The 57,671-nt window shown below is 64.3% G+C and carries 48 protein-coding genes (2 of these 48 only partly in view); 24 read left to right on the top strand and 24 right to left on the bottom strand.

The window, feature by feature from the left end; translation table 11 throughout:
• Positions 1–2,140: the 5' portion of a DNA polymerase III subunit alpha gene (dnaE, locus tag CUJ91_RS05155; protein ID WP_006048349.1), read on the bottom strand. The gene continues 1,451 nt to the left of window position 1, outside the view; 2,140 of the gene's 3,591 nt are visible here — the first part of the coding sequence; its start codon is at positions 2,138–2,140; the stop codon falls past the left edge of the window.
• 402 nt (positions 2,141–2,542) lie between these two features.
• Between dnaE and CUJ91_RS05150 the strand changes: the two genes are divergently transcribed.
• Together CUJ91_RS05150 and gluQRS are read left to right on the top strand one after the other, a co-directional pair.
• Entirely contained in the window at positions 2,543–3,406 is an 864-nt protein-coding gene (locus tag CUJ91_RS05150) for a sulfurtransferase (protein ID WP_114156683.1), read from the top strand.
• Positions 3,407–3,481: 75 nt separating this feature from the next.
• A complete protein-coding gene (gene gluQRS / locus CUJ91_RS05145; protein WP_114155967.1) occupies positions 3,482–4,381 on the top strand; it encodes a tRNA glutamyl-Q(34) synthetase GluQRS in 900 nt (299 codons plus the stop codon).
• Positions 4,382–4,514: 133 nt separating this feature from the next.
• Here the strand turns inward: gluQRS and CUJ91_RS05140 are convergent, their stop codons facing one another.
• The 6 genes from CUJ91_RS05140 to purT all read right to left on the bottom strand — a co-directional run bounded on the left by CUJ91_RS05140 (position 4,515) and on the right by purT (position 11,887).
• Entirely contained in the window at positions 4,515–5,996 is a 1,482-nt protein-coding gene (locus CUJ91_RS05140; protein ID WP_006048352.1) for a DEAD/DEAH box helicase, read from the bottom strand.
• A 505-nt stretch (positions 5,997–6,501) separates the two neighbouring features.
• Entirely contained in the window at positions 6,502–7,938 is a 1,437-nt protein-coding gene (locus CUJ91_RS05130; protein ID WP_114155966.1) for an aldehyde dehydrogenase family protein, read from the bottom strand.
• Positions 7,939–8,014: 76 nt separating this feature from the next.
• Positions 8,015–9,667, bottom strand: coding sequence for an acetolactate synthase large subunit (locus tag CUJ91_RS05125; protein ID WP_114155965.1), 1,653 nt, complete (start codon positions 9,665–9,667; stop codon positions 8,015–8,017).
• 282 nt (positions 9,668–9,949) lie between these two features.
• Positions 9,950–10,306 (bottom strand): MliC family protein, encoded by a 357-nt coding sequence (locus CUJ91_RS05120; protein WP_029969966.1) that lies wholly within the window; start codon positions 10,304–10,306, stop codon positions 9,950–9,952.
• A gap of 22 nt (positions 10,307–10,328) precedes the next feature.
• A complete protein-coding gene (locus tag CUJ91_RS05115; RefSeq protein ID WP_029969968.1) occupies positions 10,329–10,577 on the bottom strand; it encodes a DUF6726 family protein in 249 nt (82 codons plus the stop codon).
• Positions 10,578–10,663: 86 nt separating this feature from the next.
• Entirely contained in the window at positions 10,664–11,887 is a 1,224-nt protein-coding gene (gene purT, locus CUJ91_RS05110; RefSeq protein ID WP_053857747.1) for a formate-dependent phosphoribosylglycinamide formyltransferase, read from the bottom strand.
• A 257-nt stretch (positions 11,888–12,144) separates the two neighbouring features.
• Between purT and CUJ91_RS05105 the strand changes: the two genes are divergently transcribed.
• Positions 12,145–12,693: an META domain-containing protein gene (locus CUJ91_RS05105; protein ID WP_006048358.1), complete on the top strand. Its 549-nt coding sequence runs from the start codon at positions 12,145–12,147 to the stop codon at positions 12,691–12,693.
• Between the two features lie 170 nt (positions 12,694–12,863).
• Positions 12,864–17,357, top strand: coding sequence for a DNA translocase FtsK (locus CUJ91_RS05100; RefSeq protein ID WP_114155964.1), 4,494 nt, complete (start codon positions 12,864–12,866; stop codon positions 17,355–17,357).
• A 138-nt stretch (positions 17,358–17,495) separates the two neighbouring features.
• Here the strand turns inward: CUJ91_RS05100 and CUJ91_RS05095 are convergent, their stop codons facing one another.
• On the bottom strand, positions 17,496–18,788 hold the full coding sequence (locus tag CUJ91_RS05095) for a lactonase family protein (RefSeq protein WP_114155963.1): 1,293 nt from the start codon (positions 18,786–18,788) through the stop codon (positions 17,496–17,498).
• Here CUJ91_RS05095 and CUJ91_RS34315 point away from each other — a divergent pair.
• Complete coding sequence (locus tag CUJ91_RS34315) at positions 18,728–18,955, top strand: hypothetical protein (protein ID WP_167450639.1); 228 nt, start codon at positions 18,728–18,730, stop codon at positions 18,953–18,955. The genes CUJ91_RS05095 and CUJ91_RS34315 overlap by 61 nt on opposite strands.
• Positions 18,956–19,029: 74 nt before the next feature.
• On the top strand, positions 19,030–19,182 hold the full coding sequence (locus tag CUJ91_RS05090; RefSeq protein ID WP_006048361.1) for a DUF3096 domain-containing protein: 153 nt from the start codon (positions 19,030–19,032) through the stop codon (positions 19,180–19,182).
• 223 nt (positions 19,183–19,405) lie between these two features.
• On the opposite strand, the gene CUJ91_RS05085 is transcribed toward CUJ91_RS05090, so the two are convergent.
• Positions 19,406–19,651 carry a hypothetical protein gene (locus CUJ91_RS05085; protein WP_006048362.1) on the bottom strand — a complete coding sequence of 82 codons (246 nt, stop codon included), beginning with the start codon at positions 19,649–19,651 and terminating at the stop codon, positions 19,406–19,408.
• 253 nt (positions 19,652–19,904) lie between these two features.
• On the opposite strand from CUJ91_RS05085, the gene CUJ91_RS05080 reads away from it, so the two are divergent.
• On the top strand, positions 19,905–21,821 hold the full coding sequence (locus CUJ91_RS05080; RefSeq protein ID WP_114155962.1) for a glycoside hydrolase family 15 protein: 1,917 nt from the start codon (positions 19,905–19,907) through the stop codon (positions 21,819–21,821).
• Positions 21,822–22,002: 181 nt separating this feature from the next.
• A complete protein-coding gene (locus CUJ91_RS05075; protein WP_006048364.1) occupies positions 22,003–23,280 on the top strand; it encodes a polyhydroxyalkanoate depolymerase in 1,278 nt (425 codons plus the stop codon).
• Between the two features lie 110 nt (positions 23,281–23,390).
• Here the strand turns inward: CUJ91_RS05075 and CUJ91_RS05070 are convergent, their stop codons facing one another.
• Positions 23,391–24,023 carry a TetR/AcrR family transcriptional regulator gene (locus CUJ91_RS05070; protein WP_006048365.1) on the bottom strand — a complete coding sequence of 211 codons (633 nt, stop codon included), beginning with the start codon at positions 24,021–24,023 and terminating at the stop codon, positions 23,391–23,393.
• Between the two features lie 301 nt (positions 24,024–24,324).
• On the opposite strand from CUJ91_RS05070, the gene rsxB reads away from it, so the two are divergent.
• The 3 genes from rsxB (at position 24,325) to CUJ91_RS05055 (ending at position 26,520) form a co-directional block, all read left to right on the top strand.
• The gene (gene rsxB / locus CUJ91_RS05065) at positions 24,325–25,248 is read left to right on the top strand and encodes an electron transport complex subunit RsxB (RefSeq protein WP_208716151.1); all 924 of its coding nucleotides are present in this window, start codon (positions 24,325–24,327) and stop codon (positions 25,246–25,248) included.
• A gap of 40 nt (positions 25,249–25,288) precedes the next feature.
• Positions 25,289–25,933 (top strand): endonuclease III, encoded by a 645-nt coding sequence (gene nth, locus CUJ91_RS05060; RefSeq protein ID WP_006048367.1) that lies wholly within the window; start codon positions 25,289–25,291, stop codon positions 25,931–25,933.
• Positions 25,934–26,085: 152 nt separating this feature from the next.
• Positions 26,086–26,520 (top strand): DUF1841 family protein, encoded by a 435-nt coding sequence (locus CUJ91_RS05055; RefSeq protein WP_006048368.1) that lies wholly within the window; start codon positions 26,086–26,088, stop codon positions 26,518–26,520.
• Positions 26,521–26,615: 95 nt separating this feature from the next.
• Here the strand turns inward: CUJ91_RS05055 and CUJ91_RS05050 are convergent, their stop codons facing one another.
• Together CUJ91_RS05050 and CUJ91_RS05045 are read right to left on the bottom strand one after the other, a co-directional pair.
• The gene (locus tag CUJ91_RS05050; RefSeq protein ID WP_006048369.1) at positions 26,616–26,999 is read right to left on the bottom strand and encodes a c-type cytochrome; all 384 of its coding nucleotides are present in this window, start codon (positions 26,997–26,999) and stop codon (positions 26,616–26,618) included.
• 58 nt (positions 27,000–27,057) lie between these two features.
• Positions 27,058–27,426 carry a c-type cytochrome gene (locus tag CUJ91_RS05045; RefSeq protein ID WP_006048370.1) on the bottom strand — a complete coding sequence of 123 codons (369 nt, stop codon included), beginning with the start codon at positions 27,424–27,426 and terminating at the stop codon, positions 27,058–27,060.
• A 300-nt stretch (positions 27,427–27,726) separates the two neighbouring features.
• On the opposite strand from CUJ91_RS05045, the gene CUJ91_RS05040 reads away from it, so the two are divergent.
• The 5 genes from CUJ91_RS05040 (at position 27,727) to CUJ91_RS05020 (ending at position 33,012) form a co-directional block, all read left to right on the top strand.
• Positions 27,727–28,569 (top strand): AAA family ATPase, encoded by an 843-nt coding sequence (locus CUJ91_RS05040; RefSeq protein ID WP_114155961.1) that lies wholly within the window; start codon positions 27,727–27,729, stop codon positions 28,567–28,569.
• 56 nt (positions 28,570–28,625) lie between these two features.
• The gene (locus CUJ91_RS05035; protein ID WP_006048372.1) at positions 28,626–29,801 is read left to right on the top strand and encodes a vWA domain-containing protein; all 1,176 of its coding nucleotides are present in this window, start codon (positions 28,626–28,628) and stop codon (positions 29,799–29,801) included.
• A gap of 58 nt (positions 29,802–29,859) precedes the next feature.
• The gene (locus CUJ91_RS05030) at positions 29,860–31,080 is read left to right on the top strand and encodes a benzoate/H(+) symporter BenE family transporter (protein ID WP_114155960.1); all 1,221 of its coding nucleotides are present in this window, start codon (positions 29,860–29,862) and stop codon (positions 31,078–31,080) included.
• Between the two features lie 274 nt (positions 31,081–31,354).
• Complete coding sequence (tal, locus tag CUJ91_RS05025) at positions 31,355–32,308, top strand: transaldolase (protein WP_006048374.1); 954 nt, start codon at positions 31,355–31,357, stop codon at positions 32,306–32,308.
• A gap of 284 nt (positions 32,309–32,592) precedes the next feature.
• Positions 32,593–33,012 carry a VOC family protein gene (locus tag CUJ91_RS05020; protein ID WP_114155959.1) on the top strand — a complete coding sequence of 140 codons (420 nt, stop codon included), beginning with the start codon at positions 32,593–32,595 and terminating at the stop codon, positions 33,010–33,012.
• A gap of 53 nt (positions 33,013–33,065) precedes the next feature.
• On the opposite strand, the gene CUJ91_RS05015 is transcribed toward CUJ91_RS05020, so the two are convergent.
• The 6 genes from CUJ91_RS05015 to CUJ91_RS04990 all read right to left on the bottom strand — a co-directional run bounded on the left by CUJ91_RS05015 (position 33,066) and on the right by CUJ91_RS04990 (position 38,759).
• The gene (locus tag CUJ91_RS05015; RefSeq protein ID WP_171800286.1) at positions 33,066–34,247 is read right to left on the bottom strand and encodes an FUSC family protein; all 1,182 of its coding nucleotides are present in this window, start codon (positions 34,245–34,247) and stop codon (positions 33,066–33,068) included.
• A gap of 116 nt (positions 34,248–34,363) precedes the next feature.
• The gene (gene mctP / locus CUJ91_RS05010) at positions 34,364–35,914 is read right to left on the bottom strand and encodes a monocarboxylate uptake permease MctP (protein ID WP_006048377.1); all 1,551 of its coding nucleotides are present in this window, start codon (positions 35,912–35,914) and stop codon (positions 34,364–34,366) included.
• On the bottom strand, positions 35,914–36,153 hold the full coding sequence (locus CUJ91_RS05005; RefSeq protein ID WP_006048378.1) for a DUF3311 domain-containing protein: 240 nt from the start codon (positions 36,151–36,153) through the stop codon (positions 35,914–35,916). The genes mctP and CUJ91_RS05005 overlap by 1 nt, the downstream gene beginning before the upstream one ends.
• 492 nt (positions 36,154–36,645) lie before the next feature.
• Entirely contained in the window at positions 36,646–37,569 is a 924-nt protein-coding gene (locus tag CUJ91_RS05000; protein ID WP_114155958.1) for a class I SAM-dependent methyltransferase, read from the bottom strand.
• On the bottom strand, positions 37,566–38,039 hold the full coding sequence (locus CUJ91_RS04995; protein WP_006048380.1) for a DNA-deoxyinosine glycosylase: 474 nt from the start codon (positions 38,037–38,039) through the stop codon (positions 37,566–37,568). Before CUJ91_RS04995 ends, CUJ91_RS05000 begins: the two co-directional genes overlap by 4 nt.
• Positions 38,040–38,759, bottom strand: coding sequence for a chorismate--pyruvate lyase family protein (locus CUJ91_RS04990; RefSeq protein WP_114155957.1), 720 nt, complete (start codon positions 38,757–38,759; stop codon positions 38,040–38,042). It abuts the gene before it with no gap.
• A gap of 238 nt (positions 38,760–38,997) precedes the next feature.
• Between CUJ91_RS04990 and CUJ91_RS04985 the strand changes: the two genes are divergently transcribed.
• Positions 38,998–39,504 (top strand): OmpA family protein, encoded by a 507-nt coding sequence (locus CUJ91_RS04985; protein ID WP_053857739.1) that lies wholly within the window; start codon positions 38,998–39,000, stop codon positions 39,502–39,504.
• 87 nt (positions 39,505–39,591) lie between these two features.
• Here CUJ91_RS04985 and CUJ91_RS04980 read toward each other — a convergent pair whose 3' ends face one another.
• Entirely contained in the window at positions 39,592–41,316 is a 1,725-nt protein-coding gene (locus CUJ91_RS04980; RefSeq protein ID WP_114155956.1) for a hypothetical protein, read from the bottom strand.
• Positions 41,317–41,329: 13 nt separating this feature from the next.
• A complete protein-coding gene (locus tag CUJ91_RS04975; RefSeq protein ID WP_114155955.1) occupies positions 41,330–43,204 on the bottom strand; it encodes a tetratricopeptide repeat protein in 1,875 nt (624 codons plus the stop codon).
• A 294-nt stretch (positions 43,205–43,498) separates the two neighbouring features.
• Between CUJ91_RS04975 and CUJ91_RS04970 the strand changes: the two genes are divergently transcribed.
• A complete protein-coding gene (locus CUJ91_RS04970) occupies positions 43,499–43,768 on the top strand; it encodes a hypothetical protein (RefSeq protein WP_006048385.1) in 270 nt (89 codons plus the stop codon).
• A 106-nt stretch (positions 43,769–43,874) separates the two neighbouring features.
• On the opposite strand, the gene htpG is transcribed toward CUJ91_RS04970, so the two are convergent.
• Entirely contained in the window at positions 43,875–45,779 is a 1,905-nt protein-coding gene (gene htpG, locus CUJ91_RS04965; RefSeq protein ID WP_114155954.1) for a molecular chaperone HtpG, read from the bottom strand.
• 97 nt (positions 45,780–45,876) lie between these two features.
• The gene (locus CUJ91_RS04960; protein WP_053857735.1) at positions 45,877–47,328 is read right to left on the bottom strand and encodes an aminotransferase-like domain-containing protein; all 1,452 of its coding nucleotides are present in this window, start codon (positions 47,326–47,328) and stop codon (positions 45,877–45,879) included.
• A gap of 456 nt (positions 47,329–47,784) precedes the next feature.
• Here CUJ91_RS04960 and CUJ91_RS04955 point away from each other — a divergent pair, with 456 nt between their 5' ends.
• The 6 genes from CUJ91_RS04955 (at position 47,785) to CUJ91_RS04930 (ending at position 55,752) form a co-directional block, all read left to right on the top strand.
• Positions 47,785–48,483 carry a VOC family protein gene (locus tag CUJ91_RS04955; protein WP_114155953.1) on the top strand — a complete coding sequence of 233 codons (699 nt, stop codon included), beginning with the start codon at positions 47,785–47,787 and terminating at the stop codon, positions 48,481–48,483.
• Positions 48,484–48,558: 75 nt separating this feature from the next.
• A complete protein-coding gene (locus tag CUJ91_RS04950) occupies positions 48,559–49,755 on the top strand; it encodes an aminotransferase-like domain-containing protein (protein WP_053857733.1) in 1,197 nt (398 codons plus the stop codon).
• Positions 49,756–49,834: 79 nt separating this feature from the next.
• Positions 49,835–50,299 (top strand): RidA family protein, encoded by a 465-nt coding sequence (locus tag CUJ91_RS04945; RefSeq protein WP_006048390.1) that lies wholly within the window; start codon positions 49,835–49,837, stop codon positions 50,297–50,299.
• A 189-nt stretch (positions 50,300–50,488) separates the two neighbouring features.
• Entirely contained in the window at positions 50,489–51,391 is a 903-nt protein-coding gene (locus CUJ91_RS04940; RefSeq protein ID WP_114155952.1) for a PhzF family phenazine biosynthesis protein, read from the top strand.
• Positions 51,392–51,999: 608 nt separating this feature from the next.
• Positions 52,000–54,348 carry a bifunctional diguanylate cyclase/phosphodiesterase gene (locus CUJ91_RS04935; RefSeq protein ID WP_006048392.1) on the top strand — a complete coding sequence of 783 codons (2,349 nt, stop codon included), beginning with the start codon at positions 52,000–52,002 and terminating at the stop codon, positions 54,346–54,348.
• A gap of 195 nt (positions 54,349–54,543) precedes the next feature.
• Complete coding sequence (locus tag CUJ91_RS04930; protein WP_114155951.1) at positions 54,544–55,752, top strand: chromate transporter; 1,209 nt, start codon at positions 54,544–54,546, stop codon at positions 55,750–55,752.
• Between the two features lie 5 nt (positions 55,753–55,757).
• Here the strand turns inward: CUJ91_RS04930 and CUJ91_RS04925 are convergent, their stop codons facing one another.
• Both CUJ91_RS04925 and parC read right to left on the bottom strand, forming a co-directional pair.
• Entirely contained in the window at positions 55,758–56,216 is a 459-nt protein-coding gene (locus tag CUJ91_RS04925) for a CopD family protein (RefSeq protein ID WP_114155950.1), read from the bottom strand.
• Between the two features lie 319 nt (positions 56,217–56,535).
• Positions 56,536–57,671 carry the 3' end of a DNA topoisomerase IV subunit A gene (gene parC / locus CUJ91_RS04920; RefSeq protein WP_006048395.1) on the bottom strand. It continues 1,189 nt past the right edge of the window, so 1,136 of the gene's 2,325 nt are visible here — the last part of the coding sequence; its start codon lies off the right edge, out of view; the stop codon is at positions 56,536–56,538.

Here is a 57,671-nt window from a genome sequence, read left to right as displayed (position 1 = left end):
TCTTCTTGCCCATCGCGCGACGCAGCAAGTCCGCGCCGCCGAGCGAGTAGCCGCCGATGATCTGCGCCATCTGCATCACCTGCTCCTGGTAGACCATGATGCCGTAGGTCTCTTTCAGAACAGGTTCGACGCGCGGGTCCGGATACTCGACCACTTCGCGCCCGTGCTTACGCGCGCAGAAGCTCGGGATCAGGTCCATCGGCCCCGGACGATACAGCGCGACGAGCGCGATGATGTCTTCGAAACGGTCGGGCTGCGCGTCCTTCAGCATGCCCTGCATGCCGCGGCTTTCCAGCTGGAACACGGCGACCGTATTCGCTTTCTTGAGAATCGAGAACGACGCGGGATCGTCGAGCGGCACTTGCGCGAGCGACCAGTCTTTCTTCGACGGATCGAGACGGCGGATATAGCGCTCGGCCCAGTCGAGAATCGTGAGCGTGGTCAGGCCCAAGAAGTCGAACTTGACGAGGCCGACGGCTTCGACGTCGTCCTTGTCGTACTGGCTCACGACGCCGCTTTCGTCGCCCTGCGTGTACAGCGGACAAAAATCGGTGAGCTTGCCGGGCGCGATCAGCACGCCGCCCGCATGCATGCCGACGTTACGCGTGAGACCTTCGACGCGTTGCGCGAGCTCGAGCAACTGATGCACTTCGTCTTCGTTGTCGAAGCGCTCCTGCAAGAGCGGCTCTTCCTTCATCGCGTCGGCAATCGTGACGTGCTTGCCCGGCTTGAACGGGATCAGCTTGGCGATGCCGTCCGTGAACATATAGCCGAGATCGAGCACGCGGCCGATGTCGCGCACCGCCGCCTTCGCCGCCATCGTGCCGAAGGTCGCGATCTGCGAGACGGCGTCCGCGCCGTACTTCTCCTTCACGTACTGGATCACGCGGTCGCGGCCGTGCTGGCAGAAGTCGATGTCGAAGTCGGGCATCGACACACGTTCCGGGTTCAGGAAACGTTCGAACAGCAGGTTGTAGCGCAGCGGATCGAGGTCGGTCACGCCGAGCGCGTACGCGACGAGCGAGCCCGCGCCCGAACCCCGGCCCGGCCCCACCGGTACGCCGTTGTTCTTTGCCCAGTTGATGAAGTCCGCGACGATCAGGAAGTAGCCCGGAAAGCCCATCTTGATGATCGTGCCGCACTCGAATTCGAGCCGCTGGTAATACGTGTCGCGCTGCGCGGCGCGCTCGGCTTCATCGGGGTACAACTGCTCGAGACGCTTTTCCAGGCCCTCTTTCGACAGATGCACGAGGTAGTCGTCGAGCGACATGCCGTCGGGCGTCGGAAAGAGCGGCAGTTTCGGCTTGCCGAGTTCGAGTGTGAGATTGCAGCGCTTCGCGATCTCCACCGTATTGGCGAGCGCCGACGGAATGTCCGCGAACAGCGCGGTCATTTCGTCTTGCGTGCGGAAATACTGCTCGGGCGTAAAGCGCTTCTGACGCCGCGGATTCGCGAGGATGTCGCCTTCGGAAATACACACGCGCGCTTCGTGCGCGGTGAAATCATCGGGCGTCATGAACTGCATCGGGTGCGTGGCGACCACCGGCAGTTTCAGCGACGCCGCGAGCGCGACCGCCTGCTGCACGTACTGCTCGCCGCCCGGCTGACCGCAGCGCTGCAACTCGATATAGAAACCGCCCGGAAACACCTTCGCCCAGTGCAGCGCGTTGCGCTTGGCCGCCTCCTGATTGCCGGCGGCAAGTGCCAAGCCGATGTCGCCCTGCTGCGCGCCCGACAACGCAAGCAAGCCTTCGCCGAGGCCGGATTCCAACCAGCCGGCCTCGATTTCCGCGCGTCCGCGATACTGGTTCGTGAGCGAAGCCTTGCTTAGCAACTCGCACAGATTCAGATAGCCGCGCCGGTCTTTCACCAGTAGCAACAGGCGCGAAGGCTTGTCGCGGTCGTCGGGATTCGTGATCCAGACGTCGCAGCCGGCAATGGGTTTGACCCCTTTGCCGCGCGCTTCCTTGTAGAAACGAACGAGACCGAACGCGTTGCCGAGGTCGGTGAGAGCGAGCGCGCCCTGGCCGTCTTTGGCGGCCGCCTTGACGACGTCGTCAAGACGCACGATGCCGTCGGCGATCGAGAATTCGGAGTGGACGCGGAGATGGACGAAGCGGGGATCTGACATGGGCGACATTGTAACCCCAGCCTCCCGGAGATTTCAGCCGCAAAACCGCGCGTTAGCCATCCGGCCTAAGACGCTGCCGCGAGAGCCGCGGGCGTCGACAGTTTCCAGGCTTTTCTGCGCGTCGCTTTGTTCGCGCGGCGGCATCGTGCAGCGACATACAGGCGCGTAAGTTTGGCCGGCGTTTGCGCCAACGCAAGCGGCTGGCCGTTTGGCCGAATCGGGGAAAGCGCCGGCTTGAGGGATAATATGGGTTTCGCCTATCCGACGTGGCTGCGGCGCAAGGCATTCAAACGCTCTGACGCGTTCGAGTGCATCCAACAGGCTTTCGGGCTCGCGAGGCATGCGCGCCGCCCGCGGTCGCACCGCGCGCCCGCCTGGCCCCACGCCGCCACTTATTACCGCTGGACACCCATGAGTATCGTCAATCTCGCCGCGTATCATTTCGCGACCATCGAAGACACCGCCGCCTGGCGCCCGCACGTCACCGAGCGCTGCAATGCGCTCGGCTTGCGCGGCACTATTCTGCTCGCGCCCGAAGGCATCAACCTGTTCGTCGCGGGCACGCGCGAGAACACGGACGCCTTTATCGACTACATCCGTCACGATCCGCTGTTCGAAGGCAAGTTCGCGAACCTGCAGTTCAAGGAAAGTCTGTCGGACAAGCAGCCGTTCACGCGCATGCTCGTCAAGCTCAAGCGCGAAATCATCACGATGAAGAAGCCGGCCATTCGCCCGGAACTCGGCCGCGCGCCGTTCGTCGACGCCTCCACGCTGAGGACATGGCTCGACCGCGGTCACGACGACCAGGGCCGTCCCGTCGTCATGCTCGACACGCGTAACGCGTTCGAAGTGGATGTCGGCACCTTCGACAATGCGCTCGACTATCGCATCACCAAGTTCAGCGAATTCCCGGAAGTGATCGAGCAGAATCGCGCGGACCTGGAAGGCAAGACGGTCGTATCGTTCTGCACGGGCGGCATTCGCTGCGAGAAGGCCGCGATCCATATGAAAGAGGTCGGCATCGAGCACGTGTATCAGCTCGAAGGCGGCATCCTCAAATATTTCGAGGAAGTGGGCGGCGCGCATTATCACGGCGACTGCTTCGTGTTCGATTACCGCACGGCCCTCAATCCGCAGCTCGAGCCGACCGCGACCGCGCAGTGCTTCGGCTGCCGCGCGGTGGTGACGCCCGAAGAGCAGAAATCGCCGATGTATGTGGCGGGCAAGACGTGTCCGCACTGCCATCCGGATAGCAAGGCGGCTCGCGCGGCTTAAGCGGCTTGGGCGCGGCGGCGTTTTTCGCCGGCCGCTTCTCACGGCGCACGGAATCAATCTCCAACGCATCGATTCATGACCTATCGCGGACGCTTCGCGCCCTCGCCTACCGGACCACTGCACTTCGGCTCGCTGGTGAGCGCGCTCGCAAGCTGGCTCGACGCGCGCGCGCATCGCGGCGCATGGCTCGTTCGCGTCGAAGATATTGACGGCCCGCGCACGGCGCCGGGCGCCGCGCAGGACATTCTCGCCACACTCGAGCGCTTCGGCATGCGCACCGACGAGCCGCCCGTCTGGCAAAGCACCCGCATGGCGCGTTACAGCCAAGCGCTGGAACAGTTGAAGGCGGACGGCTTCGTCTATCCGTGCGGCTGTACGCGCAAGGAAATCGCCGACTCGCTGCTGCATGCGCATGCGCGCAACACGACGCTCGCCTATCCCGGCACGTGCCGCAACGGCCTGCACGGCAAGCCGGCGCGCGCGTGGCGGCTGCGCGTGCCGGACGGCGACGCGGCTGTCATCACATTCGAAGATCGCTGGCAGGGCAGGCAGACGCAGAATCTCGCCACGGAAGTGGGCGATTTCGTGCTGCGACGCGCGGACGACCAGTGGGCGTATCAACTGGCCGTCGTTGTCGACGACGCCGACGCGGGCATCACGCACATTGTGCGAGGCGCGGATCTGATGGATTCCACGGCGCGGCAGATTTACCTTCAGCAATGCCTCGGCGTGCCGACGCCCCGCTACCTGCATGTACCGGTAGTGACGAACGAGCACGGTGAAAAGCTGAGCAAGCAGAACGGAGCGACCGCGCTCGACTGCGACAAGCCGCTCGAAGCGCTGAATGCGGCGGCAACGCACCTGGGATTGAATCTGGAGGATGGCGGCGCGAGCGGCTCAGTGCACGCCACGCTGGATGATTTCTACGCCGCAGCTACTGCGGCATGGTCGAAGAAAATGCGCTTGACGGTGTGATATGGCGCGTGGCTGTTTTACGGCCAACTAACGCGCCTGGCAATGCTTGCGCCGTGGTTAAGCGGCTTGGCGCGAAATCTTGGGACGGTGCGGCTCAGGGCGAGCCCGCACGACGAGCCCGCAACAACCAACCTTACGACGACGACTTCCGCGGCATGCCAAACCCGCCCAGCAACGCCGCGAGCGGCTGCTTCGAAGACGGCTTCTGCGGCGCGGACCCTGCGGCCTCGGCCTCTTCCACCTTGCGAACCGAAGCGGGCGACGGCTCGTAAGGCTTCAGGAAAAAATCGTCCACGGGCTGCGCGCGGTGATGATGCGGCCGGTCGTACGAACCCGACGGCGCACCCGAACGGCGGCGAGCGCCCCGCTCTTCACGACCCTCACGGCCCTCGCGACCTTCGCTGCGCTCACGGCGCGGCGCGCGCTCTTCGTGATGATGACGCACAGGCGTGTCCACGGTCAGACGCAGCACCTCGAGCGGACGCTTAATGAGCTTCTCGATGTCCGCCAGTTGCTTGCGCTCGTTCGGGCTGCACAGCGACAACGCGTCGCCGGAAGCGCCCGCGCGGCCCGTGCGGCCGATGCGGTGCACATAGTCTTCCGCGTTGAACGGCAAGTCGAAGTTGATCACGGCCGGCAATTCGGCGATGTCCAGACCGCGCGCGGCGACGTCCGTTGCGACCAGCGCCTCGATCTCGCCGCGCTTGAACGCGTCGAGCGCCTGCATACGCTCGTTCTGCGTTCGGTCGCCGTGAATCGCGGTCGCGACGACGCCGTCGCGCTCCAGGCTGCGCGCAAGACGGCTCGCGCCGATCTTGCTGTTGCAGAACACGATCACCTGCTTGAGGCTGCGCTCGCGGATCAACTGGACGACGGCGCCGGTCTTGTCGCCCTCGGCCACTTCATAGACGATCTGCGTGACATTGGTTGCCGTCGAGTTGCTGCGCGCGACTTCGATGGTTTGCGGATCGCGCAGATACGTGGCCGCCAGCTTCTTGATTTCGCCGGAGAATGTGGCCGAAAACAGCAGCGTCTGACGCTCTTTCGGCAGCAGATTCAGAATGCGCTGCAAGTCCGGCAGGAAGCCCATGTCGAGCATCCGGTCGGCTTCGTCGAGCACGAGGATCTGCACCTGGCCCAGATTGGCGGTTTTCTGCTGCACGTGATCGAGCAGACGGCCCGGCGTGGCGATCAGAATTTCGACGCCGCGGCGCAACTGCTCGGACTGCGGGTTCATGTCCACGCCGCCGAACACCACGGCGCTGCGCAGCGCCGTGTGCTTCGCATACGACTGGACGTTCGCGGCAACCTGGTCGGCCAGTTCGCGGGTCGGCGTGAGGATCAGCGCGCGCACCGGATGGCGCGCGGGCGACGCGCTCGTGCTTGCCTGCGGCAACAGGCGCTGGATGATCGGCAGCGAAAAACTCGCGGTCTTGCCGGTGCCGGTTTGCGCGGCGCCCATGACGTCGCGGCCTGCCAGCACAACAGGAATGGCCTGCGCCTGAATCGGCGTGGGCGTGGTGTAGCCCGATTCCTTGACTGCTTTCAGGATGTCGGGCGCGAGACCGAATTGGTCAAAAGTCGCAGTGCTGGGCGTGACGGCTGTGTCGGACATGGTGGCTTTCGCTAAAAATGCGCTTGGCGCGTGCGCGCGGCAGCGGTCGGAACCGCAGAAGGCATCAGGATGAAGGCGGAGCCACGGCGTTCCGCACGGACCCGTCGCTATTGCGGGAAAGGATGCGGCCGGCTCCGGCCGGCGGAATACCCGCCGGAAAGGCCGGTATTGTAGCACTTCAGCAAAAACACTCATGGCGCATGCGGCGGCTTTCTGCTTGTGCGGCGACGGCACGGCGCCGCATCCCGGCGCGCGCCGCCGTGCGCCTCGCCCAGCGTAGTGCGTTGAAACGACAGTCGCATGACAGAGCGAAAAAGCGGTTTTGCGGGACCGTGCTGCTGTCGTCGCAGCAGGTCCACGCAGACGCAGCGTCGAGCGACACCTTGGCCGCCGCTATTCGGCCCATTTTGCGGCCGCTACAGGCAATCGCGTGCATTGCCGCTGCGCGCGCCGCCCGTGAATCTCGCCGCCTCGCCAACTCTCATGCTTCGCCAACTCTCGCGCCTCACCACGTCTCGCGCATCACCATCAGACGCAGCTCGGTCATGTCCTCGATCGCGTAGCGCACGCCCTCGCGCCCGAGCCCCGAGTCCTTCACGCCGCCATAAGGCATGTTGTCGACGCGGAACGACGGCACGTCGTTGATCACGACGCCGCCCACTTCCAGTTCGTCCCACGCGCGGTGCGCGTGCGCGAGCGAATCGGTGAAGACGCCCGCCTGCAGGCCGAAGTCGCTGTCGTTGACGGTCGCGAGCGCCGCGCCGAAATCGTCGAAACGCTCCAGAATGGCGACCGGCCCGAACGCTTCCTTGCGATACAGGTCGGTGTCGCGCTTCACGCCTTCGAGCAGCGTCGCCTCGAACATCGCGCCTTCCACCTTTCCGCCCGCGACGATTTTCGCTCCCGCCTGCACCGCGCTTTCCATCCAGCCGGCGAGGCGCTTCGATTCCGATTCGGAGATCATCGGCCCGACGAAGGTCTTTTCGTCCTTCGGATCGCCCATCACGAGCGACTTGGTTTTAGCGATCAGCTTTTCGCGCAGCGCATCGTAGAGGCTCGCGTGCACGAGAATGCGCTGCACGCCGATACAGCTTTGCCCCGACTGATAGAACGCGCCGAACGCGAGCCGGTCGACCACGTAGTCGAGCTTGCCGCCCTGATCGCCGTCGACGATCGCGGCTGCGTTGCCGCCCAGTTCGAGAATCACCTTCTTCTTGCCGGCCTTTTTCTTCAGATCCCAGCCCACCGCCGGCGAGCCGGTGAACGACAGCAGCTTGAAGCGTTCGTCGGTGGTGAAGAGATCGGCGCCGTCGCGATGCGCGGGAAGAATCGAGAACGCGCCCTTCGGCAAGTCCGTTTCCGCGAGAATCTCGCCCATGATCAGCGCGCCGACCGGCGTGCGGCTCGCCGGCTTCAGCACGAACGGCACGCCCGCGGCGATGGCCGGCGCGACTTTGTGCGCGGTCAGATTCAGCGGAAAATTGAACGGCGAGATAAACGAGCACGGGCCGATCGGCACGCGCTTCACATAGCCGTGATAGCCGTTGGCGCGCGGCGAAATCTGCAGATTCACGATCTCGCCGCCGATGCGCACGGCTTCCTCGGCCGCGACCTTGAACGTGTCGATCAGCCGAGTAACCTCGCCCTTCGAATCGTTGATCGGCTTGCCCGCCTCGATGCACAGCGCGAGCGCCAGTTCGTCGTAACGTTCGCGAAAGCGCTTCACGCAATGTTCCAGCACCGCCTGGCGCTTGAACGGCGGGAACGCGCGCAGCGCGGGCATCGCATCGACCGCGAAGCCGATCGCCTTGTCGATCGCGGCCGCGTCGGCCATCGCGACGCGCGTCGCGACTTCGCCGCTGAATTTGTCGGTGACTTCGAGATCCGTATTCGCAGCCACCGCTTCGTTCGCGAGGTAGTACGGGTAGGTCTTGTTCAACATCACGCGTTCTCCTTCCGATAGATGACAGCGGCAACTCGGGCCTTCTTGCACGAGCAGGAGCCCGAACCGGCGCCGCTCACAATTGCGCGGACAGCCGCTTGATCTCGCGGTTCAGCACGCGCTCGTTATCCGAATAGTCAATGGGCAGGTCGATCACATGCACGCCCGGCGTCGCGAAACACTCGCGCAGCAAGGGCGCGAACTGCTCCGCCGATTCGATCCGATGCCCCTTCGCGCCATAGCTCTGCGCATACGCGACGAAGTCCGGATTCGTCAGCGTCATGCCGTAGTCGGGGAAGTTCATGTTCTCCTGCTTCCAGCGGATCATGCCGAACGCGTCGTCGCGCAAAATCAGGATCACAAGATCGAGCTTCAGACGCACGGCCGTTTCCAGTTCCTGCGAGTTCATCATGAAGCCGCCGTCGCCGCACACGGCCATGACCTTGCGCTCGGGATGCACGATCTTGGTGGCGATGGCCGACGGCAAGCCCGCGCCCATCGAGGCCAGCGCGTTATCGAGCAACAGCGAATTCGGTTCGTGCGCGCGGTAATAGCGCGCGAACCAGATCTTGTACATGCCGTTGTCCAGACACACGATGCCGTCCACCGGCGTGGTCTCGTACACGTCGTTGACCACGCGCACCGGATACATCGGAAAGCGGTCGTCGTGCTGGCCTTTCACCAGATGCGCCTCGAAATGCTCCTTGATCTCCTTGAAGCGCGTGAAGTCCCAATGCTCCTGACGCTCCTTGAGGCTTTCCTTCAGTTGCCACACCGCGTTGGCGATGTCGCCGACCACCTCGATCTGCGGGAAGTACACCGTGTCCACTTCCGCGCCGAGGAAGTTCACATGAATCACCGTTTTCTCGCCGGCCTCGCCGCTGCGCATGAAGAACGGCGGCTTCTCGATCACGTCATGCCCGACGTTGATGATGCAGTCGGCGTGATCGATCGCGCGATGCACGAAGTCGCCATCGGACAAGGTCGCGTTGCCGAGCCACATCGGATGCGATTCGTCGATCACGCCCTTGCCCATCTGGGTGGTGAAAAACGGAATGCCGGTCTGGTCGACGAATTCGCGCAGCATCTTCGTCGTGGTCTTGCGATTGCCGCCCGCGCCGATCATCAGCAACGGATGCTTCGCTTTCGTGATCGCCTCGACCGCGCGCGCGACCGCTTTTTCCTCCGCGACCGGACGCCGGCTGTAGCTCTTCGGAATCGGCTTGCCGTCGCCTTCCTCATGCGCGACGTCCTCGGGCAGTTCGAGATGCGTGGCGCCGGGGCGTTCTTCTTCCGCCTGCCGGACGGCTTCGCGCACGGCCGCCGGAATATTCGCGATCGACACGATCTGACGCGTGTATTTGGTGAGCGGCTCCATCATCCGCACGACGTCGACGATCTGAAAATGGCCCTGCTTGCTCGACTTGATCGGCTTCTGGCCGGTCACCATCAGCATCGGCATGCCGCCCAGTTGCGCGTACGCGGCCGCGGTCACGAAGTTGGTGGCGCCAGGGCCGAGCGTCGCGAGACAGACGCCCGTGCGGCCCGTCAGGCGTCCATAGGTCGCGGCCATGAAGCCCGCCGCCTGTTCGTGACGCGTCAGGATCAAACGGATTTTCGAGCGGCGCAGCGATTCTAGGAGATCGAGATTCTCTTCACCGGGGATGCCGAACACGTACTCGACACCTTCGGCTTGCAGCGATTTGACGAACAGGTCCGATGCTTTCATGGAGGGTCTCGCTTGATGGTACGGACGCGGACGTAAAGCCGGGCCGTGGGTGAGCGGAAACGGACTTTCGGAGACTCGGGGCGACTGCAAAAGACGGTGATGATCGCGACGACGGCGACCGTCGCGGCGACGCGCCGAAGGTCACGCCGGACAGCTTACTACTCAGGGGGAAATGATGCGCGCACGCTGGCAATGCTGCGTGGCTGAAGAAAGAAACAGGCGGCTTCGACGCGCCGCTCGATGATGTCGAGCGGGCGCGTTCAGCCGAAGCTCACCCTAAGCTCAGCGATTGAGCGTAATACAGTCGGACAAAACCGGCGTTGCGTCCTCGCCGGCCATGACGTCGTAGAGATCGGCGCGCGGGCCCTTGGTCCACCACGTATAGCTGCCGGCCTGATATTTCACGCCCGACGCCGCTATCGTGTTGACGAACAGCAGTTGCTTGCCCTTCACCGGCACGAGCGCGAAGCTCTGGCCATTGGCCGTGTTCCAGTAAGTGACGTGCAGAATCTTGCCGGTCGCGCACGTGTATTTGCGCGTCTGGCGGCTTTTGGCCTGAACCTCGTCGAGTTGCGAGGGCGCGGCGAACGTATAGCCGCAGATCGCCGCGAGGCTCACTGCAAGCAGCGTTTTTTTCATTGGATGCCCCGGTCGTTGCGGATCAAGGGTCGATGACATCGGCGCAGGCGTCGGTCGGTGCGGCGGCTACGTGTCCGACCACCGGCACGATCTTCAGCCCCGCCGACGCAATGCGGCACGGCGCGGCCGCGAGTCCGCAGCCCGTCAATCCGGCGCACAGCGCGAGCAGCACGCCGAGAGAACCAAGCGTGCGGACAGAGCCGGCCGCGGTGCGCCGCGTTGCCACGCGCGCCGCTTCGTAACTGGATTCCTGCGGGGATTCCTGCGACATACCTACCTCGACTTCAATGAACCCGCGATTCGTTCGATGGGCTCGGATCATTCACACCAGCTTTGCGGACATAAGCCCGGCGCACATCATCGCGCGGATTTCGCCGACACCGGACGCACCGCCGCCGCCGCCTCTTTCGCACGCGAGCGTGCTTCGCCGATGTTCTCGCCGGTCGCGAGCGCAACGCCCATGCGGCGCTTGACGAAACTCTCCGGCTTGCCGAAGAGACGCAAGTCCGCATTCGGCACGGCAAGCGCGGCGGCGACGCCTTCGAATGCAATGCCGGCCTCGTCGAGTCCGCCGTAAATCACGGCCGACGCACCCGGCGCACGCAACGACGTGTCCACCGGCAAACCGAGAATCGCGCGCGCGTGCAGTTCGAATTCCGAAAAGCGTTGCGAGCACAACGTGACGAGGCCTGTGTCGTGCGGACGCGGACTGACTTCCGAGAACCATACGTCATCGCCGCGCACGAAAAGTTCCACGCCGAAGAGTCCCCGCCCGCCGAGCGCGGCCGTGACCTTGTGCGCGACTTCGCGCGAACGCTCGAGCGCGAGCGGGCTCATCGGCTGCGGCTGCCACGATTCGACGTAATCGCCCGCGACCTGCACATGGCCGATCGGATCGCAGAAATACGTGGCGACCTCACCGTTCGACGGATCGACCGCGCGCACGGTCAACTGCGTGATCTCGTACTCGAAGTCGATAAAGCCTTCGACGATCACGCGCCCGTGATTCACGCGGCCGCCGGCCATCGCGTATTGCCAGGCCGGTTCGACGTCCGCGTCGCTGCGCAGTACCGATTGCCCTTTACCCGACGACGACATGACCGGCTTCACGACGCACGGATAACCGACTTTCGCGATGCCCGCGCGCAGTTCATCGAGCGAATCGGCGAATGCATACGGCGAGGTCGGCAAGCCCAGTTCCTCGGCGGCGAGGCGCCGGATGCCTTCGCGGTTCATCGTGAGTTGCGTGGCGCGCGCGGTCGGGATCACTTCGGCGATGCCGTCGGTTTCGATTGCGGCCAGCGCGTCTGTCGCGATCGCCTCGATTTCCGGCACGATCAAATGCGGACGCTCCTGTTCGACAAGTGCGCGCAGCGCGGCGCGGTCGGTCATGTCGATCACGTGCGAGCGATGCGCGACCTGATGCCCCGGCGCATTCGGATAACGGTCGACGGCAATCACTTCGACGCCCAGCCGTTGCAGCGCGATGATCACCTCCTTGCCGAGTTCGCCCGCGCCGAGCAGCATGACGCGCGTGGCGGATTCAGAAAGGGGCGTGCCGATCCGTTGGCCGATCTGCATGAGGTCTCCAGATAAAAGTCAGATGAGGGTGGGATTGGGTGGAACACGATGTTAACATGCGGACCCCTCGCCGCGGCTTGCTCGCGGCGGCCGGTTTTAATCCGCACGCGAAGCGCAACGGGTCGCTACATGACGCCGCACGGCACGGCGCGGCGCACGCAGGCAGCGCCTAGTCAGTTCGCGCCAATGTCCACGAGCGCGCCGCGTGCCGAGTGCGTTACCCTTACGCCTTTGCCAGTTTGAAGAGGAACGACGCCATGCAACCACGCTTGTCCACGCGACGTCTTGCGCGCATCGCCCCTTACGCGCGCACGGCCCTCGCCGCGTTGAGCGTCGCGGCGCTGCTCGGCGCATGCGCGATTCCGAAACATCCGGATTCGGAAGCAGCCGCGCCTGACCCGTTCAACCCCGCCGCGACGCAATTGCTCGATGACACGAGCTGGACGCTCACTGCATGGAAGCAGTCGGACGGCACGGCGCGCACGGTTCCGTTCGCGAACCTCGGCACGCCGATCACGCTCACGCTTTCGACCGCCGGAGGCCAGCGGCACGCGAGCGGCTTTTCCGGCTGTAACCGCTATATGGGCTCGTACGCGCTGAAGGACGGCAAGCTCTCGTTCGGCACACTCGGCGGCACGCGCATGGCCTGCGCGACGCCGGGCGGACAGATCGAAAGCACTTATCTGAACGCGCTCACGCATATCGCGCGAACCGGCGTGCAGATGCGCGCGCCGCAGCAGATGCAGCTCGTGCTCGACAACGGCGATACGCTGGTGTTCGAGCGCAGCGGCAGTAGTGACAAATAAGCGGGAAATAGTGGCGAAGCGAACGGCGCGTGAGTTCGAGTTGTCCGGCGCGCCGCCCGCTTTGCACGAGGACGCAGGCATACTTGCGTCCGCCTTCGAAGCGTTGCGCTTCGCCGGTTTAAACTCGACGGATTGCGTTTTTGCCAATCCGTCATTCGTCGATGTCTAGTATGCACACGGTAGTTTTCGGCTGGTTCGGCGGGTCGGCCGTCTGGTTCATTCCTCTCATCTGGCGGCTCATCAAGTCGATGTTGCCGGGCGGCGCGGGCTTGCGCGGCCCCGGCACGATCCGGCTATGGCTCGGCTTCATCTGTGCGATGGTGGCGAGCTGCACGCTCGAGGCGTCGCTGATCGGCGCGGCCGGTATGAACGCGATCGGTCACGCGCTCGCGGCGGGCTTCGGCCATCTGCTCGGGCATATCGGCACGCCGCTCGCGGCGCTCGCGCTCTTGGTCGTCAGCCTGCCGTGGCTGATCGGCTTTCACTGGAGCGAGTTCCTCGCGTGGGCGGACGGCGCGTTCGGCCTCGGCCTCGCGTCGCGCGGTCTTGCGAAACGCGACGACGAAGCGCGCCGCCATCGCGCGCTCGACGACGGTGCGCCGCCGCACATCTCCAGTTCGATGAACACGATGGCGCCAAAAAGCAAGGGGCGCTACGCGCGGCCGACCGTGTGGCGGCCGCCTGTCAAGGGACGGGTTGCGGGCGGTGCGGCTGTCGGCGGTGCGGGTTCTGTGGCGGCTGGACCGGCTGCTGGCCGGGACGCGGGGATGCGTGCGGCTGCGCAAGGGTGGCGTGGCGGGCAAGGTGTGACGCGCGGTCAGGCTGCGCCGGTTGAGCCGGTGTTGCGGACTGGTAGTGCGGCGCCGGTGCGGCAGGCGTCGGGGCAGACGCCGGTGTCTGGGTCTGGCGCTGGGAAATCGGCGTGGTCGCCGGCTGAGCCGGTTGCGCCCGCTGGGTGGTTGCGGGAGGGGAGTCCGCGGTCGGGGGCGGGTGGTGCGGGTTCGGTTGGGAAGGTCGGCGTTGGTGGTGTTGGTGGCGTCGGTGGGGCTGCGTCGTCGGCCGTTGGCCGCGCGGCTCGCGAGCCTGCAAGCGGTGGATCGTTGCTTAACGGAGCCGCCGCTGGTGTTTCAGGTGCAGGCGCGACTGCCGCCTACGGTGCGTCGAGTCTTGCCGCCCGCGCGGGAACAGCAGCCGACGCGACGCCGACTGGCGTGGACGTCACTGGACGTCCTATAGCGAACCGAACCGCCGCACCGCTCAATCGCGCGGTATTGCCGGCGCAGGGGTTGTCGTCGGCTGCGCGCGTGGAGGATGCCGCGACGGCCTCGGGCGTGCGCCGTCCGTCGTCGACGGCGCCGGCCTTTACGAGGCCGATGGCCGCCGCCGAAAAAGTCACGCCGCCCGCCAGCGTCCAGGAGACGCTGCGCAGCATCGCGGAAAACGCCGCACGTTGGACGGATATGGCCGGCGTCAGCCTCGCGCGCAGTAGCGGCGCGGAAGGCGCGAAAATCGCGGGTGTGAATGTAGCGTCGAAGGGGCTGACGGGCGCGGGTTTGGTGGGCGCGGCGAGCGAGGCGGCTTCGGGAGGCGGCGGGGTCGCTTTGGGAGGTGGCGGAGCTGCTGCAGATTCACAAGGCAGCGGAGTCGAAGCCACTTTGGCACGCGCCGGAGTCCAGGCTGCTTCACGAGGCACCAGCGTCGATGCCGGTTTGGTAGGCGGCGGAGTCGCGGCCGATTCACAAAGCAACGGAGTCGATGCCACTTTGGCACGCAGCGGAGTCGACGCTGGTTCACCACGCGCCGAAGTCGACGCCGCTTTGGGACGTGCGGGAGTCGACGCGCCGTTCTCTGACGCGCACGCCCTTTCGCGCCACGCTGCGGAATCCGCATCTTCAACGAGCGATGCGTCGCATCAGCAGTCCGATCGCAGTGTCGAAGACGCTTCTATCGCGCCGACCGTTCAATCGGCATCGCCTACGCCCGCAGAAACGTCGCCGGAAACGGCTGTCGAAACGCCGACTCGCGCGCCGTGGACTGAAACGCAGCCCTCTGCTGCGGCCAGTCCCGAGCCAGTCGTGCAATGGCCGATCGAACCGCCTGGCATTCAAACACCGGCTGGCGCACTGACCGACCAAGCTGTACCTTCCGCGCCCGCGTTCCAGCAGGCAGCGTCTATCACGCCAGCGACACAGCCCGCAGCAGAAGCGCCCGCGCGGACAGCAGTGGCTGAACCGTCATCTGCTTTTGCATCGACGGTCGCCCCGCCGGTTGCGCCAACGACGCACGTCGCCCCGCCGCTTGCTCGCACGCCGTTCGGAATCTTCGCGAGCCGGTTGCAGCAAACGGATGCGCCGTCGCAGACGCCGCCGTGGGAACAGGAGGTGCACTCTTCGACGGAAGAACGGGAAGAGGACGCGCAAGAAGACACGCACGGTATAGCAAGCGCAAACGCGAGCACGGACACCAACCCCGACACGAACCCGGACCGCGATCCGCAACGCGAACTACCCGCTGCGCCGCCTGCGGACGACGCACGGTTCATCGCATCAGACAACGGTTCGTCGCTGCCGCATGCCGCAAGTGCAAGTGCAAGTGCAAGCAAAGACGCAGCGGCAGGCGCAGCCACGCCGTCGTCGTCGGCCGATAGGGACGCGCTCGCGTCCCCTGCTCTCTCGCACGTCGAACCGAGGCTCGCTGATGTCGACAGCCCGCAAGTAGCCGAGCTCGCCGCCGCACCCGAGCAAACCATCGCACCGCCGGCATCATCGAACGTCGTGCGCTTCCCGGGTCTCGCGACGCCGATGCAAGCGCAGACGGAGGCACATGCACCGACGCACGCCGCGCCGGTCCAGCACAATAGCGTCACTGCGCCGCCGCCCGCTGCACTCGTTCAGCCGACGCCTGGCCAAAGTCATGGCCTCTTGGCACCGCTCGCTCAAGCGAACGCTGAGCGCGAGCCGACGCCCGCCCAAAATCCGGGCCTCTTGGCATCGTCCGCTCAGGCTCACGCTCAAGCTCAAGCTCAAGCGAACACCGAATTCCAGCCGACGCCGCCCCAAAACCCAAGCCTCTCCGCACCACCCGCTGAGGCGCCGGCCCAGCCAACCACCGAACCCCAACGCACGCCCCTGCGCGGCCACGGTCCAACCAACGGCTTCGAATTCCACGCGCCGGCTGCGTCGATGGTCGAACTGCCCACGCTCGACCTGCTCGCGCCCGCGGACACCCACATCGAACCCGTCTCCGAGGAAAAGCTCATCGAGACGGGCCTACTGATCGAGCAACGACTGCAGGAATTCAAGGTGCCGGTCACGGTGGTCGGCGCATCGGCCGGTCCCGTGATTACGCGCTTCGAAGTGGAACCTGCGCTCGGCGTGCGCGGCAGCCAGATCGTCGGTCTGATGAAGGACCTGTCGCGCGGTCTGGGGCTCACGTCGATCCGCGTCGTCGAAACGATTCCCGGCAAGACCTGCATGGGGCTCGAGTTGCCGAACGCGAAGCGCCAGACGATCCGCCTGTCCGAGATTCTCGAAGCGAGCGTCTATCAGAATTCGCACTCGCAACTGACGCTCGCGATGGGCAAGGACATCACCGGCCATCCGGTCGTCGCCGATCTCGCGAAAGCGCCGCACATGCTGGTCGCGGGCACGACGGGTTCGGGCAAGTCGGTCGCGATCAACGCGATGATCTGCTCGCTGCTCTTCAAGGCGACGCCCGAGGAAGTGCGCCTCATCATGATCGACCCGAAGATGCTCGAGCTGTCGGTCTACGAAGGCATTCCGCATCTGCTCGCGCCCGTCGTCACCGACATGAAGCTCGCCGCCAATGCGCTGAACTGGTGCGTCGGCGAAATGGAGAAGCGTTATCGGCTAATGTCCGCAGTCGGCGTGAGAAATCTCCCTGGCTTCAATCAGAAAATTCGCGACACCGAAGCGAAAGGCAAGAAGCTCGGCAATCCGTTTTCGCTGACGCCCGAAGCGCCCGAGCCGCTCGCGCCGCTGCCGCTGATCGTCGTCGTGATCGACGAGCTTGCGGACCTCATGATGGTGGCGGGCAAGAAGATCGAGGAACTGATCGCGCGGCTCGCGCAGAAGGCGCGCGCGGCCGGCATCCATCTGATTCTGGCGACGCAGCGGCCGTCCGTCGACGTCATCACCGGGCTCATCAAGGCGAACATTCCGACGCGCGTCGCGTTCCAGGTGTCGTCGAAGATCGACTCGCGCACGATTCTCGACCAGATGGGCGCGGAGTCGCTGCTCGGCCAGGGCGACATGCTGTTCCTGCCGCCGGGCACGGGCTATCCGCAGCGCGTGCACGGCGCGTTCGTCGCGGACGAGGAAGTGCATGCGATCGTCGAATATCTGAAGCAGTTCGGCGAGCCGCAATACGAGGAAGGCATTCTCGACGGCCCTGCGACCGACGGCGGCGCGGCGCAGGACCTGTTCGGCGACTCGCCGGATGCGGAAGCCGATCCGCTTTACGACGAAGCGGTCGCGTTCGTGGTGCGCACGCGGCGCGCGTCGATTTCGTCGGTACAGCGGCAGTTGCGCATCGGCTATAACCGTGCGGCGCGTCTTGTCGAACAGATGGAGACGGCCGGGCTCGTGTCGGCGATGGGCATCAACGGCAGCCGCGAAGTGCTCGCGCCCGGGCCGGCGGAATAGCGCGCAGACCGCCGGCAAATTGCCGGCAGCAACCATGCGCGTGCATCACGCCGGTTAGCGGCGCCGCATGAACCACCAGCCACGAACAGGGGCCGCTCGAAGCGGCCCCTGTTCGTTCAACCTGCCGCCTCGCCTCCCTCACGACGGCGACACCAGCTTGAAGTCCACCGGCGAGCCGATCTCGATCCGCTTCGGATTCGCTTCCAGCAAACCGCTCTGCTGATCGCGCCGGAACACATAGACGGTATCGCTGTTCTGATTGCCGACGATCAGCCATTTGCCGGTCGGATCGATCGCAAACTCGCGCGGCGACTTGCCGAGACTCGATTGACGCCCGATCTTCTTCAGATGTCCATTCGTCGGATCGACGGAGAAGATCACGATCTCGTTCGCATCGCCGCGATTGGTCGCGTAGAGAAAGCGCCCGTCCGGCGACAGATGAATCGCGGCCGCGCCTACCGCGCCCTTGAAGCCCGGCTCGGTCAGCGAGATGGTCTGGACCTGCGTGAGCTTGCCGTCGGCGTAATTGAACGTGCTGACGGTCGCGGCGAGTTCGCTCGTCAGGTACGCGTGCTTGCCGCCGGCGCCGAAAACCAGGTGCCGCGGGCCGGTGCCCGGCTTCTCCTGCGTGTAGCGCCAGTCGGTCGGACTGAACAGACCGCGGCTGCCGTCGGCCGTGTAGCGGTACGAGTACAGCTTGTCGGCGCCGAGATCCTGCGCGAAAAGATAGTGCCCGTCCGGAGAAAACACCGTCGAGTGCACGTGCGCGTTGTCCTGGCGCCCCTTGACCGGACCGCTGCCTTCATGATGCACGGTCAGCACCGACGCGCCGAGTTGCCCGTCAGCCTGCACCGGCAAAACGGAGAAGCTGCCGCCCGGATCGGCCGCGACCGAATAGTTCGCGGCGAGCAGATATTTGCCGTCCGGCGAGAGACTCAGATAGCACGGGTCGTTGCCATCGGCGGAAACCTTGTTGAGAAAGGTCAACTGGCCGCTCGCGGCGTCGAAGCGAAACGCGCTGACGCCGCCGCGCTGACCCGCCGGTCCGTTGTCGCCCGGCAGCTCGTTGACCGCGTAGACGAAGCGGCGGTCGCGGCTCACCACCAGGTACGACGGGTTCACCGTCTGCGCGACGGACACGCGTGTGGCGTCGCCCGTCTTCGTGTCGAAGCGATAGACGTACAAGCCTTCGCTCTTGCCGCCGGTGTAGGTGCCGACCAGCAGGTTATAGACGCCGTCGGCGGGAGCCGAACCGGCACTGGAACCGGCGTCTTGCGCGAATGCGGGCGAAGCGGCAATCGAGACCATGAGCGCGAAACCTTTTATGATCGAGCGGGCGGAGTGCATGGGAGACCACGCGCGCACGCGTCGTGAAGAAGACCGGTCAGGAGCTGGCGCGGCAGGCACAGCGTCCCGGTGACGAAGAAGCATACGACCTCCTCTACGTGGGTTATGAGAGCAAAGCGGTTGTCATCGTGCCTCTGGTCTGCCGCGCCGAAGTCGAGCGTTATTCTTGTCGGGCAAGTATAAAAGCGTTGCAACGGATCATGCAGCGAAGCGGCCTGCCGTGTCGCCGCGGCGAATCGTCGGCGGCATGACGACTGCCTCGGTAGCAATTGCCCTGCCTCTCGGGGACGTTTTTAATCGCGTGTCACCACACTACGGAGTTTTCATGAACATCACATTGAGCCTGGGCCCGCTGGTTTCGCTGATCGCCGGCATTCTGATTCTCGTGATGCCGCGGCTGTTGAACTACATCGTCGCGTTGTATCTGATCATCATCGGGATCATTGGTATTTTTGGCGTGGGCTCGTCGCACTTCTGACCGGAGAAGCCGGGCGCAGGACGGCCCGGCTTCTGTCGTTGGTAAAAGACGTGGATGCAGCGGGAAAGAATGCCGTAGGGGGAGCAACGGCGCGCGAAGACGCACGCGCGCCGGCGCTACCGCACCGTTCATTGCCGCGGGTTAAGCGATAGATATCATGCGTTCAAACGGCACAGCGCATCCGGCCGCAGCCGGACGCCAACGCCTGCGTCGCAGACGCGACTCAGCCGTTCGAAAGCTGTTCGAGGCGCCAGCGCCCCTGCAGCGACAACGCGCCGACGGCATAATGGCCGTCACCTTCCTGATAGCGCCGGAAGCAGGCGCGTTCGATCAGAAAGCTCGCGGCAGTCTGCATGCCATTGCGGCTCAGACCGAGGCGGCTATGATCGAGTGGCAGCATGGAATCGTCCGCGAGTTGGCTCGCGGCGGAGAGAATCGTGATGCAGTCGGATTTTGACGGATTCAGCATGGCTTTCGTCCTCCAAACGGCGTGTGCATGCGCGATGGGCAAGCCGGCTTCGCAAACCCGAAAGTTTTAGGCATCGGCTGGATCACTGATTGTAGGCAGCCATTTGACAATTACAACCCGCGTTTTGCCGCATTGTGTGCGGTGAACCAAACTGCAACCCGCAAGTCCGGAAGAAACCAGTGGGGCGCAGCCGAACTTGCCGCGCCCGCTACTCAAAACGATCAACGTACATTAGGTATCGAAACGCACGGCCATGCCCGCACTCATCGAAGACTATGCGCTCATCGGCGACGGCCACACGGCCGCGCTCGTCTCACGCGAAGGTTCCGTCGACTGGCTCTGCTGGCCGCGCTTCGACTCCGGCGCCTGCTTCGCCGCGCTGCTCGGCACGCCGGACCACGGCCGCTGGCTGATCTGCCCCGATAGCGGCAGCGGCAGCGGCAGCGGCAGCGGCACCGACACCGACACGCCGCCGAAAATCACCCGCCGTTATCGCGGCGAAACGCTGATCCTCGAGACCGACTTCGAAACGCCCGAAGGCGCGGTCACGCTCGTCGACTTCATGCCGCCGGGCAACGGCTGGTCGGAGATGGTGCGCATCGTCGTCGGCAAGCGCGGCACCGTGCGCATGAAGATGGAACTGGTGCTGCGCTTCGACTACGGCTTTTCGATTCCGTGGGTCGACCGCCTGAAGCACGAGAGCGGCATTCGCGCGATCGTCGGTCCGGACAACGCGGTGCTGCGCACGCCCGTCGATCTGCGCGGCGAGAACATGAAGACGGTTGCCGAGTTCACCGTCAGCGAAGGCGAGCGCGTGCCGTTCTCGCTCGCGTACTCGGCCTCGCATCTGCGGCTGCCGCCCGCGCGCGATCCGCATACGGCGCTGGCGCGCACCGAGAATCACTGGCTCGAATGGTCGGCGCGCGGCACCATCGAAGGCAAATGGGCCGAGCCGATTCGCCGCTCGCTGATCACGCTGCGGGCGCTCGCGTATGAACCGACCGGCGGAATCGTCGCCGCGCCCACGACGTCGCTGCCGGAACAACTCGGCGGCACGCGCAACTGGGACTACCGCTACTGCTGGCTGCGCGACGCGACGATCACGCTGCTCGCGCTGATGCGCGGCGGCTACTACGACGAGGCGCGCGCCTGGCGTACCTGGCTCGGCCGTGTAATGGCCGGCGCGCCCGACCAGTTGCAGATCATGTACGGGCTGGCCGGCGAGCGGCGCCTGACCGAGTACGAGGTCGACTGGCTGCCCGGCTATTGCGGCGCGAAGCCGGTGCGGATCGGCAACAACGCGGTCGGACAGCTCCAGCTCGACGTGTATGGCGAAGTCATGAACGCGCTGCATCTCGCGCGGGTCGGCGGCCTGCAGGCAGACGACACCGCGTGGAACGTGCAGTGCGCGCTGCTGCGTCACCTCGGCACGATCTGGCAGCAACCCGACGAAGGCATCTGGGAAACGCGCGGCGGCCGCCAGCATTTCACCTTCTCGAAGGTGATGGCGTGGGTCGCGTTCGACCGCGCACTGGCATCGGCGGAAATGTTCAATCTCGAGGGGCCGCTCGACGAATGGCGCGCCACCCGCGCGCAGATTCACGCGGAAGTCTGCGACAAGGCGTGGAACGCTTCGCGCAATGCGTTTTCGCAGACCTACGACAGCGATCAGCTCGACGCGAGCCTGCTGCTGCTGCCGCTCGTCGGCTTCTTGCCGCCGCACGATCCGCGCGTGAAAGGCACGGTCGAGGCGATCGAGCGCGACCTGATGCACGACGGCTTCGTGATGCGCTACCGCACCACCGAATTCGACGACGGCCTACCGCCGGGGGAAGGCACGTTTCTGGCTTGTTCGTTCTGGATGGTGGACAACCTGGCGCTGCAAGGCCGCCTCGACGAAGCCATTGCCATGTACGAACGGCTGCTCGGCCTCTGTAACGACGTCGGGCTCCTCGCCGAGGAATACGATCCGGCGGCAAAGCGGCTCGTCGGCAACTTCCCGCAGGCGTTCTCGCATGTGGCGCTCGTCAACACGGGCCTGAACCTGATGAAGCACGAACAGGCGATGGCGCGCGCAACCGGGCAGCCGTCGCATAACGGCACGGAAGATGCTGAACTTAAGGCTGCTGCAAGCCCTGATGGCGGCGCAGCAGCATCGCCAGTAGCATGATTCGATGACATTTTTACGGATCGGCGCCGCCGGAATGCTGCATTGCACAAGTACCCTGCTTTCTATATGATCGAACTGTCTGTCGGCCTATAACCGATCTACCAACAACCAAGAATGGCCAGCCGCAACGCCACATGCGTGTTTGCGAAGCCCCATGCGAACCGCTTAAAACGGAGCACCCATGCTCTATCAACTGCACGAATTCCAGCGGGCTATGCTGAGCCCGCTCACCGCCTGGGCCCAGGCCGCGTCGAAATCGTTCGCGAACCCTGCTAGCCCGCTGGCTTACGTGCCCGGCGCTACCCGCCTCTCGGCCGGTTACGAACTGCTCTACCGGCTCGGCAAAGACTATGAGAAGCCGGAGTTCAACCTCCATCAGATCGTCAAGGACGGCCACAACATCCCGATCATCGAACAGACGATCGTCGAGAAGCCGTTCTGCCGCCTGCTGCGCTTCAAGCGTTTCGCCGACGACAGCGACGCCGTCACGCAACTGAAAGACGAGCCGGTCGTGCTGGTATGCGCGCCGTTGTCGGGCCACCATGCCACGCTGCTGCGTGACACAGTGCGCACGCTGCTCCAGGACCATAAGGTTTACCTGACAGACTGGATCGACGCGCGCATGGTCCCGCTGGAAGACGGCGAGTTTCATCTGGACGATTACGTCGCCTACATTCAGGATTTCATCCGCCACATCGGCGCGAAGAATCTGCATGTGATCTCGGTGTGCCAGCCGACTGTGCCGGTGCTTGCCGCCATTTCGCTGATGGCGAGCCGCGGCGAAGAGACGCCGCGCACCATGACGATGATGGGCGGCCCCATCGACGCGCGCAAGAGCCCGACTTCGGTGAACTCGCTCGCCACGCAGCATTCGTACGAGTGGTTCGAAAACAACGTGATCTTCACGGTGCCGCCGAACTATCCGGGCGTGGGCCGCAAGGTCTACCCGGGCTTCCTGCAGCACACCGGCTTCGTCGCGATGAACCCGGAACGTCACGCGGCTTCGCATTGGGACTTCTATCAGAGCCTGTTGCGCGGCGACGAAGACGACGCCGAAGCGCATCGCCGCTTCTACGACGAGTACAACGCGGTGCTCGACATGGACGCCGACTATTACCTCGACACGATCCGCGTCGTGTTCCAGGAATTCAGTCTCGCCGAGGGCACGTGGGACGTGGCCGGCGAACGCGTGCGGCCGCAGGACATCACGAAGACGGCGCTCTTCACGATCGAGGGCGAGCTGGACGATATTTCCGGCGACGGCCAGACCTATGCCGCACACGAGCTGTGCACCGGCATTCCGGAGAAGCACAGGCGTCACTTCACGGCTGAGAAGTGCGGCCACTACGGTATTTTTTCGGGCCGCCGCTGGCGCACGATCATCTATCCGCAGTTGCGCGACTTCATCCTCGAGCACAACAAGGCGCCGAAGGTCGTGAAGGAAAAAGCCGAAGTCTGAACGCGGCTCACGCTATGCAGCATATGAAACGGCCTCCTGACGGAGGCCGTTTGCTTATGCGTGCATCTCGAGGCAATGCGGGTCTATCAAGTCCAAAGCAAGACGCCGCCCTACTTCCGCAACAGATACGCAAGCAGCAGTTCGGTGTTCATCTGAATCACTTCGCTGCGTTCGCCCGGACTGCTGAAATCGCGGCCAAGCGTGGCTTCGAGCGTGAAGCGGTTCGACACGATGTAGTAACCCATGCCCGAGAGCGTCACGTAGAAGCGCAGCGGATCGACGTTCGTGCGAAACAGACCCGCGCGCTGGCCTCGCTCGAGAATGCTGCCGAGCGTGGCGACGATCGGCGAAATCATTTCGCGGATGCGCGTGGACTTCTGCATATAACGCGCCTCGTGCAGATTTTCGTTGTTGACGAGGCGCAGCAGTTCGGGATGATCGCGGTAGTAATCCCAGACAAAATGCGCGAGGCGCGTAACGGCTTCCACCGGCGCAATGCCGTTCAGCTCGAGCGTGCGCTCGGCTTCGTTGAGCGCGCTGAACGCGTGCTCGAGTACCGCCGTGAAAAGCTGCTCCTTGCTACCGAAGTAGTAATAGAGCATGCGCTCATTCGTCTCCGCGCGGCGGGCGATCTGATCGACGCGCGCGCCGAATAGCCCACCATTTGCGAACTCTTCGGCTGCCGCAAGCAGAATGCGGCGCCGGGTGCCTTCAGGATCTCTTTTGATTTTCGGCTGATTCATGGTGGCATGGTCTTCGTGAGCCGCGTTATCCGGATCGCACCGCCGGCCTCTCCTCGGGCCTTGCACCGACAGCACTGGACGGCTGGTTGGAGGGAAAACCCTTCTGCGGTCTTTCGAAAAAGGCGCTTCGATTATGGCACATGGATTGCGGATGGCAATTGGGGAAATCGGCGATAATGTGGTGCTTAGTTCAAGCTGTGCGGCCGCCCGCCGAGACGCGCTTGAGTCGCCTGCTAGTCGCCTGCTAGTCCTTTGCTAGTCCCCCGCGAGTCCCCCGCCCGGCCTTGCTTCGCCCCACCTTGTGACCGTGACACTGATTAAAACACTCGCAGATCGCATCGAAGATCTGCTTCCCCAGACGCAATGCACCAAGTGCGGTTATCCGGCCTGCCGTCCGTATGCCGAGGCCGTCGCGTGCGGCGAAGCGAGCTACAACCAGTGCCCGCCGGGCGGTGCCGAAGGCGTCGCGCGGCTGGCCGCCCTGCTCGGCAAGCCGGTGATTCCGCTTAATCCTGCCAATGGCGTCGAACGGCCGCGGCCGCTCGCGGTCATCGACGAACAGATCTGCATTGGCTGCACGTTGTGCATGCAGGCGTGTCCCGTCGACGCAATAGTTGGGGCACCGAAACACATGCATACGGTCGTCGCCGAGCTGTGCACGGGTTGCGACCTGTGCGTGCCGCCGTGTCCCGTCGATTGCATTTCGATGCAGCCCGTCACCGGCGAGGCGACCGGCTGGGACGCATGGAGCCAGCCGCAGGCCGACGCCGCGCGCGAACGTCACGAGCGGCGCGACGCGCGTCTCGCGCAGGAACGCGAAGCCGCGGAAGCGCGTGTTGCGGCGCGGCGAAGCAGCGCGGGCGCTGTTGGCACGGCTGTTGGTGAACCGCCGGCCAGTGCGCCGCCGGCTGGTGCGTCTGCGTCAGCGGCGGCGGCATCGTCCGCACCTGCAACTGACGACGCCGAAGCGAAGAAGCGCGCGATCATCCAGGCCGCGCTCGAACGCGCGCGCAAGAAGAAGGAAGAACTGGCGGCCAAAGGCCAGGCGCCGTTGAACACCGAGCACGTCAGCGCGGACGTGCAGGCGCAAATCGACGCAGCGGAAGCGCGCCGACGCCGCCTTGGACTCGCCGACAACAACGACAACGACAACAACAACGCCGACACCGACACAGCCGCCGCGAACACGCCGCCAAACCCGGCCGGCACGCGCAATCCACGCTAACGCCAACTGCAACCGCCTCTGCCCACTCAGCCCGCCCAGCATGAACGCGAACAAACGCCGCGCCATCTACGAAACGCTTCAGAGCCTCAATCCGCATCCCACCACCGAACTGGAGTACACGACACCGTTCGAACTGCTGATTGCCGTGCTGCTGTCGGCGCAGGCCACGGACGTCTCAGTGAACAAGGCGATGCGCAAGATGTTTCCAGTCGCGAATACGCCGCAGAAGGTGCTCGAACTCGGCGAGGAAGGCGTCGCGAACTACATCAAGACGATCGGCCTGTACCGCAACAAGGCGAAGAACGTGATCGCGACTTGCCGCATCCTCATCGAGCAGTACGGCGGCGAGGTGCCCGAGGACCGCGAGGCGCTGGAAAGCCTGCCGGGCGTCGGACGCAAGACGGCGAATGTGATTCTGAATACGGCGTTCGGTCATCCGACCATCGCCGTCGACACGCACATCTTTCGGGTTGCGAATCGAACCGGGCTTGCTCCCGGCAAGGACGTCCGCGCGGTCGAAGCGGCGCTCGAAAAATTCACGCCCGACGAGTTCAAGAAGGACGCGCATCACTGGCTGATCCTGCACGGCCGCTATGTTTGCAAGGCGCGCCGGCCCGAGTGCTGGCATTGCGCGATCGAACCGCTGTGCGAGTTCCGGCCGAAGACGCCACCGCCCGATCTTTGAGCCGGCGCACGTTCAGCGAACCCACGCTCAGCGAACCCACGCTCAGCGGACGCACGCTCAGCGGACCACGGCAGCGGCGCGTAAAATGATCGCTTGCTGTGCGCCGCATGCTTCTCCCACTCTCACTCCCCACTCAAGACACCCGTCCCACGATGTTCAATCCGAGCCGCGACGAAGTCCGTCAATTCTTCACCGAGACCTGGCGCAAGCAGCGCGAAGGCGCGATCCTGACGCCGCTCGAAGCGATGGCCGCCGACTGGATCGCCGAGCATCCCGAGTATCACGCGGAGCTGACCGATGCCGAGGCCGCCCAGGCGCAGGACTACTCGCCCGAGCGCGGACAGACCAATCCGTTCCTGCATCTGTCGATGCATCTGGCCATCAGCGAGCAGTTGTCGATCGATCAGCCGCCTGGCATCCGCGCGGCGCATGAGCGCCTTGCCGCGCGCCTCGGCTCCGCACACGACGCGCAGCATGCGATCATGGAGTGCCTCGGCGAGACCATCTGGGAAGCGCAGCGCACCGGCCTGCCGCCGGACACCGACGCGTATCTGCAACGGATCGAACGGCGCGCGACACGCGACTAACGCCGCACAGCGCGAACCTGAAACCTGTGCGCCAAAGCAAAACACCCCGCGAAAAGCGGGGTGTTTTGCAATCGATCGCTCAAACGGCGGCGCGCTTACTTCTTCTGCACCAGATCGCCCTTCAGCGATTCGACATAAGCGGCGATGTCTTTCATGTCCGATTGCGACAGGCTTTGCACCTGAGCCTGCATGATCGCGTTGTTGCGGCCCATGTGCGGGTTGCCGTTGCCCATTTGATACTGACGCAGCGCCCAGTAAACGTAATCGGCGTGCTGACCGGCGAGCTTCGGATACTCCGGGCTCACCGGCTTGTTCAGGTTCGGACCGTGGCATGCCGCGCAGTTGTGGCTCTCGGACAGCACCTTGCCGTTGCCGGCGTCGGCCGCGTGGGCGACGCTCGCTGCAACCAGACCGAATACTGCCGCCGACGCGCATGCAGCCTTGAACACCGTGTGGAGTGCCTGTTGGGGCTTATTCATGAATTCTCCTATCCCGCGAATTTAATAGCCGTGTGACTGGTTGGATAACCGCAGCCGGTCACTTGTCGGGATTGTTTTTCGATGAGGAATTTTGCGCCGCGTAGTAAGCAGCGATGTCGGCGATGTCCTGATCCGATAGCGACGCGGTGATCGCGTGCATCGTTTCGAAGTGGCGGTCGCCCTTCTTGTAGCCGCGCAGCGCGTTTTCGAGGTACGCCTGGTTCTGGCCGCCTAGCATGGGCACGCGATACACCTCAGGATAAGCCGTGCGATATTCAGGGATACCGTGGCAGCCAATACACATCGCGACCTTGCCCTGGCCCGCTTTCGCGTTGCCGACGACATCCGCTGCCTGCGCACTGGCCGCATAGCCCGCGAGCACCGACAGCGCTGCGATCACGACGTGTTTGCCGACGAATTTGTTCATAGCATGTAACCTGGCTTGAGGGGAAACGGGCGCCCAAAAAGGCAACGGCCCGCGCCGTTTTTCTTATAGGGAGCCACGCAGGCCAAAAAAATCGGGCTAATTGTACCGCGACGCCGCGCCGAACGTCCACCGCGCGGGGCGCACGGCCCGGCGCGGCTGCCTGCGCCGCGTTGCATCACGCTTGCGCGGCCACGCGAAGCACCGCCCACAGCGCGGCTGCAACCTTACGCGAGGCGGTTTCAGGGCAACAGGGCTTCTGACTTATACTGGGTTTTTTCCCACGCCAGAGAGCACCTCGCCATGCGTTTCGAAGGCTCATCGCAGTACGTCGCCACCGACGACCTCAAGCTCGCGGTCAACGCCGCGATGACGCTCAAGCGCCCGCTGCTGATCAAAGGCGAGCCGGGCACCGGGAAAACCATGCTGGCCGAAGAAGTCGCCGCGGCGCTCGGCATGCCGCTTCTGCAGTGGCACATCAAGTCGACCACCAAGGCGCAGCAGGGCCTGTACGAATACGACGCGGTCTCGCGCCTGCGCGATTCGCAACTCGGCGACGAGCGCGTCAAGGACATCCGCAACTACATCGTCAAGGGCGTGCTGTGGCAGGCGTTCGAGTCGGACGAGCAAACCGTGCTGCTGATCGACGAGATCGACAAGGCCGACATCGAATTTCCGAACGACCTGCTGCGCGAGCTCGACCGCATGGAGTTCTACGTGTACGAGACGCACGAGCTGATCCGCGCGAAGCAGCGGCCGCTCGTCATCATCACGTCGAACAACGAGAAAGAGTTGCCCGACGCGTTTTTGCGCCGCTGCCTTTTCCACTACATCAAGTTTCCCGATCCGGCCACGATGCAGCAGATCGTCGAGGTGCATTACCCCGGCATCAAGAAGGACCTGCTGGCCGCGGCCATGCAGAGCTTCTTCGAACTGCGCAACGTGGCGGGGCTGAAGAAGAAGCCGTCCACGTCGGAATTGCTCGACTGGCTCAAGCTGCTGCTCGCGGAAGACATTCCGCCCGAAGCGCTGCGCTCGTCGGATCAGAAGCAGATCATCCCGCCGCTCGCCGGCGCGCTGCTGAAGAACGAGCAGGACGTGAGCCTCTTCGAGCGGCTCATTTTCATGAATCGCAATAACCGTTGAATCCCTATTGAGCGATATCGGGCGCTCCTGAGTGCTCGCGCCGCAGAGGACCCAGCATGCTGATCGACTTCTTCTACTCGCTGCGCGCCGCGAAGCTGCCCGTGTCGGTGAAGGAATACCTGACGCTGCTCGAGGCGCTCAAAGCCAACGTGATCGCGCCGTCGCTCGACGATTTCTACTACCTCGCGCGCATGACGCTCGTGAAGGACGAGCAGTATTTCGACAAGTTCGACCAGGCGTTCGGCGCATATTTCAACGGCGTCGCGAAGGCTTCCGAGCTTGCCTTCGACGTCCCGCTCGACTGGCTGAAAAAGAAACTGCAACGCGATCTGTCGCCGGAAGAAAAAGCGCAGATCGAAGCGATGGGCGGCATCGACAAGCTGATGGAACGCCTGAAGCAACTCTTCGACGAACAGAAAGAACGGCACGAGGGCGGCAATAAGTGGATCGGCACCGGCGGCACGTCGCCGTTCGGCAATGGCGGCTATAACCCGGAAGGCGTGCGCATCGGCGGCGACTCGGCGGGCAATCGCACGGCGGTCAAGGTCTGGGAAGCGCGCGCCTATCGCGATTACGACGATCAGGTCGAAATCGGCACGCGCAACATCAAGGTGGCGCTGCGCCGCTTGCGCCGCTTCGCGCGCGAAGGCGCGGCCGAAGAGCTCGACCTGCCCGACACGATCCGCAGCACCGCCGCGAACGCCGGCTGGCTCGACCTGAAGATGGTGCCCGAGCGGCACAACAAGGTGAAGGTGCTGATGCTGCTCGACGTCGGCGGCTCGATGGACGATCACATCAAGCGCACCGAGGAGCTCTTTTCCGCCGCGAAGGCCGAGTTCAAGCACCTCGAGTTTTATTACTTCCACAACTGCGTCTACGACTTCCTGTGGAAGAACAACCGCCGCCGTCACGCCGAGCGCACGCCGACGTGGGACGTGCTGCACAAGTTCACGTCCGACTACAAGCTGATCTTCGTCGGCGACGCGACCATGAGCCCTTACGAAGTACTGCAACCGGGCGGCTCCGTCGAATACAACAACACCGAGGCGGGCGCCGTGTGGCTGCGCCGTCTCGCCGATCACTTCCCGCATCACGCGTGGCTCAATCCCGAGCCGGAAGGCTTGTGGGCGTATCGCCAGTCGGTCAGCGCGATTCGCGACGTGCTTGGCCACCGCATGTATCCGCTCACGCTCGCGGGCCTCGAGTCCGCGATGCGCATGCTGAGCAAATAGACCCACCCAAACGCACCCGCCCCACCCGCCCCACTCTCAACGACAAGAAAGCATTGGCATGAACCGCTCGTCATCGCCTGAACTGGCCAACTCCGGCATCGCGCCGCGTCGCTTCAATCCGTTCGCCGACACCTCCCTATCGGCCATCGTCGCCGGCTTCGTCGCGATGATGACGGGCTACACGAGTTCGCTCGTGCTCATGTTTCAGGCGGGCCAGGCCGCGCACCTGAGCAACGCGCAGATTTCCTCGTGGATCTGGGCGTTGTCGATCGGCATGGCGGTTTGCACCATCGGGCTGTCGCTGCGCTTTCGCGCGCCGATCGTCATTGCATGGTCGACGCCCGGCGCGGCGCTGCTCGTCTCGTCGCTGCCGCATGTGCCTTACGCGGAGGCGATCGGCGCGTTTATCGTCTGCGCGTTGCTGCTGACCGTCGTTGGTCTGACAGGATGGTTCGATACGCTGATGAAGAAAATTCCGGCGGGCATCGCGTCGGCCTTGCTGGCGGGCATCCTGTTCGAGATCGGCATTGAGATATTTCGCGCCGCGCAGTTCCAGACCGCGCTCGTGCTGACGATGTTTCTGACCTACCTGATCGTCAAACGCGTCACGCCGCGCTATGCGATTCCGGCGACGCTGATCGCCGGCACCGTTGCCGCGGGCGCGCTCGGCCTGCTCGATTTCAGCCACTTTCAGATCGCGCTCGCGCATCCCGTGTTCACGATGCCGGCGTTTTCGGTGGCCGCGAGCATCAGCATCGGCATTCCGCTTTTCGTGGTCGCGATGGCTTCGCAGAACGTGCCCGGCATCGCCGTGCTGCGCGCGGACGGCTACACGACGCCCTCGGCGCCGCTGATTTCGACGACCGGCATCGCGTCGCTGCTGCTCGCGCCGTTCGGCTCGCACGGCATCAATCTTGCCGCGATCACGGCGGCCATCTGCACCGGCCGCGAAGCGCACGAGAACCGCGACAAACGCTACACGGCCGCGGTCTGGTGCGGCATTTTCTATCTGATCGCCGGCATTTTCGGGGCGACGATCGCGGCGCTGTTCGCGGCGTTCCCGCGCGAGCTGGTCGTTTCCGTGGCGGCGCTGGCACTCTTCGGCTCGATTATGAGCGGCCTGACCAACGCGATGCAGGACGCGAGGCAGCGCGAAGCGGCGCTCGTGACCTTCATGGTGACGGCGTCGGGACTGACGCTGCTGTCCATCGGCTCCGCGTTCTGGGGCCTGGTCGCGGGCGTGGTGACGCAGGTCGTGTTGAATGCGCGGCGTGCCTGACGCAAGATGGCGGCAGGCGGCAGCAAGCGGCGGCGCAAGCCGTGCGGCGCCGCGGCGCACGGTCGCTGAAATAGCCGTGAACGGATCGGCGGCGCACACTGTCAATACTGCATCAGGCGATCCGCCATAAAATAGAAGCATCCGGCAGCGTTTCCCGGCAACATCGGGTGAGCGTTGCAGCGTGACTCGCGGCCGCCGGACCTGAAGCGGTCTTTCAATCCGGCGGCGACTCATTCCCCCTGAACCATGGCGCATGCGCCCTGAAGGCACGAATATGACAACCGCACTCGATCAACTCAAGCAGTACACGACCGTCGTGGCCGATACCGGCGACTTCCAGCAGCTCGCGCAATACAAGCCGCAGGACGCGACCACCAATCCGTCGCTGATTCTGAAAGCCGTGCAGAAAGACGACTATCGTCCGCTGCTCGAAAAGACGGTGAAAGATCACGCGTCGAAGCCAATGGGCGCGATCATCGACCAGTTGCTGATCGCCTTCGGCACCGAGATCCTGAAGATCATCCCGGGCCGCGTGTCGACCGAAGTGGACGCGCGTCTTTCGTTCGACGTACAGGCCTCGATCGCCAAGGGCCGCGAACTGATCGCGCTGTACAAGGAGCACGGTATCGATCGCGAGCGCGTGCTGATCAAGCTGGCTTCCACGTGGGAAGGCGTGCGCGCCGCCGAAGTGCTGCAAAAGGAAGGCATCAACTGCAACATGACGCTGCTGTTCTCGCTCGCCCAGGCCGCGGCCTGTGCCGAAGCGGGCGCGAAGCTGATCTCGCCGTTCGTCGGACGCATTTACGACTGGTATAAGAAAAATGCCGGCAGCGCGTGGGACGAAGCGAAAGACGGCGGTGCGAACGATCCGGGCGTTCAGTCGGTGCGCCGCATTTACGGCTACTACAAGAAGTTCGGCTACAAGACCGAGGTGATGGGCGCGAGCTTCCGCACCACGGGGCAGATTCTGGAACTGGCCGGCTGCGATCTGCTGACCATCAGTCCGGATCTGCTGCAAAAGCTGCATGAAAGCACGGACAAGGTGGAGCGCAAGCTCTCGCCGGAAAGCTCGCAGGACGCCAATATCGAGCGCGTGCCGGTCGACGAATCGTCGTTCCGCTTCCTCGTCAACGACGAGGCGATGGCAACCGAAAAGCTGGCCGAAGGCATCCGCGCGTTTGCGGCGGACGCAGTCAAGCTGGAAAAGCTGATCGAAGCGCTGCGTTAAGGCGCTGGGCGGCAGACTCGCCGCCATCCATCGTGCGATTCAATCATGCGGCCCCGAACCTTGCGGTTCGGGGCCGTTTGCTGTTTACGGCCGGTCGTTTTATCGGCTGATTCACTCGTTTTTTTGTGCAGCGCGGTGATCGCGCGAGTCGTCTTTTCCGCACGACACAAAGTCACAAACGCCCGAACGCCGTTGCCTAAAATGGTCTGCACGCCCGCGGTTTCCGCAGTTTCCTTTGCCGTCTGGCAGCGCGGGCATTCACATCCTTATTTCTGGAGGCGACGATGGAAGTCCAACCGTACGTATTCTTCAACGGGCGTTGCGAAGAAGCGCTCGATTACTACCGCCAGCATCTGGGCGCCGAAGTCACGTTCATGATGCGTTTCAAGGACGCGCCGCCCGATCCGCAAAACACGCCGCGCCCCGGCGTCGAAGACAAGATCATGCATGCGAACGTGCAGATGGGCTCGACTCAATGGATGGCGTCCGACGGCAACTGCGATCAGGACGCGAAGCCGATGAGCGGCTTCAGTCTGTCGCTGACCGCGGACGATACGGCGTCGGCGCAAAAGTACTTCAACGCGCTCGCCGACGGCGGCCAGATCGTCATGCCCTGGGGCGAAACGTTCTGGAGCAAGGGCTTCGGCATGGCGGTGGACCGCTTCGGTCTGATGTGGATGGTGACGCTGCCGCCGCATGAGTGAGCGGTGGTAGACCGCGGTGAGCGGCGGTGTGCGCTAGCGTCGGCCGCCATCGCCTAGGTCTTCTGCAGAATCCGCGAGTGCCGCTCGATGTTCCAGTTCGGCTCGGTCTCGAGGAGCGCCGCGCGTAAGCGCTCGATCTGTTCCGCGAGCCGCTGCCCGAGCCAATACGGTCCTTGCAGATCGGGCGGCAAGGCGAGCGCCGCGTTGCCCGTCGTCGGCGCGGGCGGTGAGCCGGGCGGCGACGCGTGCGCACTATCGGTCAACGCAGCGCCGCTTGCCGACGCACCACTCACCGGAATCCCGAAATGCGTCGCGCGGCCAAAGCGCAGGCCGCGCGCAATCGCCAGCAAAATCGTACGCACGGCCCGCACTTCCGCGCCGCATCGCTGCGCATACGCGGCGCGCGCGGCGGCGTCGGCCTGCATCAGCGGACCGGTCGCGAGCAGCTCCAGCGAACTGAGCACCGAGCGATGCAAGCGCTGAATCTCCTCGAGCTTTGCCTGCGGCACATCGATTTCCTTCGCCACCGAAGGCATCAGCGAGCGCAGTTGCACCAGACGCCGGTTGATCTCGAGAAAGCGCTTGACCTGCTCTTCGTCGCCGATCGTTTCGCCTTCCAGCAAACGCGTATAGATCCGCGCGCATTCGCGCAGATTGGCCGCGATCCCGTAGCGCCAGGAATACGTGGCGTGCAGCGGCAACGCGAACGAAAACGCGAGTGCGATCACGATGCCGATCAGCACGTTCAGCGTGCGCCACAGGCCGACGTCGATCACATTGTCGCCATGACCCGCGACGATGCACATCGTGATGGCCGTCAACAGACCGATATATCCCGACGCGCCGATAGCGAACCATGCGCAGATCGCGGCGACGATCGACATCAGCACGTACGTCAGCGGCAACGAGCCGATGAGATTCTGCTGCACGATCAGCAGCAAGCCGATCGACGCGCCCAGCAGCGTACCCGCCGCGCGCTCCGCGGCCTTCTTGCGGATATTGCCGTGATGCTGCAATCCGCCGATCACGACCAGCAACGTCACCGACGACCAGATGCCGTGCGGAATGTCGATACCCGTGGTCGCGAGAATCGAGAACAGCATCGCCAGTCCCACGCGCAGACTGTGCAGCACTTTTGCGTGCCGGTAGCGGTAATACGGCGACGTGACCGCGCGAACCATGCGGCTCACCGCCGAGCGGCGCGGAACGACGGTGCGGGAATCGGCAGAAGCCATGGCGGGAGCGGCAGCGCTTTCGAAGGTAGTTCCGCTATCCTGCCCTGGACTGCGCCGCAAATACAAACGCCCGCGGAGTTTCGTCCGCGGGCGCCTGGGTTAGGTTGCGTCGGGTCTTAGCTTTCCACGACGTCCAGATAGTCTTCCGGACGCGTGCGGTCTTCGGCGCGCTGCATGCCGAACGCGCGCACCAGCAGGCTCACCACCACGGCCACGACCAGATTCACGATCAGCGACCACACCGCCGCATAGCCCGGAATCGCCATGCCGAACAGGTGAATCGTGAAGATCGAGCCGGCGAGCTTCAGCGAAATCGCCATCCACGTACCCGTTGCGATACCGACTGCCCAGCCGATCAGCAAGCCGCGATAGTCGAGCACGCGCGTGTACAGTCCGAGCACGATGGCCGGCAGCGTCTGGATGATCCAGATACCGCCGAGCAGCTGCAACTGGATCGCATACGTGAGCGGCAACGCCAGAATGAACGCGACCGCGCCGACCTTGACGATCAGCGAGACCAGCTTCGCGACGTTGGTCTCCTGCTCGTGCGTCATGTTGCGGTTCACGAACTCCTTGTGGATGTTGCGCGTGTACAGGTTCGCTGCCGCAATCGACATGATCGCCGCCGGCACGAGCGCGCCGATGCCGATCGCCGCGAACGCCACGCCGACGAACCACGACGGGAAGAAGTGCAGGAACAGCGCCGGCACCGCGAAGTTCGGGCCGAACGCCTTGAAGTACGGCGCGAATTCCGGCATGTCTTTCACGCCCGAAGCAAGCGCCATGAAGCCGAGCAGCGCGAGCAGGCCGAGCACCAGCGAGTAAGCCGGCAGCATCGCCATGTTGCGGCGGATCGTGTTGCCCGATTTCGACGACAGCACCGCCGTGATCGAGTGCGGATACAGGAACAGCGCGAGCGCCGAACCGACCGCGAGCGTCGCGTACGCGCTATAGCCGTTCAGACTCGACACGTCCGGCGCTTTCAGCAGCAGCTTGGCCGGCGGCACCGAGCCGAAGATGTGGCTGAAGCCGCCGAGTTGCGGCGGAATCACGATGATCGCGGCGAAGATCGTGATGTAGATCAGGACGTCCTTGACGACCGCGATCATTGCCGGCGCACGCAGGCCCGACGTGTACGTGTAGGCGGCAAGAATCGCGAAGGCGATGATCAGCGGCAGGTCGCCGACAAAGCCCTTCGTATCGAAGCCGAGCGCGCCGATCACCACTTCGATGCCGACCAGCTGGAGCGCGATGTACGGCATCGTGGCGACGATGCCGGTCACGGCGATTGCGAGCGCGAGCATGCGGCTGCCGTAGCGAGCCGACACGAAGTCCGCCGACGTCACGTAGCCCTGACGTTTCGCGATGCTCCACAACTTCGGAAACACGACGAACGCGAACGGATAGATCAGGATCGTGTACGGCAGCGCGAAGAAACCCGTTGCGCCCGCACCGAATACCAGCGCCGGCACGGCGATAAACGTGTACGCGGTGTACAGGTCGCCGCCCAGCAGGAACCAGGTGACGATGGTGCCGAAGCGCCGGCCACCCAGGCCCCACTCTTCGAGATGAGCGAGATCGCCGCGCCGCCAGTGCGCCGCGACGAAGCCGAGAATCGTGACCCCGATGAAAAACAGAACGAAGACGAAAGTTGCGATGGCGTTCATTATCGTGCGTCCCCTTGCGGACGGCCCGCCGAGCGCGTCTTGGTCTTGAAGTACACGATCGCCGTGATGACCGCGCTGATCAGCACCCAGAGGAGCTGATACCAGTAGAAGAACGGAAAATCGAACAGCACCGGTTCGACCTTGTTATACGACGGCACCCAGACCATGGCGATCCAGGGCAACAGCAACAACCAGAGCCAGTGCTTGCTGGCCTTGTTCGCGTCGGCGTCGTGAGCCATGACGTCTCCTCTTCCCTATTATTGAAATGTTGGCCCGTGTTCGACGGGTGGTGAACCCCCAAAGCGGAGAGCCGCCTCGCGGTAGCACGCCCGCGGAGGATCGCCCCGCATGGGACACGAGTGCCCCGAAAGCTTCGAAAGAGTATAGGAGCCGCGAACGTGCGGTCAAGCAGGGACGACCCCGAGGCGAAGGCGCGGGTGCTGGAGTGCGTGGGGCGGTGTTTTAGCGGATGCGGATGGCGCTGCGGATTCCAGTGCGGAGGGGGAAACAACTGAAGCAGCCGACGCCGATGCACGGCGCCGTGGTCGAACGCCCTTCGTTTGCGCGGCCGCGCCGGTGGTTCTGGCGACCTTCCCGAATCGTCGAGCGAGTCCCGCGCCGCTTCGATGCGCGACGGATGGCGGGCCCGCAAAGTGTCGCTGGAATGCGACGGTTGGCTGGTTACGATGCCGGACCTTCGCGGTCCGGCACTTCCCTGCGACTGGCCGGGATCAGATGGCGAACGACGCGCCCGTCTGTCCCGTCGACTCCTGCAGCCCCTTGATCCACTTGCGCGCCGGCAAGCCGAGCTCGGCTTCGATCAGCTTCGCGCGCGCTTGCAGCGCCGTGAACGGCACGTCGAGCGCGGGACCGGAGAACGCGATCGCGATGCGGTTGCCGTCGTGCACTTCGGGCAGCGCGACCACGCGGCCGTCGAACGCTTCGTTCAGGCGTTTCATATTGCGCACGAAGCTCGGGTGATCGCCGAACAGATTGACCGTGACCACGCCCGCATCGGTCAGACACGCGCGCGCCGCACGGTAAAAGCCGACGCTGTCGAGCACGGGACCGCGCGCCGTCGCATCGTAAATGTCGATCTGCAACGCGCCGATCGTGCCGTGGTTCGCGCGGTCGTTGACGAAGTCCCACGCGTCCGTCTCGTGCACGGTGAGGCGCGCGTCGTCTTGCGGCAGCTCGAACATCGTGCGCGCGGCGATTACGACGGCCGGGTTCACTTCGACCGCCTCGACCTTCGCGCGCTTCAGGAAGCGGTGCGCGAACTTGGTCAGCGCAGCGGCGCCGAGCCCGAGTTGCACGATGCGCTTCGGCGTTTGGATGAAGAGCAGCCAAGCCATCATTTGCTGCGCGTATTCGAGCTCGATGTGGTCGGGCTTGCGCAGACGCATCGCGCCTTGCACCCATTCCGTGCCGAAGTGCAGATAGCGCACGCCGCCCTCTTCCGAGAACGTGACCGGCGCAAAGCGCGGCTTGCGCGGCGCTTCGATTTGCGGCGCGTCGTGGAGGTCGTCGCGCAGGTCGGCGTTATGCGACGCGCGTTTCTTGTTGCGCGCCGTTGCGTGTTTGCCCGCGCCATCGGCGTTGCGATTGCGGAATGCACGCGCTTCAGCCGACGCGCGCTTGATGAGTTTCGTCATGTAAGGATGTCGCGCCACAGGCGCAATTTTTGATCGAACGAGAGCATAGCATTCGCGGGACTCGACGAAGGCAGCACGAGCGTCGTGTAACCCGCCGCGCCGATCACGGGCGCGAAGCGGCCCGCGGTCTTGCCGTTGAAGCAGACTTTGCGCAGCGTCGGCGAGTGCTCGCGCAGCGAAGCAAAGTCGTTCGGCTGCGCATTGCGGATCGCCGCATCGAGACTGCCCTCGCGATGACACGCGGCGAGCACGTCCCAGACGCCGATGCCGTGCGACAAGAGCCGCCGCAGCCGCTCTTCGTAGGCGAGTTCGGCGAGCGGCTCGTCGAGTATCGCGCCAAGCAGGCGCCAGAACTGGTTGCGCGGATGCGCGTAGTACTGCGTCGCCGCAAGCGACGCCTCGCCGGGAAAGCTGCCGAGAATCAGCGTGTGCGTGTCGGCCGCGACGACGGGAGGAAAGCCGCGCAACATTCAGCGGCTCCGTTCGCCGGCCGCACGCATCGCGGGATGCGCGCGCGAAGCCGTGTGCTCGAGCGGGCGGCCGTGTTCGCGCCAGCGCGGATGGCCTGCGTTAATCACGTGGGCCGCATCGGTGGCGTTCAAATCGGGACGGACCTCGCGCTCGCGCTTCGACAGCGCGGCGACATGCGCCCACAGCGCCGGCAAAAAACATTCGGTGACCATCAGCGGCGCGCCATGCCGCTCGAACACGGAGCGGCGCGCGACCAACGCATGCGGCGGCATCCCGTCGACTTCACGCGCGGCGAGCCGGTACAGCGGATGCCGCGCTGTCACGCGCCGGCTGACCAGCGCCGAACGCGCGACGCCGCTATCGCTGTACAGCAGTTCGGCGAGCGGCCGCGTGCGCAAGCGCCGCGTGGCCTGCCACACGCCGACGCTCGCGGCGAGAGGCGCAACGCTGTGCGCGGCGACAAACGGCACGGCATCGACCGACAACACGACCTCGCGCAACCACACCGGCGAGCGCATGCGAAGACCCAGCGCGGCGTGCTCGTCGGCCCACGGCAAGGCCACGCCTTCACGCGTGACGCGCACCGCGACCGCGCCGAGCGCGCGCAGATGCGCGGTCAACGAACCACCGCGGGTCAACCAGTCTTTCTGCGCAGCGCTAAAGCCAGGCAAGGGAGCGACGCGCCAGTGCACGTCGGCGGCATCGAAACGGATAGACATGGGTTCGGATTATAACGGCGCGCCTGTCGGACCATTCCCTAGCGCGCACGCGCATTTTCCGCCAATCAGCGGTAACGGCCGCATAAGCATCAAACCGCTGAATCATGCCCTCGATTTCGGAAAGGTCCGATTCTCTGCCGACCGCGACGCACGATACAACCTCCGTGCTTTACGAACCGGCGATTCGCCCACTGTCGACGGGCTCGCCCCTGATCCGCAAACGAACGAGAGGACAAACATGAAAAAACTTCTGGCTGCCAGCGCCTGCGCAATGTCGGTACTGATGATGGCAGGTTGCAGCGCGCCGCTGAACCGCGACACCGAGACGTCGTTGAACCGGGCCGCGGGCATCGAGGTCGCGCCCGTCGCGGACGGCGTCGCCGTCAAGCTGCCCGAGAAAGCGCTGTTCGACTTCGACAAGTCGGCAGTGCGCGCCGATGCGAGCGCGGTCGTCGACCGTTCCGCGGTGCTGCTCAAGCGCAGCAAGAAGCCGATCATCGTCGAAGGTTATACGGACAATGTCGGCACGCTCGAATACAACCAGCAACTCTCGGAAGCGCGAGCGGTCGCCGTGGGTTACGCGCTTGTCGGACGCGGTGTGCCGATGGAGCGTGTCCGCACGAAGGGCAATGCGTACAACAATCCGATCGCGAGCAACGACACGCCGGAAGGACGCGCGCTCAACCGTCGCACGGAAATTGTCGTGCGCGGCGAGACGATGGAAACGTTGATGGGCAAGAAGTAAAGGCATCGTCTTCGGCCCGGCCGCCCGAAACCCGGGGCATCGCGCCGGGTCGCAAACCTCAAGCCGGAAGCGCCCCACGCATCCGGCTCATTCCCCGACATACTCCCGCAGCGCTTGCGCGACATCAGCCAGCACTGCGTCCCACTGGTTCAACTCGCGCTGTCTGAAAAGGCGCATTGACGGATACCACGGACTATCGTCGCGCGCGACCATCCAGCGCCAATCCGTGAATGTGGGCACCAGCACCCAGACCGGCGTGCCGCACGCGCCCGCCAGATGCGCAACCGCCGTGTCCACCGTGATTACAAGATCCAGCGATTGAATGATTGCGAGGGTGTCCGCGAAGCCATGAATCTCAGGGCCGAACATATGTATCTCTATACCCTCTGACCCAACCGCCGGGTCGTGTTGCACGTCGCCCTTCTGTAACGAAAACCAACGCACGCCAGGCTGATCGAGAAGCGCCCGCCATTGTCGAAGCGGAATCGACCGATAGCGATCGAGCTCGTATCCAGGATTGCCTGCCCATACGATGCCGACACGCTTTCTCAACGGCCGATGCGCCTGCCCGGTACTTAGCGCCTGCACTCGGTTATGCCAGAACTGCAGCTTCGCGGGCTCCGCTTGCAGATACGCGGTGGCGAGCGGCAACATGCACAGCGCCAGGTCCATACGCGCGGGCATCTGCAGCATGCGGCACCAGTAGTCGTACGGACCAGGCGGCGCAGTGGTCCACGCGGCATGCACGCCGGACGCGTGGCGCGCTACTTCGCCGAGCGGCTCGTCGACCCAGACGTCCACTTGCGCGCCCCGCCGATGCAGCCAGTCGGCCATGCGCAGAAACTGGATCTGATCGCCCAGTCCCTGCTCGCCGACCAGCAGAAACCGGCAGCCGAGCAACCTCTCGCCTTGCCACTGCGGATAAGCCGGCCGAACCAGGCTGTGGTTTTCGGGCAGTTCGTCATGCCAACGATACTGCTTCCAACCTTGCTCGAAATCGCCTGCACGAAGCTGTGCCGCGGCGAGGTTGAACTGCATCAGCGCGTTGCCGGGCATCAGGCGCGCGGCTTCCGCGCTATGCATGTGCATCTGCTCGAACTCGCCCAGCATGTTGAGTGCAAACGATGCGTTGTGATGCAACCAGCCGTCGTGCGGATCGACGCCGATGCCCTGCCTCGCGACGCTGAGCGCATCGGCAAAACGCTGCGCGCTGTTCAAAGCGAACGCGAGTTGACGAAGCGCGGCGGAATCGGCAGAACAACGTGCGCGCAGCGCGGGCAATAGCGCGTGGAGTTCCGGATCGCGCTGAGCTTTGGATAATGCCGCGATCAGCGCCGATGCGTCTGCAACGTTCGACGCGTCCAACGCCCATGCACGCAGCCAAAAGTCCGCTGCCTCGGCATGCTGCTCTCGCTGCGTGCAGATTTCCGCGAGTGCGCGAACCGCATGATGCAGCGTCGGCTCGAAACTGAGCGCGCTCAGATAGTGCCGGCGCGCCTCGCCGAGGCGTGCAGAAACCTTCAGGCAATCCGCGAGATTCCGATGCAGACTGGCACTACCGCCGCTCATGCCGAGCGCCCGATAATAGAACGCCTCGGCCGCAATCCGGTCGCCGCGCAGCGCCGCAAGCAGCCCGCGGTGCTCCCAGATGTCGGCTCGCTCCGGTGCGGCATTCAATGCGCGATCGAGTTGCTCGCAGGCTAGCTCGAGCGCGCCGTCGCGGAAAGACGCAAGACCGAGTTGATGCAATGCGTCGGCATCGTCTGACAGCTTCTGGCTCGGGGACGAACCCGCTGATGCTGAACTGCTCATGGCTGGCCCGCCGTCAACCGTTCGCAACGGGATGCGCGGCAGTGCCAGAAACGACGTTGCTTGCGTCGTCAGCCATCAGCGCTTGCAGACGCGCCGTCACGCGTTCGACCACCGGCGCCCATTGCCCAGGCTGCGGCTGCCTGAAAAGTTCCAGCGAGTCGTACCAGGCTTGCGTCTCCGCGTTGCCCCACGCCCAATGCGACACGTGATCGAGCATGCCCAACACCGGCCGCCCGAGCGCGCCGCCGAGATGCAGCGGCGCGCTGTCGATCGTGACGAGCGCATCGAGCGCCATAAGGTGAGCTGCGACATCGTCGAAACCCGTCTGATAATCCGCCGTCATATCGAATACGCGATGCCCCTGCGCGGTCATCACAGCGACGTCGGCTGCGCGTCCTGGCGTAAGCGAATAGAACGCGACATCGGCGAGCGACAGCAGCGGCTCGAGCGCAGCGCGCGCAATCGAGCGCTTGTCATCGCGGCGATGCGTCGGGCTGCCCGCCCACACGAGGCCCACATGCAGCCGCGCGTGCGGCGCGTGCGCGCGAAGCCGCTCGCGCCAGAGCGCCGCCTTGCCCGGATCGGCGCGAAGATAGGCATCGCCTCGCACCTGCTGTGGCTGCAAATTCAGCACGAGCGGCAAGCTCATCATCGGCAGGCTGTAGTCGGGCGCGCCGAGCGGGCCGTCCTCGATCGATACACAGTCCTCGTAGAAACGGCCAAGCAGCGGTTGCAACGATTTGCGCACGCACAGCACGAGCCGCCCGCCCTCCGCGCGCACGCGTGCAGCGAGTTGCGGCACATAGCGGACCATGTGGATGTCATCGCCATTGCCCAGTTCGCTGTGCACCACGAGCGTCTTGCCCGCGAGCGTCTCGCCGCGCCGACGCGGACAGAGGCGCGCCATGACCGAAACGATGTTATTCGGCTCGCGGTCGTCGCGCGCGAGGCGTGCCTCGAAACGCTTCCAGCCGCTTGTCCAGAAGCCGCGCCGCAGTTCGAGATCGGCGAGATCGACCGCGGGCGTCACCGCGTGGGGGTTCGCCGCGAGGGCTTGATGCAGCATGGCCTCGCTTTCCTCGTAGCGCGCCTGCTCGCACAGATAGAAGCCGATCGCGGCGAGTACGTCTGCGTTACCGGGCGAAGCGGCATTAGCGGCGCGCATGGTCGCCTCGGCGGCCGCCGCGTCGTTGCATTGCCATTGCGCGTGACTGAGCTGCCAGGCCATTTCCGCATCAGCGGGATTGCGCGTCAGCATGTCGCGGGAAAGATGTTCGAGCGCAGCCCAGTCGCGCGCCTCGCGCAACGCCAATGCAAGTTGCAAGGGCAACGCAGGATCGACAGCGGGGTCGAGCGTATAAGCTTGCGCGAGCGCCACGCGCCGCTCGTCACGCACACCGGGGCCGCTTAGCGCACCAAGCGAAATAGCAAGCCACCAGGGCCCGTGCGCGTCCTCCGGTTTGCGCTGCCGATACGCGCGCAACATATGCGCCGCCGCGGAATGCGCTCCGCAATCGTTGATGAGCCAGGCGGCCCATTCAAGCGTCGCGGTGGGCGGCTGCGCGGCGACTGCCAGCTCACTGTGATGCCGCGCGACTTCGCCGCGCCCGAGTGCGTCGGCGAACAACGCAACGCGGGCATGGCGCGCGCCGTTCTCGCCTGCTTGTGCCTGCGATGCGCTGTGATACGCCAGCTCGAAATTCCCCGCGCTCGCGTGCAGGTCGGCGTGCAATTGAGGCGTCACGCCCGCGGCGGCCAGCTCGGCGGCACGCGATATGGCGGGCTCGAAACCCTCTTCGCGCAGTATCGACCACAGAAGATGCACGGTCTCCAGACGCGTTGTCACATTGACCATAACGGCCGGGGCGGCCACAGCGGAATCGGACATAAAAATTTACAAGATGCCGCGCTGCGCAGGTGTATGCGCTTGAGTCACAAAACACATTCCACATTCGACGCGCGCGGCCAGGTACACAAAGCGGCCCGAAGGAACCAAGGTGGTTCTTCAAGCCTCCGGTTCGAAGCGCGATTCCCAAGATAATGCCGCGCGCGGCATCTCATAAACCAATCTCAATTTATGGTCGTTGATAAATTTTAGTTAGTTAACCATAATGAATTCCGCCCTGTGTCGAAGACGGCGAGGGGCGTCCAGCAAATCAACAACTAGCAGCAGGGAGGCAGATTGAATACTACAAACGCGAAGGAAACATCTGACCGGATCGCGCATCTTGCGTCGGTCGTATTGCATCGTCCGGGCGCCACGCATATCGAGAAAGAGCTAGCCGGCTCGGCGCTCGCGCAGCATCACACGTCAAAGCAAAGCAGCGCAGCCATTGGCAGCCTCGCGGCAAAAGTGCTCGCCGATCACCACTCGAGTTTCGAGGCTAAGGAATTGGCCGGCAGTGTGCTTGCGCAAGTGCGGCATTTACACGCGCTGACACTGGAGCGTTAAAACACGTGCACGAATGAGAAGGCGAAAAAAATGCGCTGCCGAAGCAGCGCATTCCGAGTCGCGAGGACATAAAGCGTCTGCGCGACGCTATGCAATCATCGCCCAATCAGGCGGCATTCGCGCGCGCGAGCAACAACGTGTTGGTGCGCTTCACAAAGCTGGCCGGATCTTCGAGCGCGCCGCCTTCGGCGAGCAACGCCTGGTCGAACAGCAGGTGACACCAGTCGTCGAAGTTGGCGCTGTCCGCGTGCAAGCCCTTCACGAGCGCGTGTTCCGGATTCACTTCGAGAATCGGGTGGAACGACGGCGCCTGCTGACCCGCAGCCTTGAGCATGCGCTGCAGGTAGCCGCTCATTTCGCCGTCGTCGGCAACGAGGCACGACGGCGAATCGGTCAGGCGGAACGTGAGGCGCACGTCCTTTGCCTTGTCCTTCAACGCGTCCTTGATCTTCTCGACGAGCGGCTTGAGTTCTTCGCTGACCTTTTCCTGCGCCTGTTTTTCCTCGTCGTTCAGCGCGCCGAGATCAAGGTCGCCGCGCGCCACGCTTTGCAACGGCTTGCCGTCGAATTCGTTCAGGAACGACAGCATCCACTCGTCCACGCGGTCGGTCAGCAGCAGCACTTCCACGCCCTTCTTGCGGAACACTTCGAGGTGCGGGCTGTGCGTTGCCGCCTGCCAGGTGTCGGCAGTCACGTAGTAGATCTTCGACTGCTCGGGCTTCATGCGCGCCACGTAGTCGGCGAGCGACACGGTCTGCTCGGGCGTCTCCGTATGCGTGGAGGCAAAGCGCACGAGCTTGGCAATGCGCTCGCGATTCGCGAAGTCTTCGCCGATGCCTTCCTTCAGCACCTGGCCGAATTCCTTCCAGAAACCGGCGTACTTCTCGCGATCGGCTTCGTTCTCCGAGTTGGCCAACTCTTCGAGCATCGACAGCGCGCGCTTGGTCACGCCCTCGCGGATCGCCTTGACGTCGCGGCTTTCCTGCAGAATTTCGCGCGATACATTCAGCGGCAGATCGCTCGAATCGACCACGCCCTTCACGAAGCGCAGATACGAGGGCAGCAGTTGCTCGGCGTCGTCCATGATGAACACGCGCTTCACATACAGCTTGAGGCCGCCGCGATGATCGCGGTTCCACAGGTCGAACGGCGCATGGGTCGGCACGTAGAGCAACTGCGTGTACTCGCTGCGGCCCTCCACGCGGTTGTGCGTCCACGTCAGCGGGTCCTGGTGATCGTGCGACAGATGCTGATAGAACTGCTTGTACTGCTCGTCCGTGATGTCGTTCTTCGCGCGAGTCCACAGCGCGCTTGCCTGATTGACGGTCTCGTCTTCGTCCTTCGTGACCATCGCGCTCTTTTCGGCGTCCCACTCTTCCTTCTTCATCAGAATGGGCAGCGCGACGTGATCCGAATAGCGCTGAATGATCGACTTCAGCCGATGCGACGACAGCAGCTCATCCTCTTCCGCGCGCAGATGCAGCGTGATGGTCGTGCCGCGCGCGGCGCGCTTGATCTGCTCGACGGCGAAGTCGCCCTCGCCCGCGCTTTCCCAGCGCACGCCTTCGGACGCCGGCAAGCCGGCGCGGCGCGTCTCGACGGTGATCTTGTCGGCAACGATAAAGCCCGAATAAAAGCCCACGCCGAACTGGCCGATCAGCGCCGCGTCTTTCTGCTGGTCGCCCGACAGCTTGCCGAAGAATTCCTTGGTGCCCGAGCGCGCGATCGTGCCGAGGTTCGCGATCGCCTCGTCGCGGCTCATGCCGATGCCGTTGTCGTCGATCGTGATGGTGCGCGCCTCTTTGTCGTACGACACGCGAATGCGCAGATTCGGATCGCTCTCGTACAACCCGCTGTTTTCAATGGCTTCGAAGCGCAGCTTGTCGGCCGCGTCGGACGCATTGGAAATCAGCTCGCGCAAAAAGATTTCCTTGTTGCTGTACAGCGAATGGATCATCAGGTGCAGAAGCTGTTTCACTTCCGCCTGAAAGCTCATGGTTTCTTGTGCCATGGTCGGACTTCCTCTCTGTTGCGAATCGGGTTTTTGCCAATCGGTTCTTGCGAATGCCGCCGGATTGTCCGCCTAAATAAGGACAATCCGCGCGGTTTCAAGAGGCGCGGCGCGCAACGCCGTCGAGATAGCGGCACAAAAATGTCGCCAGTTCGGGATCGCCGCAATTGGCAATGTTGAAGCGCATCCACGTGGTTGGCGATTGTTGCGGCGAAAAAAGGCTGCCGGGCGTGAGCAGAAAGCCGGCTTCGTGGCCGGCCGCGGCGAGCCCGTCGGCGTCGACTCCCGTGTCGGCCCACACGAACATGCCCGCCGTCGGCGTCAAAAAGAGCTTGAGGCCGGTCTTTTCCAGCATCCGCGCAGATTTTTCGCGCACGCCGTCGAGCCGCGCCCGCAGCCGCTCGACATGGCGCCGGTAGTGTCCTTCGGTCAGAATCTTGTACAGCACGCGCTCGTTCAACTCGGGACTCGTCATGCCGACCAGCATCTTCTGGTCGCTGACGGCCTTGGCCACCTCGGGCGCGCACGCAATAAAGCCGACGCGCAGATTCGGCGCGAGCGTCTTAGAGAAACTGCCCAGGTAGATCACGCGCTTTAGCTGATCGAGGCTCGCGAGCCGCGTGCCCGCATAGCCCGGCGGGCATAGATCGCCGTAAATATCGTCCTCGACGACGATGAAGTCGTAGGCCTCCGCCAGTCGCAAAATGCGAAACGCCTGCGCGGCCGTCAGCGACGTGCCAGTCGGATTCTGCAGCACGGAGTTGATCACCAGCATCTTGGGCCGCCACGTTTGCACGAGCGATTCGAGCGCGTCGAGATCGGGGCCGTCCGGCGTGTACGGCATGCCGACGAGCCGCGCGCCCTGCGACGCAAAGCGCCCGAACATCTGGAACCACGCCGGATCGCCGACGATCACCGCGTCGCCCGCCTTCACATAAATGCGCGAAATGAGGTCGATTGCCTGCGTGACGCCGGACACCATCACGATCTGATCGGGCGATGCGCCGATCTCCAGTTCCTCGAGACGCGTCTGCAATTGCTGGCGCAGCGGCAGAAAACCGAGCGGCGTGCCGATGCCGAGCATCTGCGCGCCGCTTTGCCGGCCGAGCGTGCGCAGCGCGTTGGTGATCAGCTCGCCGTCGAGCCAGCGCGCCGGCAGATAGCCGAGCCCCGGACTGCGCTCCGGGCGCGCGCCGGTGTGCAGCATGTTGCGCAGCAGCCAGACGACGTCGATGGTGGCCGGCGCGCTCGCGTGCGCGGCCGGGCGAATGTCCGCGACCGCCGTGCCCGCCAATCGCTCGCGCACGAAAAAACCGGAGCCGCGCCGCGACTCCAGGTAACCCTGCGCGACGAGCCGTTCATACGCCTCGACCACGGTAAAGCGCGACACGCCTTTGTCGAGCGCCAGCTTGCGGATCGACGGCATGCGCATGCCGGGACGGAACACGCGCTCCTCGATGCGGCGGCGCGCCCACTGCACGAGTTGCTCGACAAGCGTCAACGACGCCGTGTCGTGCGGGGCGGGAATCTGCGTAAGCGGGACGGACATGACGGGCTCCAACTGTACCGAACGGTATCGAATCGATTGTACCGTTACTGTGCAGGTCGTCGCCGGTACATTTGAGACAGAAGTGGTCGGGCTGGCGGTAAGCGGCTGGCGGGCGGTGCGTGAGGCTGGGTGGCGATCAGCATACCGAAAGCGCCTGGCGGACCGTGCATCAGGTCGGCGATCCGCTCACCGCAACGCCATGGCGCGAGTCAGCAACCAGCAGACAGCACCGACGAGCGGGCAAGCAAGCAACCGAGCCAGCACGCACCTCAAACCACTAAAGCCAGCGCGAAATTCACCCGCGCAGCCCACGCAGCCCGCCCATCGCCCAACCCGCCGATGCGCCGCGCCCGCGAACGGTTATGCTTACGACCCCGGCGCCCGCGCAACCGGCACGCCGCAACCGGCACGCGGCGCAGGCCAGACCTACCGTAGAAACCCGTTTCCCGATCCGCAATGACCGCACATCCGCTACGTCTCGATCATCTCGTCGTTTCCGCCCGCACGCTCGACGAAGGCGTGCAGTACGTCGCCGATATCCTCGGGGTCGAACCGGCCGGCGGCGGCGCGCATCCGTTAATGCGCACGCACAACCGGCTGCTGAACCTGTGGGGCGGCGCGTATCTGGAAGTAATCGCCGCCGACCCGCACGCCGACGTCGCCCGCGAAGCCACGGAAACCGCCGCGCCCCGCCCGCGCCTCTTCGCGCTCGACGACCCGGCGACCCACGCTCGCCTGGAAAACGGCCCGTATCTGTCGCATTGGGTTGCCCGCGTCGACCGGCCGAAGCATCTGCCGACGTGGCAAGCGCAATATCCGCAGCGCATTCCGCCGATCGTGCCGCTCACGCGCGGCGACTTCGCGTGGGGCCTGTCGGTGCCGGAAGACGGCGCTTTCCCCGCCTGGCAAGGCGCCGGCGACGGCGTGCTGCCGTCGCTGATCCAGTGGGACACGGCGCGGCATCCGTCGACGGTATTGCCCGAGACCGGCATCGCGCTCAAAGCGCTCAAAGGCGTGCATCCGCAAGCCGATACGGTGGCGGCGCAATTGCAGTGGCTGGGCGCCGCGCATCTGATCGACGTGCAGGCCACCGACGGCCCCGCCGCGCTCGTCGCCGAACTCGAAACACCGAGCGGTCTACGGACCCTTAAATAAGCAGCGCGCGCGGGTCGCCGACTCGCGCGATAATCGAAGTTTTGACCGGTTCCAGAGACACCAGCAGAGGAGACCATGGACCAAAGCGACCTGAAAGCCCCCACGTGGCAATTGTCCGAACGCGCACGCAAGCTCACGAGCTCGGCGATCCGCGAGATTCTGAAGGTCACGGAACGGCCTGAAGTCATTTCGTTCGCGGGCGGCCTGCCCTCGCCGGCCACGTTCCCGGCTGAACGCATGCGCGAAGCGTCCGACCGCATTCTGCGCGACGCGCCCGCCGCGGCGCTCCAGTACAGCGCGACCGAAGGCTATGCGCCGCTGCGCGAATGGGTCGCGGCGCGCTATTCGGTGAACGGCGCACAGATCCGCGCCAGTCAGGTGCTGATCACGACCGGCTCACAACAGGCGCTCGATCTGCTCGGCAAGGTGCTCGTGTGTCCGGAAAGCCCCGTGCTGGTCGAGACGCCTACGTATCTCGGCGCGCTGCAATCGTTCTCGATGTACGAGCCGCGCTACGTCCAGGTGCCGACCGACGAACACGGGCTGATCCCCGAAGCACTTACGCCGAAGCTCACCGCCGGCGCGCGCCTGTTGTACGCACAACCGAATTTTCAGAATCCGACGGGCCGCCGCCTGCCGGTCGAGCGCCGCCGCGCGCTCGCCGCGTTCGCCAAAACCGCGCCGTTCCCGGTGATCGAAGACGACCCCTACGGCGCGCTCGATTACGCGGGCGAACCGCTGCCGACCATGCTGTCGATGGCGCCCGATCACATCGTCCACCTCGGTTCGTTCTCGAAGGTGCTGGCGCCGGGTCTGCGGGTCGGCTACATCATCGCGCCCGAAGAGCTGATCTTCAAACTCGTGCAGGCCAAACAGGCCACCGATCTGCATACGCCGAGCTTCACGCAGCGCATCGTCCATGAAGTGATCAAGGACGGCTTTCTGGACACGCATGTGCCGACCATTCGCGAGCTGTATCGCGACCAGTGCGCGGCCATGCTGAACTCGCTCGAACGCTATATGCCCGAAGGCGTGACGTGGAATCGGCCGGAAGGCGGCATGTTCGTGTGGGTGAATCTGCCCGCGCAGATCGACAGCATGAAGCTGCTCGCGGAAGCCGTCGCGCAGAATGTCGCGTTCGTGCCGGGCGGTCCCTTCTTCGCGAACGAGGCGCAGCACAACACGCTGCGTCTGTCGTTCGTCACGGTGCCGCCGGCAAAGATCGACGAAGGCGTGGCGCGTCTCGCGGCGCTGATCCGCGCGAAGCTGTAAAGGCAAGCGGGCCATCGCCCGCTTTTGCGTTTTCGCCCGCTTCCGCTTCTTCCGTTTTTCACTACCGACCGAGGACAACATGGCTCAAACGAATGTGTACGACAAGCTCAAGGAACTGGGCATCGAACTGCCCAACGCCGGCGCGCCGGCCGCCGCTTATGTGATGAGCGCGCAAAGCGGCAATACGGTGTACCTGTCCGGCCACATCGCGAAGAAAGACGGCAAGGTGTGGGCGGGCAAGCTCGGCGCCGACATCGGCACTGAAGAAGGCAAAGTGGCCGCGCGCTCCATCGCCATCGATCTGCTCGCGACCCTGCACGCGCACGTGGGCGACCTGAACCGCGTCAAACGCATCGTCAAGCTGATGAGTCTCGTCAACTCCACGCTCGACTTCACCGAGCAGCATCTCGTCACGAACGGCGCGTCCGAACTGATCGCCGACGTGTTCGGCGAGCGCGGCAAGCATGCGCGCTCGGCGTTCGGCGTCGCGCAGATTCCGCTCGGCGCATGCGTCGAGATCGAGATGATCGCGGAAGTCGAGTAACGCGGCGTCGCATAAGTTCACGCAGCCTTACGAGCGCGAGGCGCGGTTCGGCCGGGCGCTCCACGGAACGCGTCGCGAGGTGCCAGGCACCCGCGGCGCGTTTTGCATTTGTGGCGAGGTGGATCGTTCCGGCGGCAGCAGATAGAATCCGCGAACCATACCAACCGCAGGATCGACGGACCACGCCCGATGCCCGCCAACACAGTTCGTTTCAAGCAGGTCGACGTATTCACGTCAGTGCCGTTCAAAGGCAATCCGCTCGCCGTCGTGTTCGACGCCGACGCGCTCAGCGCCGCTCAGATGCAGGCGATCGCGCACTGGACCAATCTGTCCGAAACAACTTTTCTGTCGAAGCCGACCGATCCGGCCGCCGACTATCGCGTGCGCATCTTCACGACGCACGGCGAATTGCCCTTTGCCGGTCATCCGACGCTCGGCACCGCGCACGCGCTGCTCGAAAGCGGCTATCAGCCGAAGCAGCCAGGCAAGCTCATCCAGCAATGCGGCGTTGGGCTCGTCGAGTTGCAATCCGACAGCGAAGGTCCGGGCGAGGCGCACGGCGCGTGGGCGTTCGCCGCGCCGCCCGCGCGCGTCGTGCCGTTGCCCGAACAGCAGTACGCCGCGCTTTCCGCGGCGATGCGCAGCAACGCGATTGATTTCAGCGCCGCGCCGTCTGCCGTCGATAACGGCGCGCCGTGGCTCATCGTGCGAATGAATTCGGCGCGCGATTGTCTGGCGCTCGAGCCCGACGCGGCCGCGCTCGCGCACATCGTCCGCGCGGTCGGCTCACACGGCGTCGCTGCGTACGGTCCGCACGATGCCGATGGCCCCGCCACCTTCGAAGTGCGTTGCCTGATGGTGGGCGGCGCGTTCGGCGTCGGCGAAGACCCTGTTACCGGCAGTGCCAATGCGGCGCTCGCGGGTCTGTTGAGCGCGCAGAATTTGCGGCCGGGCGCGAGTTATACCGCGCGCCAGGGCACCGCGCTCGGGCGCGCCGGCCAGGTGTTCGTGCGCTACGACGACGCAAACGGCAAGACGTGGATCGGCGGGTCGTCGGTGACGGTCGTCGACGGCACGTTCCGCATGCCGTGAGCGGCCCGTCGTTTGCTGGCATTCGCGAGCCCTGCTAAAGCAATGGCGATGCCGCTGCAAGTCGATGACGATAAGCCGTACGCGACTCACCTCTTTTAGCCACGCTTAAGCACGTTTAGCCACAAAAAGCCGTTTGCCGCGCTCGCGCGATGCGGCACGGATAACCAAACCGCCCAAAAGATCACGCAGGTACAAGCCGCCATGCCGGAGCGCCGAATCCCGATGGATCATCCGAATACAACGACCGCCAGCATCCGATCCCGCGCGTGCCCGGATTCGCGGGCCGCCCGGGCGTGCAGCGGATTCGAAAGCGAACCTGAAAGCGAGCCTATAAGCAAACCTATAAGCGAAGCGCAAAACAGCCCGCAAAATAGCCCTTATACGGCCGCGGACCGCGCCCGCGTATACCCGATGCCGGGACCCTTCCTTAATCCAGTGGCATTAAGTAATATCGAAACGTACCCGGCCCGGTGCAGACGATCAGGCGCGAAACCACGCCGTTTCTTCTTGCGCAGCAGTTCCGGCAACTCCATGCAGCCACCCATGAAAACAGCGCAGTCCACGCTCGCGCGTTCGCAACCGGCCGGCAGCTGGGCACGGGCCGCCTGATGAGCAAACCCCGCTTCTCCGATCAGCGCGAAGCCCGAAGCCGCCGCGATCCCGCTGTATCGCGCCGTCGCGCGCTGCTTGCCATTCCCGCGCTCGGCGTGCTCGTCTTGATCCTGCTGTGGACTGTGATCTTCGCGCGTCTTTCGGTCGAAAAAGAAGCCACCAATCGCGAAGCGATGGCGTCTGCCGCAATTCTCTCAGCGGCGCTCGAGCAGCATACGATCAAGGCGATTCACCAGGTCGATCAGATCACGCGCTTCGTCAAATACGAGTTCGAGAAAACGCCGGGGCGTTTCGACCTTGCCAGCACGGTGGAAAAAGGCGTCGTGCAAAGCGAGACGCTCGTGCAGGTGTCGTTGATCGACGAGCACGGCCAACTCATCGCCAACACGGCCGAACTCAATCCCAAGCGTATCGATCTGTCGGATCGCGAGCACTTCAAGGTTCACGAGCACGAAAACGACGACCAGTTGTATATCAGCAAGCCCGTGCTCGGCCGCGTATCGGGCCACTGGACCTTGCAGATGACGCGGCGTCTGAATCATCCGGACGGCTCGTTCGCGGGCGTCGTGGTCGTGTCGGAAGACCCGAGCTATTTCACGAGCGACTTCTACAACAACGCGGCAATCGGCCGTGAAGGCGTGATCGCGGTGATCTCCGACAACGGCACCGTGCTCGCGCGGCGCACCGGCAGCGTCGTGAACGCGAGCGGCACGTTTTCGGCAAGCGGCTCGTATCCGACTTCGGAACACGTGTCGGGCACCTACGTCGATTCGCTCGACAACGTCACGCGCATCGTGTCGTACCGGCATATCGACGGCTATCCGCTCGGCGTGCTCGTGGGCCTGTCGCAAGCCGAGGAATTCGCCGACTACAACCACACGCGCAACGTCTATCTGCTGATGGCGGGTTTCATCTCACTCGCCATGCTGAGCTTCTTCGCGGTCGCAACCGGTCTGATCGGCAAGCTGCTTGGCCGCGAGCGCGAGATGACGCATCTGGTCGAATACGATCTGCTGACCGGCCTGCGCAATCGCTATTCGACCTTGCGCACGCTGCGCCAGGAAGTGGCGCAGCCGCACAACCTCGGCCACCTCGCGATTCTCTTTATCGACCTCGATAACTTCAAGACGGTCAACGACACGCTCGGCCACAACGCCGGCGACATCGTGCTGCAAATGACGGCCTCGCGTCTCGCCACGGCGGTCGCGGACGGCGGCACGTTGAGCCGCATCGGCGGCGACGAGTTCGTGGTCGTGATCAAGGGCGAGGACGTGGAAAAGCGCGCGGTGGCGCTTGCCGAAGCAGCGGCTGAAGCGTTCGCGAAACCGTTCGAAGTGCGCGGCAGTTCCTTCGTGCTGCATGCGAGCATCGGCATCGCGCTTTATTCGGTGGCGAACGAAAGCGAGATCGATCTGCTGAAAAAAGCCGACCTCGCGATGTACAGCGCGAAAGACGCGGGCAAGAACTGCTACCAGTTCTATTCGCCGCAACTCTCGCATCGCGCGGACCATCTGATGAAGTGGGAGCAGCAGTTGCGCGTGGCGCTCGCCGAAGGGCAACTCTTTCTCGCCTATCAGCCGAAGATCGATCTGACGCGCCGTTGCATCACCGGCTTCGAGGCGCTGGTGCGCTGGAATCATCCGCAGCACGGTCTGATTCCGGCCAACGAGTTCATTCCCGTCGCGGAGTCCACGGGACTGATCGTGCCGATCGGCGACTTCGTGATCGAGACCGCGTGCCGGCAACTCGCGGTCTGGCAGCAGCAAGGCTACGACACGCTGTCGCTCGCGGTGAACATTTCGGCGGTGCAGTTCTGGCGCGGCGATCTGTACGAGACGATCTCGCACGCCATCGAGGAAAGCGGCATTTCCGCGCGCCGTCTGGAACTCGAAATCACCGAGACGGCGATGATGGAGTATCCCGAACTCGTCTCCGAAAAAATCTTTGCGCTGAAGCGTCTCGGCGTGCGCATTGCACTCGACGACTTCGGCACCGGCTATTCGTCGCTCTCGTATCTGAACCGTTTTTCGGTGGACACGCTGAAGGTGGACCGCTCGTTCGTCCAGGCTATTCCGGGCGACCGCAGCGTCTGCGTGATGGTCACCGCGATCGTCAATCTGGCGCGCTCGCTCGGGCTCACGGTGGTGGTCGAAGGAACGGAAACCGAAGAGCAGATTGCGTGGCTCGCCGCGCTCGGCCATATCGAAGCACAAGGTTTTCTGTTTTCGCGCCCCGTTCCGGTCGACGCGATTCCCGCACTGCTCGAACGTTTCGGCGTGTGCGGCATGGCCGGCCGGCGCCCGGTTCAGGAAGCAAACAGCACGAGCACCAGCACGAACGGTTAGACAGGGTGCTGAAGGCGCGCGCCGAGGGCTTCATCTAACGCTGCGGCTTTGCAAGCCCATCCATACCGCGGCCGCGCAAAACCGGCTACATTCTCGCTGTATTGCGTTCTCGCGCGATGCCGTCGGACCGGCCGGCCGCGCGCAACATCAAAGGATCACAGGACGGGCGCCCGCCTCGCGGACGCCCGTGGCGCCATGCACACGATAACAAGCCACGAAGCTGCAAGACGAGGGGAGCGGGAACCGCTATGGACGCTGTTCAAGGTCGTGCTCGGCCTGTCGGCGTTGTCATGGGGCGGCCTCGCGCTAATGGCGCAGCTCGAGAATCACTACGTCGAGCGCGAGGCACGGCTCTCGCGAGTCGCGTTCTCCGATCTGATCGCGCTTGCGTGGATGGTGCCCGGGCCGGTGGGCTGCAACGTCGCCGTGCAGCTCGGACACGCGCTGCGCGGACGCGCCGGCGCATGGGTCGCGGGCATCGCGAGTGTGCTGCCCTTCTTCATGCTGATGACGCTGTTCGCGATCTTTTACCGCACGCCGCTCGTGCGCACCTTCGCGTCGCAGACCTTGCTGAATCACTTTAGCGTGGTGCTCGCCACGCTGATCGGCATCACCTGGTACAAGCAGACGCGCGCGCTCGTGCGCGGCAAACTCGAATGGACTGCGGCGGTGGTCGGCTGCTTCGCGCTCTTCTATGCACACAGCCCGGCGGCTTATGTGCTGATGCTGAGCGCGGCCTTCGGCGCCGGCTGGGTGGTAAGCCCCGTGCGCAGCACGCGCTTTGTCGTGTCGTTCTCGCGAGGCGACTGGCAGATACTCGCCATGCTGTGCGTATTCGTGCTGCTTTTCGTACTGCCGCTGCCGCATCGCTACGATCTCGCGCTGCTATGGCCGCGGCTCGCCGGCGCCGGCATGACGCTCTTCGGCGGCGGCTTTTCCGCGTTGCCGGTGCTCAAGACGCTGTTCGTCACGCCGACCATCGGCGTCTCCGACAACGACTTCACGCTGGCTTTTTCGTTGTCGCCGATCTCGCCCGGACCGCTGCTGAACGTGGTGCCGTTCTTCGGCTATCTCGTCGACGGCTGGGCGGGCGCGCTGCTCGCCACGCTCGCGCTGTTCGTGCCGTCGGGATGCCTCGTCGTGCTGGCGCAGCGGCATCTGCATCAGTTGAAAATGAATCCGCGATTCGAGCATGGCATGCGGATTCTGCGCGCCGTCACCACGGCGTTCCTCGCGGTGGCCGTGCTGCGTATCGCCGGACATGTGCCGCTGCAACCGGTCTATCTGCTGACCGCCGTGTTCTCGGCGATGTGCTTCGCGAAGCTCAAGCTGCCCGTGTATGCGGTGTACGGCACCGTGGCGATTGCGTGCGGGCTGTGGCTTGCGTATGGCGCGTGGGCTTAGCGCGATCAGAATCCGCGTGACAGCGCCGCGAAGCCGACCGTCACGACACCGAGCACGATGTTGATCAGCACGAGACGCCGGATCGTGCCGACCGCCTGCGCGCCGTCAGGCCACTTCTGCGCCTGCACTGCGCGGCGAATGCGCGGAAATACGGCGAACCGGATATGCCCGAAGATCAGCATCATGACGATGCCGAGGCCGGCCATTGCATGCAACGGCCAGGTGGCGTGACCGCCGCCGAATTGCATCAGCAGGAAACCGCCCGTCAGCAGAATGACGAGCACCGAAGCCGCCACCCAATTGAAGAAGCGGCCAAACACCGATTCCCACAACGGCAAGCGCAATTGCGGCGAGAGATCGGCTATGGCGGGGCGCAAGCAGAAGTGCGCGAAGATCATCCCGCCCACCCACACCGCGACTGCGAGCAGATGTAGAAAGAGCGCGAGTTCGATAGCCTTGTTCATGTTGTATTCCTCTCCGACGACGCCACACCGCTTATGCCGAATGATATGAGCAGCGGCTATTGAGCGCGTTCGACCGCACGCCCTGCGTGCAGTTCCAAAACGCCCGTGGCTTGCGTCGTTTTTCTTGTTGTTATTGCAGCGCGGCTGATGTCTCGACGAAGTACCGCGACCTGCTACTTCGCTGGTACTTCGACTCGATACCGCGACGCCGCCCCCGAATTTGCCGCGCGCTGTACTGCAATGCGCTGTACTGCAATGACTTGCACGGCCAGCGCCTCGCATGCTAGCAGACACCGGCCGCTTTCAACATGAGCCTTCGTCAGGCAACCGGCACCGGACGCATGCCTTCGAGCTTGAGCTTGCTCTCCGGCGCGCGGCCCTTGCGTGCCCGCTTGCCGACATGCGCGGCGAGCGCGGCGCCGCTCAGCTTTTCTTCGTCCAGACGACCGCCGCGGCGCGCGCCGATCAGCATCACGCCGGCCGCGTTGATGGCGAGCGCCTGCACCAGCGTTTCCTTGTCGTCGAGCGCCATTAGCGTGACACCGCGGCCGCCGCCCGACAGCGTCTTCATTTCGTCGATGCCGAACACCAGCAGGCGACCCGCCGATGACAGACACGCAACCTGCGTCGCGTCCGGCAGCATCGGCATGGGCGCGAGCGGCGCGGCGCCTGCGTCGATCGTCATGAACGACTTGCCTGCCTTCACGCGGCTCACCATGTCACCGACCTTCGCGATGAAGCCAAAGCCGTTGCTCGACGCGAGCAGCAACGCCTGATCCGCCGAAGCCGCGTAGTAATGCATCAGATGGCTGCCCGACTCCATTTCGATCAGCGACGTGACCGGCACGCCGTCGCCGCGGCCGCCCGGCAGCGACGCCACCGCGACCGAATAGACGCGCCCGTTGCTGCCCCACGCGATGAGCGTGTCCGGCGTGCGGCACTGGAACGCCGCGTAGAGACTGTCGCCGGCCTTGAACGTGAAGCCCGCCGTGTCGAGGCCGTGCCCCTTCAGCGCGCGCACCCAGCCCTTTTGCGAGACCACGACCGTGACCGGTTCGTCGACCACGCGGGCTTCGTACGTCGCGCGCTTTTCCTGCTGGATCAGCGTGCGACGCTCGTCGCCGTATTGCTTCGCGTCGGCTTCGACTTCCTTGATGAGCAGACGCTTCATCGCCGATTCGCTGCCGAGCAGTTCTTCGAGCTTCGCCTTCTCGTCGCGCAGTTCCGCGAGTTCCTTCTCGATCTTGATCTTCTCGAGCCGCGCCAACTGACGCAGCCGGATTTCGAGGATGTCTTCGGCCTGCCGGTCGGACAAGCCGAACGCGGCCATCAACGCGACCTTCGGTTCGTCCGACTCGCGAATGATGCGGATCACTTCGTCGATGTTCAGGAAGACGATCATCCGGCCTTCGAGGATGTGAATCCGGTCGTCCACCTTCGTCAAACGATGACGCG

The sequence above is a fragment of the Paraburkholderia graminis genome, assembly GCF_003330785.1.
Classification (GTDB): Bacteria; Pseudomonadota; Gammaproteobacteria; order Burkholderiales; family Burkholderiaceae; genus Paraburkholderia; species Paraburkholderia graminis.
Note: the sequence above shows the minus strand (reverse complement) of the source record. Positions and strands in the feature narration are given on the sequence as shown.

What these genes read in the sequence shown, in the direction of transcription:
- CUJ91_RS05150 (WP_114156683.1), top strand. Translation starts at nt 2,543, where the DNA reads ATGAGTATCGTCAATCTCGCCGCGTATCATTTCGCGACCATCGAAGAC.
- gluQRS (WP_114155967.1), top strand. Translation starts at nt 3,482, where the DNA reads ATGACCTATCGCGGACGCTTCGCGCCCTCGCCTACCGGACCACTGCAC.
- CUJ91_RS05140 (WP_006048352.1), bottom strand. Translation starts at nt 5,996, where the DNA reads ATGTCCGACACAGCCGTCACGCCCAGCACTGCGACTTTTGACCAATTC.
- CUJ91_RS05130 (WP_114155966.1), bottom strand. Translation starts at nt 7,938, where the DNA reads ATGTTGAACAAGACCTACCCGTACTACCTCGCGAACGAAGCGGTGGCT.
- CUJ91_RS05125 (WP_114155965.1), bottom strand. Translation starts at nt 9,667, where the DNA reads ATGAAAGCATCGGACCTGTTCGTCAAATCGCTGCAAGCCGAAGGTGTC.
- CUJ91_RS05120 (WP_029969966.1), bottom strand. Translation starts at nt 10,306, where the DNA reads ATGAAAAAAACGCTGCTTGCAGTGAGCCTCGCGGCGATCTGCGGCTAT.
- CUJ91_RS05115 (WP_029969968.1), bottom strand. Translation starts at nt 10,577, where the DNA reads ATGTCGCAGGAATCCCCGCAGGAATCCAGTTACGAAGCGGCGCGCGTG.
- purT (WP_053857747.1), bottom strand. Translation starts at nt 11,887, where the DNA reads ATGCAGATCGGCCAACGGATCGGCACGCCCCTTTCTGAATCCGCCACG.
- CUJ91_RS05105 (WP_006048358.1), top strand. Translation starts at nt 12,145, where the DNA reads ATGCAACCACGCTTGTCCACGCGACGTCTTGCGCGCATCGCCCCTTAC.
- CUJ91_RS05100 (WP_114155964.1), top strand. Translation starts at nt 12,864, where the DNA reads ATGCACACGGTAGTTTTCGGCTGGTTCGGCGGGTCGGCCGTCTGGTTC.
- CUJ91_RS05095 (WP_114155963.1), bottom strand. Translation starts at nt 18,788, where the DNA reads ATGCTTCTTCGTCACCGGGACGCTGTGCCTGCCGCGCCAGCTCCTGAC.
- CUJ91_RS05090 (WP_006048361.1), top strand. Translation starts at nt 19,030, where the DNA reads ATGAACATCACATTGAGCCTGGGCCCGCTGGTTTCGCTGATCGCCGGC.
- CUJ91_RS05085 (WP_006048362.1), bottom strand. Translation starts at nt 19,651, where the DNA reads ATGCTGAATCCGTCAAAATCCGACTGCATCACGATTCTCTCCGCCGCG.
- CUJ91_RS05080 (WP_114155962.1), top strand. Translation starts at nt 19,905, where the DNA reads ATGCCCGCACTCATCGAAGACTATGCGCTCATCGGCGACGGCCACACG.
- CUJ91_RS05075 (WP_006048364.1), top strand. Translation starts at nt 22,003, where the DNA reads ATGCTCTATCAACTGCACGAATTCCAGCGGGCTATGCTGAGCCCGCTC.
- CUJ91_RS05070 (WP_006048365.1), bottom strand. Translation starts at nt 24,023, where the DNA reads ATGAATCAGCCGAAAATCAAAAGAGATCCTGAAGGCACCCGGCGCCGC.
- nth (WP_006048367.1), top strand. Translation starts at nt 25,289, where the DNA reads ATGAACGCGAACAAACGCCGCGCCATCTACGAAACGCTTCAGAGCCTC.
- CUJ91_RS05055 (WP_006048368.1), top strand. Translation starts at nt 26,086, where the DNA reads ATGTTCAATCCGAGCCGCGACGAAGTCCGTCAATTCTTCACCGAGACC.
- CUJ91_RS05050 (WP_006048369.1), bottom strand. Translation starts at nt 26,999, where the DNA reads ATGAATAAGCCCCAACAGGCACTCCACACGGTGTTCAAGGCTGCATGC.
- CUJ91_RS05045 (WP_006048370.1), bottom strand. Translation starts at nt 27,426, where the DNA reads ATGAACAAATTCGTCGGCAAACACGTCGTGATCGCAGCGCTGTCGGTG.
- CUJ91_RS05040 (WP_114155961.1), top strand. Translation starts at nt 27,727, where the DNA reads ATGCGTTTCGAAGGCTCATCGCAGTACGTCGCCACCGACGACCTCAAG.
- CUJ91_RS05035 (WP_006048372.1), top strand. Translation starts at nt 28,626, where the DNA reads ATGCTGATCGACTTCTTCTACTCGCTGCGCGCCGCGAAGCTGCCCGTG.
- CUJ91_RS05030 (WP_114155960.1), top strand. Translation starts at nt 29,860, where the DNA reads ATGAACCGCTCGTCATCGCCTGAACTGGCCAACTCCGGCATCGCGCCG.
- tal (WP_006048374.1), top strand. Translation starts at nt 31,355, where the DNA reads ATGACAACCGCACTCGATCAACTCAAGCAGTACACGACCGTCGTGGCC.
- CUJ91_RS05020 (WP_114155959.1), top strand. Translation starts at nt 32,593, where the DNA reads ATGGAAGTCCAACCGTACGTATTCTTCAACGGGCGTTGCGAAGAAGCG.
- CUJ91_RS05015 (WP_171800286.1), bottom strand. Translation starts at nt 34,247, where the DNA reads ATGGCTTCTGCCGATTCCCGCACCGTCGTTCCGCGCCGCTCGGCGGTG.
- mctP (WP_006048377.1), bottom strand. Translation starts at nt 35,914, where the DNA reads ATGAACGCCATCGCAACTTTCGTCTTCGTTCTGTTTTTCATCGGGGTC.
- CUJ91_RS05005 (WP_006048378.1), bottom strand. Translation starts at nt 36,153, where the DNA reads ATGGCTCACGACGCCGACGCGAACAAGGCCAGCAAGCACTGGCTCTGG.
- CUJ91_RS05000 (WP_114155958.1), bottom strand. Translation starts at nt 37,569, where the DNA reads ATGACGAAACTCATCAAGCGCGCGTCGGCTGAAGCGCGTGCATTCCGC.
- CUJ91_RS04995 (WP_006048380.1), bottom strand. Translation starts at nt 38,039, where the DNA reads ATGTTGCGCGGCTTTCCTCCCGTCGTCGCGGCCGACACGCACACGCTG.
- CUJ91_RS04990 (WP_114155957.1), bottom strand. Translation starts at nt 38,759, where the DNA reads ATGTCTATCCGTTTCGATGCCGCCGACGTGCACTGGCGCGTCGCTCCC.
- CUJ91_RS04985 (WP_053857739.1), top strand. Translation starts at nt 38,998, where the DNA reads ATGAAAAAACTTCTGGCTGCCAGCGCCTGCGCAATGTCGGTACTGATG.
- CUJ91_RS04980 (WP_114155956.1), bottom strand. Translation starts at nt 41,316, where the DNA reads ATGAGCAGTTCAGCATCAGCGGGTTCGTCCCCGAGCCAGAAGCTGTCA.
- CUJ91_RS04975 (WP_114155955.1), bottom strand. Translation starts at nt 43,204, where the DNA reads ATGTCCGATTCCGCTGTGGCCGCCCCGGCCGTTATGGTCAATGTGACA.
- htpG (WP_114155954.1), bottom strand. Translation starts at nt 45,779, where the DNA reads ATGGCACAAGAAACCATGAGCTTTCAGGCGGAAGTGAAACAGCTTCTG.
- CUJ91_RS04960 (WP_053857735.1), bottom strand. Translation starts at nt 47,328, where the DNA reads ATGTCCGTCCCGCTTACGCAGATTCCCGCCCCGCACGACACGGCGTCG.
- CUJ91_RS04955 (WP_114155953.1), top strand. Translation starts at nt 47,785, where the DNA reads ATGACCGCACATCCGCTACGTCTCGATCATCTCGTCGTTTCCGCCCGC.
- CUJ91_RS04950 (WP_053857733.1), top strand. Translation starts at nt 48,559, where the DNA reads ATGGACCAAAGCGACCTGAAAGCCCCCACGTGGCAATTGTCCGAACGC.
- CUJ91_RS04945 (WP_006048390.1), top strand. Translation starts at nt 49,835, where the DNA reads ATGGCTCAAACGAATGTGTACGACAAGCTCAAGGAACTGGGCATCGAA.
- CUJ91_RS04940 (WP_114155952.1), top strand. Translation starts at nt 50,489, where the DNA reads ATGCCCGCCAACACAGTTCGTTTCAAGCAGGTCGACGTATTCACGTCA.
- CUJ91_RS04935 (WP_006048392.1), top strand. Translation starts at nt 52,000, where the DNA reads ATGAGCAAACCCCGCTTCTCCGATCAGCGCGAAGCCCGAAGCCGCCGC.
- CUJ91_RS04930 (WP_114155951.1), top strand. Translation starts at nt 54,544, where the DNA reads ATGCACACGATAACAAGCCACGAAGCTGCAAGACGAGGGGAGCGGGAA.
- CUJ91_RS04925 (WP_114155950.1), bottom strand. Translation starts at nt 56,216, where the DNA reads ATGAACAAGGCTATCGAACTCGCGCTCTTTCTACATCTGCTCGCAGTC.